This window comes from Winogradskyella sp. (assembly GCF_965228925.1).
Taxonomy (GTDB): domain Bacteria; phylum Bacteroidota; class Bacteroidia; order Flavobacteriales; family Flavobacteriaceae; genus Winogradskyella.
Genome location: NZ_OZ245845.1, coordinates 2,364,529 through 2,422,199 on the forward strand (window position 1 = coordinate 2,364,529; position 57,671 = coordinate 2,422,199).

The following is a 57,671-nucleotide window of genomic DNA, read 5'->3' on the forward strand; positions in this document are numbered from 1 at the left end:
GCTAAGCCATAAAAGTGGAATCCATGATTTCATTCAAAATGATAGCGCTGAGGATTGGGATGCAAACATTAATGAGCCTTTGACCCAAAATTTTATGGTGAATCATATAGCACAGTATACACCTGATTTTAGACCCAATGAAGACTTTCGATATAGCAATTCCAACTACTTGCTTCTAGGTTATATTATTGAAAAGCTTGACGGCAGTCCCTACGAAACATCGCTTGCAAACAGAATTTCATCAAAACTTGGATTGAAACATACCTATTTTGGAGTGGGAGCATTGGATAGTATTGAAAATAAAGCCTTTTCATATAAGCGTAAAAAGCGATGGACAACGGTCGATGAAGGCGAATTTAGCGGTTTAATTCCTGCAGGAGCAGGAGGAATAGTTGCAACAACGCATGATATGACCCTTTTTATTGAGGGCTTATTTTCGGAAAAATTGATTACAAAAGAAAGTTTGGACGTAATGATTCCACAAAATGAATTCTACGGTTTAGGTATGATGCAGACCTCTTTTCAAGGAATGAAAACAGCTTATGGCCACACAGGGGGCTTTATAGCCTCTGAATCAAGTTTATTTTATGACCCACAAGACGGTTTATCCATTGCTTATGCCACTAATGGCATAGTCCTAAGAAAAGAAGAGATTCTTGAGAATGTCTTAAAGATATACTATAACCAACCTTTTGACATTTCTATGAATAGAGTTGTACAGGCTTTACTCATTTTTGGTTTTGGCTTGCTTTTTTTCCTAATGCTTAAATTGAAATTTAGCAGTTACATAACAACCAAAAACTTACTTTATTTAGGATATATCATAGTATTCGTATTTTGGACGGGTTCATTTATTTCGGGGGTTTTGTATGGAAATTATAGTGCTGTAAAAGATGGTATTACAAGCTTGGATGCTTTCTATAGCGGTTCGGGTACCTTTATGTCAGGCATTCAGATTATAGTTGCAATGCTTTGTCTACCCTTCATAGCAAGTCTCTATAAAACCAGTCGACGATTGAACTTCAGTATTCTGCCTTTAATTCCTATATGCGCCATCCCAATATCGCTTATTGGTTCTACTTTATGGCCATTCCCAAAGGCTTTGTATCAAATTTTTATAAATACAATTCTATTCGTAATTCCCGGACCTTTATTGGCCATAATTCTATGGAAGAAAAAAGCCTTGTTCAGATTAAGATGGTTATCATGTGTTTGCCTACTTCTTATGATGGTTTCTATAATCATGGTTGTTAATAGACCTTCAATTCCCGAGATTGTTCATAACTATTGGGGTTTAATACAGAGGGCTTTATTCTTAGGTTGGACACTATGGTTATGTGTTTTGAGTTTTTGTTTTATAAAATTAGCTCGGCTTAGGAAATTTAATGAGAATGAAATCAAAACTGACTAAATGTCTATGGTCGAGGGCAGCTATTCCTGATTAAGCCAATTCATGGCAACTTAGTCTTGAAGGCGTATAGGATTTGTAATGTACAGCTAATCGCTGCTCAACTCATCTCTAAATTTCAATCTTATTGGTTATCTTGGTAGCAAGGCTAGAGCTATGATACATCCGTTTCCAAAACAAATCGTATGCAAAATCCTTAGGTTTAATCAAAAAACAAACACCTATGACCAAAATACATAAGCTACTGCTATTACTGATTGTATATACTGCTTACGGCAATCCTTCATGGTCACAAGATCTCGTAGAAGACTATGCGCCGAAGAAAAATGATTATCTAAAGATTGGTAAGACCGAAAAAGATGTTTTACCCTATATTCAAAAAGGGTATACCTTAATGTTACCCGAAGCAGAAACCATTAAAGGTGTCCTCATTTTTCTCGAAGACTCTGGTTACGATAAAAAGAATAGAAGTGCAAAACAGATGTATCAACTGGCTTCAGAAAAAGACTTTGCCGTACTGTCTGTTTCTACAGAGATTCCTTTCGACTTTTACTTTTCTAAGGCATCAGCACTTTCTACACATCAGCTCATACAACAGGTTTTTGCCGAGCAGAACTTGCCAAATAACAATGTTTTCTTCATCGGTATAGGTTTAGGAGGTCATAGAGCAATGCGGCATATTAAATTTATGAAAGAGGAGGCCTATGAATTTCAGCTGAACATCAAAGGTATAGTCATTTGCAATTCCATATTAGATTGGATAAGGAAATGGCACCAGTATGATCGTGAAATAAGAAACAATAGAAATGATTTATGGGAGCCAAAATTTGTCAATTACATGTTAGAAACGCACTTAGGGGGTACACCTAAAAATACTCCTGAGGCCTACAACGACTTTTCGACCTATAGTTACTTCGACGAGGCGAATGAAAACATAAAGCTCTATACAAATTATGTGGTTAGAGTCTATATAGAACCCGCGATAAAATATTGGTTAGAAGAACGCCTTAAGACCTTGTACGAAAATAATTCACCTGATATGGTTGGACTTTTAGCCGAATTGGAACTTGCAGGAAATCAACATACGGAACTCATTGTTTTGCAACCCGAAGATAACCCCTCACCAAAAAAGACACCAGACACCACATGGGATGCCATAAATAAAGGTGAACTTATGGATTGGATACTAAAGCAAACGAAACACTAGATGATGTACAATAAACTTTGAGAAAGAACATCGAATTCAAGTTATAAAGCTCGGTGTTATTCTATATAACATAAAATGTACTTGTGAATAAAAAAATAGGACTAAAAGAAGCCATGTCTATCGGGATTGGCGGTATGGTTGGCGGTGGAATTTTTGCTGTCTTAGGCCTAGCGGTCTCACTTGCTCAAGGAGGTACACCTATTGCTTTTTTGTTTGCGGGAATTTTGGCTTTAATTACGTCTTATAGCTATGTAAAGCTTTCAGTAGCCTATCCTGATCGTGGGGGAACAGTGAAATTTGTCAATCAAGGCTTTGGCAAGACCATTTTTAGCGGTGGCATAAATAATCTGCTTTGGATGAGTTATATCATTATGCTATCCCTATACGCCTCAGCATTCGGTTCCTATGCGCCAAACCTGTTTTTGATTATCGATAAATCAACGGATTTTCATATATATACAAGTCTCATTATCGTTTTGGCAACCACAATAAATTATTACAGTATTAAAGTTGTGGGACTGATCGAGTCCTATGCCGTTGTGATTAAACTTGTTATTCTTCTTTCGTTCATTGCTATTGGGATTTATGGGTTATTCGGGAATCCAAATCTTTCGCAACTGTCCGTAGCTAATTGGGAAGCACCGCTAAAACTCTTAACAGGTGGGATGGTTATTTTTGTGGCCTATGAGGGATTTGAGTTAATAGCCAATGCCGCACCCGACATTAAAAATCCCGAGAAAAATATTCCAAGGGCTTACTATTATTCTGTCGTATTTGTCATATTACTTTACATTATTATTGCTGTGGTTACCGTGGGCTCTCTACCTTTTAATGACATTGCAAGCGCTGAAGATTATGTGTTGGCCGAAGCTGCCAAACCCATGTTAGGGAAAATTGGTTTTACAATTATTACGATAGCAGCATTAATTTCTACATTTTCAGCCATTAACGCGTCATTATATGGGGGCAGTCGCGTGAGTTATGAAATAGCCGAAGATGATGAACTTCCTCACCATTTAACAAGTAAATTATGGAATCAACCTATAGGCTTAATGATAACGGCAGTAGCGACTTTAATCATTGCAAACCTCTTAAAACTTGAAAGTATCTCTACGGCAGGAAGTGTTGGCTTTTTATTGATTTTTGCAATTGTAAACTATGCTGGGTTTAAATTGAACAAAGAAATAAAAGGCAATAAGTTGATTCCATTGGCTGGATTTTTGCTTTGTTTGATGGCATTAGTCATTCTGATAAGTCAGCAAATGACAACTAACAAAACAGGTGTTATCATTGCCATATCATTAGTCGGCATATGTTTTATTATAGAATGGCTCTACAAAAAAGCTAAGTCCAACAGCTAGGGTGATAATACCTAGTACCAGCCGGTCATTGTCATTCGAATTGATTAACTTTAGCTACAAGGGAATCCCGATTCCTATAACTATTGGACTATCCGGAGGCCTGTCCTTACCCGAAAATAGTTAAGAATATCTTTATAAATTATAAAAATAACCCATTGGAAGCGTCAAAAATACTTGAATTAATTAGCCGAGGAAGAACAGATTTCATTATTAAGCTAATACAACAAAGCGATTGGAAAACTTTGTTAACTAAGGGTCATGTTAAACCACTTCAATGGTTGGTTTATTATAATGACGTTACAGGGTTAAGGGCAGTAATAGAAAATGGTGGTACATTAGAGAGTATAAACATTAATGATGAGTTAGGAAATGCTGCTTTTTTTGGACACTGGAAAGTTTGCGACTTTCTAATTAATCAAGGTGCTGATGTTAATTATCATGTGGATGTTACCAATGAAACACCATTGCACAATGCATTGGCCAAAGCAGGTCGCCCATATTATTTCTTTGTTGTTAGACTACTTGTTGAAAAAGGCGCTAATGTCAATGCCAAGACACTTCCAGGAGTAGAGACTGGAGCTTTTATGAGAGATGTACGCACTAAAGGGGAAACCCCGCTCCATAGAGCAGCGGCTTATGCCGATGAGCAAACCATTCAATTTTTAATCGATAACGGTGCGGATAAAGAAGCTAAAGATGCCAACGGCGATTCCCCCTTGACTTGGGCAAGTGAGCACCTCAGGCCTGGAAGAATATTAGCATTACTGGCTTATGGTAAACATACAGTTGCTGAAGGGCATAAAACCAAAAATATTAGTGACCACGGCCATGGTTGGGGCAACGCTATGGATTGGAATTTAATTGGGGATTACTTGCCTGAATGAAAAAGACAGAAAGCCATAATCGTTTAGTTATAAGTTACTTAAAATCATAAAAGGCGCATGCCGATTATGTTTTGGACGCGCCTTTAGTTCAAATATGCTAGTATTCTAGTCACTACATTCCACGCACAATACAAGTCGGATATTGTCAAACCTACCGTTGACGCTTTCCGATCCATCCGTAAAATCAAAGGTACCTGAAATTTCAAATAGTGTACGATTAGGTTCATCGATGCGTCTGTATTCGCTGATTGCTACGGAACCAGAGTTAGCTTGGATATCTGTACCACTAAATTCGGTGTATCGTGCAGTGGCTCTGATGAGATCTGAATTGATCGGAAACACGCCATTATTTGTAAACGGGAAACTGTTTTCATCATCATCATAAAGAAAAAGAAGCAGCGTTTGCCCAGTGGTAAAATTGGTTGCGGAAAAGCTTCCGGAAATCGTTGCACTTTCTTGGTAAGTGTTAACAAATTGGCCTTGAAGTGTGTCAATTTCAATGGCCATCCCACCATTAAAACTTATGGTTCTGTCGTTGTTTGATGATGGTGGATCCATACTATCATCAGAGTTGCTGCATCCTATGCTACATAGTAGGATAGTAAGAACAAGAAATACATAATATTTTTTCATTGGTTTAATGTTTTACTAATCCATCGTTTCGTTTTAAAAATGTCATCACTTTTTAACAATGGTGAATCCATGGCAATTTGCTATCTTCCCATAGCAAAACCCTTGTTTGTAATCTGAACTAAATTGTTATGAGAAAAATATACTTTAATCTTGCTGTTTTTCTTTTTGTATTTAACTCTTGTACTACCAATGACAATATTGACTGGAAGGCGTATGATATAATCACCAATATCGATGAATTATTAGAATTTTATCCTGATTTAAATCTCGATAGAAGCGGCAACTACGAAAGAGCCTATACATCTAATTTTTTTGACGGGACAAAAGAATTGGTCTACGAATACGAATTACTGGAGTCTGAAACTTATGATCCACTGTATTATTCAATTACGATTGAAACAACATCGAGTACGAGCCAAGGAAAAGAAAGTTTCAATATTACTAAATCGGCGTTTTTGGTTGGTAATAAATGGAGCGATATGAAATTACAGGAAAAAGATATCGACCTTGAAGGCGATCAAAACTTTTATGCGTTACGAACCTATGACAATATGCCCAATGGGATCTTTTATATTACGCGAAGAGGGACAAATGTATATTCGTTAATCATTTCAGGTTTGTATTCTAGCGATGATAGTATAATTACGGATTTAATCAACCCTGAAATAAGGACATTGGAATCTTTTAAATTGAAGTAAGAAATGAATGAACTAATAATTGCACCTATAGCTAAAAAAGCCCGAACAACCTAAAATTGTCCGGGCTTTTCAGCTATTAACCAACTTTAACTAACACTTTATTATAAAACATAAACTATCTTATAACAATTATTACTTAAAACTTATCTTACCTATATAGACGTAGTACCTTCGGTTTTATTTCAAAGATTAACATATTTAACGTGCATTTAACAAAAACCCTGACGAACCTAGGGCTGTCAGGGTCTTCTTATCTAATAGTTAAACATTAACACTAACCATCAACTATTTATGTAAACTATTAAATATCTAAGCTATGTTCTACACTATAAAGACTTCATTTTTATACAAATGTTGCACTTTTAGGGTATTATTTTTATAAAAATCCTCCTCCAGATTTTTCATCATTATCTCTACGCTTACGCGATTTAGCTCTGTATTTACCACCACCAAAGCGATAGGCTAAACTCGCAAAAATGGTCTTAAATTCAGGGATAAACTCAGCTTCCTGTCTAAATGGACGCTCACTCAAAATATTGACCTCTTGGGTATCAAAAACATTATTAAAGTTGAGGCTAAACGTGGCTCTGTTGTCTTCCAAGAAACTGTAACGCAAACCGAGATTAACGAAATACAAAGGGTCGACTTCAAAATTCAGACCTGTATCTTTACCACGGTACATGGCGAAGGCCGATAATGATAATTTTTTAGTCACCTTAAAGTTGTTAAATACCCTGAAGTTGATGATAAGGTTATCTACTTCTGTATTTTGTAATACGATATCATCTTCAGTAGGGTTTTCAATGGTAGGATCTAAAGATTCTGCAAATCCTCTCTGTGTACGACCGTACATATCAAAGCTCGCATTAAAGCTCCACCATTTTGTGGGTCTATAGTTACTCGACAATTCCATACCGAAAGCCGAGGTGTTATCAAAATTATCGATCTGTAGGATAACGCGTCCAGAACCAAGTGCTGATCGATCAACAAAGACGCCTTGGTTGATTTCGTCTTCAATTAATCTGTAAAAGACACCACCAGTAAGGCTCCCTTTTTTGAAATTTCGTGTATAATTGACTTCAATTGAATTTGTGAACTGCGGTTCTAATTCCTGATTACCGAATTGAGATATGAGCGGCGTGTTAAACTCGGGAATAGGATTGACTTGTCCTACGCCCGGACGGTCTACGCGTCGACTAAAGCTAAATTGATAGGAGTTCTTTTCGGTTGGATTATAGGTTACAAATGCCGATGGATACACTTGTGTATAATCATTTTCAAAAGGAAACTCGGTAACCGTATTATCGGTTAAGTCGGTATCCACAGCAAAAGTAGTGACGTTTACGGTCTCCGCTCTAAGGCCTAACTTATAAGACCATTTTTCAAGTTGTTTACTGTAGCTTACATAGGCCGAATAGATGTTACGCTCGTAATCAAATGACGTTGAGGTCGGGATATAGTTTCCAAATTCATCCTGTACTCTGGCGTTAGAATTATACCTAAGGTCTGTAGTGAATAATCTGGCCTGCAAACCAGCTTCGAGTTTTGCTTTTTCAGACAAGGGGTTTACATAGTCTAAGTTAATCGTTGTACGATCACGCTCGGTATCCGTAAATTCATTGAAGTTGGGTCGTACACCTGCACCTGTAAAACGGTTAAAGGTAACTACATCGCTATCAAAGAGGTTAAAATCAGTTTCCAGTTCAATATTATGGCCTTCCTTATCAAAGTCTAGCTTATAATTGATATTGTATTGCTGACTGTGATTTTCATTATTGTTGTCAATCACTTGAAGTTGGTTATCAGCTGGGTCTTCAAATAACAAGGCAGTTTCACCTAAAGCGCCACCATCAAAAAGATTTTGATTGGTAAATACCGAAAAGGTATTTTTCTCATTAATATAATAATCGACTCCAAATTTAAAGAGATGCGAATTACTTCTATCCAATAAATCGATATCTTGAGTTAACCCTGTTTCTACCTGCTCCAGTTCAATAAAATTTTGCCGATCTGCAATATTGTTTCCATAACTACCATAAAAGTTCAATTTATTATTTCGGTAGTTCATGTCTATGGAACTATTGAACTTTGGTTCAAGTTGGTAACCTAATCCAAAATTGAGATTACCATTAAATCCTATATTGACATTTTTGTGGAGTATAATATTGATAATTCCGCTCATCCCGTCTGGATTATATTTCGCAGATGGATTGGTAATCAATTCTATTTGCTTAATCGATGTGGATGGAATTTGTCTCAACAATTGGGCCGGTGGAATATTTGATAATTTTCCATCGACCATCACCTGTACATTTTGGTTACCTCTAAGGGCAATATCACCAGTTTGGGCATCAACATTTACGGTTGGAATATTATTCATAATGTCAGAAGCTGTTGGGCCGGCAGTGGTTAAGTCCTTCCCCACATTAATGACTTTGCGGTCTATTTTTTGTTGAATGGTTGAGGTTTCGGCCACTACGGTAACTTCATCAAGATTAGCAGCATCCTCCTCGAGACGGATATCTCCCATTTTGATGTTATAACTGCCTTTGCCAATGGTTTCCTGCTTGACAATAGTTTTATAACCTATAAAGGTGATTTCTACCTTTATGAGGCCTTCGGGAATCTTTTTTATGTTAAAAGTACCATTGCTGTCGGTAATACCTCCAGTGATGACTTTATCATTAGCATCCTTTACGATAATATTGACGTAAGGCATAGGTTCGTTGAGTTGCGCGTCCATGACGCGTCCTGAAATAGAACCATTTTTAATATCAGAATTTGATCTAGGTTGGGCGCTTAAAATGGTTGATGAGACCATAATAAGCATTAAGAAGATATACTTCATTGTGCTCGTTTTTTGATTGATTGATAGTTTCTTTAACTCTAGACGACTATTTTTACATCATGTTACTCGCTTTAACAGTTCTTAACATCTTTTTAACATATGGGTAAAAAAACACTAGTTGTTGGAGCGTCTCTAAAAGCAGGGCGTTATTCTAACTTAGCAATTAATAAATTACGTAATCATGAGCATGAGGTTGTGGCCTTTGGAATAAAGCCTGGTCAGGTGAGTGATGTCGATATTGATACGGAATTATTGCCTTATGAAGGTATAGATACCGTAACATTATATCTTAATCCACGGCGACAATCGGCCTATTATGATTACATCATTGGATTAAAACCTAAGCGTGTTATTTTTAATCCTGGCACAGAAAATCCAGAGTTCTACCAATTACTTAAAGATCATAATATTGCTTTTGAGGTGGCCTGCACTTTGGTGTTATTGAGTACTAATCAATATTGAGTTTGACTACTTGAAAACAAACTTTCGAGTTGACTACGGTGTAACGGCTTGGTTTTGTCAAGACTAACTTTTGCGGCAACTTATGGTAGCTTCTCGAATGGAAAGTCTAGAGCATTTTAAGGTCATGATCTACTTCTGATACGTGTACATTTTTAAATCATCATTATTGAAGACCACTATGACCAAATTCTTGTCTTTCATTTCTATGGTTTCAATTTGTTTGACTTGACCATTAAAAGGTCCTATGCCATATTCAGAGGCCTGATTAAAACTAGATGTATCACGTACTAAGAGCCCCTTTAAAGCTGTATAAGATCCGTGATAGGTGTTTACTTTATAGGAATTACCCCCAACGAGTAACTGTAAATCTCCATTGATTTCAATTTGAGCAAAGGTGTTGATCGGTGCCAATTGAAATGCCCTAGGGAAAGGGACATAGCTGTTAAAGCTCCCATTGTCATTTTTTAAGTAACCAGAAGACAGGATATCGGCTCTGTACTTCGTAGCCTCTTCTAAAAATTTTGGGCTAATGATTTTGTTGATGGGCTTGCCTGCATAACTTTTATAATCTGTATAAATTCTACTAACAATGTTCATCTGGGCAACAAGCTCGTCTTTAGAATTCAATGGATAATAGACGCCATCACTATTATAAGCTACTAAGGTTTCGAATGTTCCATTTTCGTCGAAATCGTTATGGTACATCATTAACGGGCCATCAAAGTTAAGATTAAACTTCGTGTTTGTTCCCCAATTTCCTAAAAGGATATCTTGATCACCATCATTATCAATGTCAAACGTCGAAATCGATTGCCATAGGCCATTGGTGTTTGATGGGGTATCCATGAGTTCTAATTGACCTGAGCGGTTACTGTAAATCTTAGGTTGGTCCCAGTCGGTGGCCACAAGCAAATCTTTAATACCATCGTTATTAAGATCCTCCCATCGTGCATCATTAACCTTAGCGTTTAATTCGAAATTGGAATCTTTCGAAAAATGACCCTTTCCATCATTGACTAAAATATAGGACTCTATAGTTTTACCAAAGTCATTGGCATTGGCCAAATTACCTATAAATAAATCGACGTCCTTATCATTGTCGTAGTCGTAGGCCCTCACCGTAGAGGTCACTAATGTGTTGTCTGGAATTTGATACTCAGATCTCGTATATTGGCCATTGTGATTAAGGTATAATCGATCATTTTGTAAGGCTTCATTTTTTGATTCGTTGATGCCAGAAGCTACATAGAGATCCAGGTCACCATCATTGTCGGCATCAAAAAATACGGCATCATTATCTTCATAGGCGGCATCGTCTTTAAACCCTTTTTGCGGTGACATGCTGAAACCTGAGCCAGAATTCATATACAGTACTGCGGCTTTGCCCGAGGCATTACCGATATACAAATCTTCATAACCATTACCATCTATATCCGCTTTAGCTACAGCAGGTCCTTGCATTGAGATTTTATAAGGAATTAATTTTTCTTCTGCAAAGTCGTTATAGTTATCTTCTTCATGTGTATACGCTAAGAGCGCCGCTTCCTTAAATAATTTTGGGGTGTCAGAACTAGTGACATTATCCAATAACATAGCTGATGGACTATAAGCGATTTTTAAAAACTGATTGATCTTTGGATTGCTTATGGTTTGTACCTCATTATTTGGCCAAATTACTTGTATAGAATCTATATGGTCTGCATGATCTAACCCAAAGTGCAATGTGCTTTCTAATGATGATAAAAACCCTCTTGATTTGAAGAGCTGCTTAAGTTGGGATTTACCATTATTATATACCAAAGCCTTGGTGCCCAAACCTTCCTTATTGGCGTCTTTATATTCAAAATCTAGGATGATGTAGTTTTTTGAACCATTGGTAGTATTTTCATAGAGTCCAGCTGTCTCACCAAAATTATTGGTGACTAAATCCAAATCACCATCCAAATCCAAATCGACATAAATAGCACCATTCGATAAATTGGGTCGGTTTTCGATCCAGTCGCCCGTTTTATTCTCAAAAGTTTTAGAATTTCCTTTAAATACCTCATTAGTGACCTTACCGCTAACCATTTCACTGATGGAGTTGTACAGCCATTCTAGGCCTTCAGCTTCCGAACGTCCTTTAAAAGCACTAGATATGTATTTTTTGAAATCGAGCCCATTCGGTCGTCTGAGTATACCATTAGAAATAAATAAATCCTGATGACCATCATTATTGTAGTCTGCGAAAAGAGGAGACCAGCTCCAATCGGTATCTGCCACTCCATTGATTAAAGCGGTTTCTTGAAAATAGCTGCCAGATTGATTAACCTGTAACATATTTCGAGAATATTGGTCTTTATAACCCAATCGATTAAGGCGTAGTTGTAGGTTAAACATGGAGTCATCACCTTCAGTTTCCTTCAATAGACGCTCATCTTTTGGCAACATATCTAAGGTCATTAGGTCCTGATAACCGTCGCCGTTAATATCGGCAGCATCACTGCCCATAGAAAAACGGCTTATAGTGGTGAAAGCTTTGCCAAGTTGTTCTGAAAATGTGCCATCTTGGTTGTTTACATAATAATAATCATCTTCATGAAAATCATTACAAACATAAATGTCATCCCAACCATCGTTATTAAAGTCCGCCACTGTAGCACTTAGGCCATAGCCATTTAATCCTCCATAAATATTTGCGGCTTCGCTCACATCGCTAAAGAATCCTTTTTCGTTTTTTAATAAAACATCGCCAACTAGTGGTTCGCGTTTGTGGCGTAAGTCTGCCCGACCATGAGAAAGAGTGGTGTGTACGGCATGATTGAGGATATAGACATCCAAATCACCGTCTTTATCATAATCAAAAAAATACGCTTGGGTAGAATAGCCCTTAAAATCTAGGCCATAGTCCTTGGCCTTTTCGGTAAAGGTTCCATCTCCATTATTAATATAAAGCTCATTATGCCCTTCAAAATCTAAAAGCTCAGAAACTGCACATACATAGATATCTAAAAATCCATCATTATTAATATCGACCATAGATACTCCTGTTTGCCAGCTGGCACTTCCAGAAATCTTGGCGCTTTCAGAAATGTCCTCAAATGTCAAGTCGCCCTTATTGAGGTAGAGTTTATTGTCGTCTCTATTCGAAACGAAAAATAAATCAGGTAGCCCATCATTATTAATGTCACCAGTGGCAACACCACCACCGTTGTAATAATAGATGTAACTGATAATATTATGTTGTGTGTCCTCAGTAACAATATTAGCGAAGTCGAGTCCTGAATCCTTGGAGGAAACGTTTGAAAAAAGATAGGGGTTGTCCTTTGGGACGTTCTTTTGTTCGTCATTGTCACAATTGAACAGCAATAGCAAAACTGCTATGACAATTGGCGTTTTTTTCATCAAAGTTATTAGTTAGTCTTACTGCTAAAATAACAATTTTTTAACAAATGTTTAACGATTAATTCATCCATTTTTTGAGTAGAAGACAAAAATCAAAATTTAATCGATAAAGTGATGATAATTTATGTATCGGTTTTTTTGATGCATAATAATCCTAAGAAAGTGATAAGACCATTTAGAGGTAATAACTCGTAGCCCACCTCATAGCCTCCGAGATATTCTGATGGAATACTTCCCAGTATAGATGTAACGATCACGGCAATAAGGGTCACCATCCAAACATACTTGTCTTTTATTTGGTATTTAGTGAATATACCAAAAGCAAATAAACCCAATAGTGGGCCATAAGTATAACCCGCAACAGTTAATAAGCTATCAATCACGTTTCGGCTCAAAATATGCTTAAAAATTATGATGGTGATTATCAATACCACGCTCATAGCAATATGTATTCTTTTACGAAGTTTTAATTGATCGTTTTGTGGCTTTTTCTCTATACTAAGAAAGTCGATACAGAAAGAAGTGGTTAAGGAGGTTAATGCACTATCGGCACTACTATAGGCCGCAGCAATCAACCCCAACATAAAAGTAATGCCGAGTGTAATTCCGAGACCACTATTTATGGCTATTTCCGGAAATAATAAATCCGTTTTTGGACTGCCGTCCATTAAAGGAACTTCAATATGATGTTGTTTTGCATAGATAAATAGCAGCGCTCCCAATAACATAAAAAGAAAGGTAACAGCGACAAGTACAATACTAAACGAAATCATATTTTTTTGGGCATCACCAAGGCTTTTACAGGTCAAGTTTTTTTGCATCATGTCTTGGTCCAGGCCTGTCATACATATGGTAATAAACATGCCACCGAAGAGGGATTTCAAAAAATAGCTTCGTTCCAGAATGCTGTCTGTGACCCAAATATCGCTGTACGCTTTTAATTCATCGGAGGCCAAAAACTCACTAAAGCTCCATCCTATATTTTTATTGATAAAGTATATGGAGAGTATCACCGCAAGTATCATAAATAAGGTTTGTAAGGTGTCCGTCCATACAATGGTTTTAATACCTCCTTTATTGGTATAAATCCAGATGAGTAAGATTGAAATAATAACCGTGATCTCAAAAGGAACGTGCCAATCATCAAAAACAAATTGCTGTAAAACAATGGCCACCAAAAACAATCTAAATGCAGCTCCTAAAACGCGAGAAACAAAAAAGAAAAAAGCTCCGGTCTTATGACTAACGGTACCAAAACGCTGTTCTAAGTATTCGTAAATTGAAGTGATATTGGATTTATAATAAATAGGCATTAAAACAAAGGCCACCACAAAATAGCCAACCATATATCCTAAAACGACCTGAAAATAGCTAAACTGTGAACCATCAATCCAACCAGGTACAGAAATAAAGGTCACACCAGAAAGTGATGCCCCAATCATACCGAAAGCTACAACATACCATGGCGACTGCCGCTTGGCTTTAAAAAAAACGTCATTACTATCTTCTTTTCCAGTAAAATACGAGATGAGAATGAGGATGCTAAAGTATCCAATAATGAGAAGTAAAATGGAAGTGGAGCTCATATAAAAATTATGAAAGATTTAAAAAAATTTACGAAAAATAGTACATTTGAAAAAAAAAGCTACTTAAATATACATTTTTATGAAAAAGATTACCCCATTTTTAGTATTCCTATTGTTTGTTTTTAGCGTATCAGGTCAGGACTACAGACAGTTGATTTCAGAAGGAACGCACACAGTTCAACATATCGTTGATGTTGCAGAAAGTCATTTTGATTCTATAGGCAGAGGTCGTGGAACAGGATATAAACCTTTTAAACGTTGGCAGTATTTTGCCGAACGCGCCATGGATGAAACGGGTATGCTAAAGTCTGCTGAATTTTATTATGACGAGTTGCAAAACTACAATGCAAGAATAAATAGTGAGGGTCTATTCTCCAGAACCGAAGTTGGTGATTGGGAAGAAATGGGACCAACTTATTGGGATGCCACTTCTGGGTGGAATCCAGGAGTAGGTCGTATAACTTCCATAGCGGTAGAAGAGGGGAATCTCAACCATATTATAGCTGGAGGAGAAACAGGTGGCGTATGGAAAAGTACAGATGGAGGATCGACCTGGGCCGTTCTTACAGATAATCTTTCAAATATCGATGTATATGCCTTGGCCATAGATCCAAGTGATAACATGACCTATTATTGGGGATCTACTGGGGGTTCAGTTTTTAAGTCCACCAATGGCGGTTCAACTTGGGCTTTACATAGTAACTTACCAGGTGGTACGGTGAATAAGATTTTAATACATCCAACGAACCCTTTGAAAATGTATGCGAGTACGCAGGGGAGTGGATTGTATAAGTCCATAGATGGTGGGCTTTCATGGAGTTCTATCTATTTTGTGGCTACTGGTACGGGTTATGATTTTGAATTTAAACCCGGAGATCCAAGTACGATTTATGCTTCTGGCAGTGCTTTTTATGTGTCGACAAATGACGGTCTAAGTTTTTCGCAGATTAATGGTTCGGGTAGTGACCAGTTCAGTTCGGGACCAAAGATGATAGGCGTATCTGCCGATAATCCGAATGTGGTATATGTATTAGAAGCTTCTGGAAGTCTTTATGGCGGCTTTTATGTGTCCAATGATAGTGGCGCATCATTTACCAAAATAGATCATGGAGGTAAAAATTTCTTTGGTTATGATTCTAACGGACTTGATGCTTTAGGACAGGCACCAAGGGATATGGATATTACGGTAAATCCAAATGACGCCAATGATGTACACATCGCAGGTATTAATACATGGCGGTCTACAGATGGTGGTACTAACTTTAGTATTACCTCGCAATGGATTCCTGGCAATGCTGCAGGCTCAGGGATTGGCTATTGCCATGCAGATGTAGATATTATGCTTTTTGCTGGTTCAGGACCAGATGCTAGGCTCCTTGTAGGTACCGACGGGGGTATTTTTAGAGCTGAAAACCCCACAAATGTCAATGCCAATTATTATACAGATTTAACCCCAGGCATGGGTATTAGACAGTTTTATAGAATCGGTGTTAGTCAAACAGATCCCGTTATTGTTACCGGTGGCTCCCAAGATAATGGGACCTCTACATTGCGAGAAGATGGTAATTGGACCGATTGGCTAGGGGCAGATGGTATGGAAAGTTTTGTAGATAAAAATAACCCTGCGATTATGTACGGAACCTCACAATTTGGATCCTTGTATAAGACAGAATACAACTTTTTTGGAAGTAATTTGTTGGGTATAGCACAACCTGAAGGAAAAGGTGGACAAAACAATTGGAATTGGGTGGTGCCCTTTGAGCAGGACCCTATTGATCAAAATACGGTTTATGTGGCTTATGACGAGGTGTATAAATCAGTTGATGGTGGTACTTCTTGGTCTTCCATCTCTCCTAATGTATCTACTAATATAGATCACTTTAAAGTGGCTCCTTCTAATAATCAAGTTATGTATTTTGCTATCAATGGACAATTCAGATATTCCATTAATGGTGGTGCGACTTGGAATTTTACTACGCTTAACCTCAATGGTGGTTGGATTAATTACATTGCCGTACATCCTACAGATCCGGCTAAAGTTGCTATTGTAACTACCAATAGTGAAAGGGTATATACGAGTACTAATAATGGTGTGTCATGGACGCCAATACCATGGGATTTACCTAATTTTTCGGCACAGGCCGTGGCTTGGCAAGATAATGGGAAGGATGGCTTATATGTGGGAATGAATTATGGCGTTTATTATACAGATAATGATTTAGGAAATACTTGGATACCGTTCAATAACGGTCTGCCCAACGTAAGAATTAATGAGCTAGAGATCAATACAGTTGATAATAAGATCTACGCCGGAACTTATGGTAGAGGATTGTGGAGATCAGATGTATATGAACAGGCCTTAAGCGTTAATGATTTTGAATTCAATGCCCTCACCATGTATCCAAACCCTGCTACAAATGAGGTGAACTTAAAATGGGATAAGTCTGATGATGTAAGTATAAGAATATACGACGCTCAGGGTAAAATCGTATTCTATGGTAAGAAGGTTAATCTATTTGATGGACTTAAGGTAGATATGTCTTCTTTTACCTCAGGATTATATTTTGTGAAATTAAACAGTAACAAAGGTGAAATAACCAAAAAGCTGATTTTGAACTAGTAATACGTTAGAATAAAAAAAGCCCAATTGTAAATGCCTTGCAATTGGGCTTTTTTTATTCTTAAATCAGTAACTTCGCGCTTATGGAATTTTCTTCAAAACTTCTAGAAAATGCTGTTAATGAAATGGCGCAATTACCAGGGATTGGGAAACGAACTGCATTACGTTTGGTATTACACTTATTAAGGCAACCCGAACAACAGACCCTGCAATTGTCTGAGGCACTCTCTAAGGTGAGATCTGAAATTAATTTTTGTAAATCGTGCCATAATATTAGTGATAAAGAACTGTGTGAGATTTGCGAAAATCCCAATCGCCACAGAGAAGTCATCTGTGTCGTAGAAGATATAAGAGATGTAATGGCCATAGAAAATACAAGTTCATTTAAAGGCTTATATCATGTCTTAGGAGGGAAAATTTCACCAATTGATGGTATAGGTCCGCAGGATTTAAATATTAGTTCATTAGTTGAAAAAGTTAAATCTGGGCAGGTGAAAGAACTTATTTTTGCCATGAGCCCAACAATGGAAGGAGATACCACCAATTTCTACATTTTTAGACAAATCCAAGATTATGATATTGCGACTTCTACAATAGCGAGAGGCGTAGCCGCTGGTAATGAATTGGAATACACAGATGAAATTACTTTAGGGCGTAGTATTATTGACCGGGTTCCATTTGAAGCCTCTTTAAAATCATAAGCTTATCTTGAAGCTGTCCATCATCATACTCAATTATAACGTACGTTACTTTTTAGAGCTCTGTCTAAAAAGTGTAGAAGCCGCCATTAAAGATATTGAGGCTGAGATTATTGTTGTGGATAATAAGTCTTCTGATGGTAGTTGTAAAATGGTAAAACACTTATTCCCTTCTGCGCAACTTATTGAGAATGCTGAAAACTATGGTTTTTCAAAAGGGAATAATATAGGTGTAGCCAAGGCTAAAGGGGAGTTTCTATGTATACTTAATCCAGATACCGTGGTTGCAGAAGACACCTTTGTAAAGGTGCTTCAATTTGCTGAATCTCAAACAAAACTTGGCGCAGTGGGTTGCCAACTCATTGACGGTAGAGGGGTGTTTTTACCAGAGAGCAAACGACAGGTACCGACACCTAAAGTAGCCTTTCAAAAGTTAATTGGAAAGACTAAAAACTACTACACCAATACCTTGCATCCTGACGACATTGGCAAAACAGATGTATTAGTCGGTGCGTTTATGGTTTTAAAGCGATCGGTTTATAACGAAGTTCATGGTTTTGATGAGGATTATTTCATGTACGGGGAAGACATTGATTTATCCTATAGGATTCTAAAATTAGGATATACAAATTATTATTTTGGGCAGACGACTATCATTCACTTTAAGGGGGAAAGTACGTTTAAAGATAAAATCTATGCAAAACGATTTTATAAGGCAATGGAAATCTTTTACAGAAAGCACTTTGCAAACAATGCTATAGTCACGGCAGTCGTTAACCTAGGTTTAAGACTGGCTTCAAGAAGAGGAACAGTTAAGGAAATGCAACCAATTGGTGTCAATAAAAGTGTTGTGGTGTCTGAGACCATATCTAAAGGCTTAAAAACAAAGTTAAAGCGGCCTATTACATTTACTAAAGACCTAACCGATATGCCAAGTCAGGCTCAAATCGTTTTTGATGAGAGCTATCTCGACTATAAGTCTATGATTGGCCATATGAAGCATTACAATAGCACAAGACAAAACACGTATCGAATATTATTAAAAAATAGTAATTTTATCCTCGGAAGTGACAGTAATCTCAGTAAGGGAGAAGTCATAGACTTTGATTTTTAGATGAAAAAAAATCAACAAAAAACACTATTTTTTATTAATTTTGCATTCGATTAGCTAATAAAGACCTTCAAATTAGAGATATGGCAAATTTTGAACTTAAGTTACCTAAAATGGGAGAAAGTGTTGCCGAGGCAACGATTACCTCTTGGCTTAAAGACGTTGGAGAAACTATTGAAGCAGATGAAGCCGTTCTGGAAATTGCTACAGATAAAGTAGATAGTGAAGTGCCAAGTGAAGTAGATGGTGTTTTGGTCGAAAAATTATTCGAGGTTGACGATGTCGTACAAGTGGGTCAGACCATAGCTATAATTAAGATTGAAGGAGATAACGCCAGTGAAGATGACGCTCCTGCTTCAGAGCCTGCCGTTGCAGAAGTTCCAAAAGTTGTAGCAGAAGTAGCACAAACGGTGGTTGCTGCTAAAGTATCAGTAGAGCCAGTAATCACTTCAGGAGATCGTTTCTATTCGCCCTTGGTAAAAAATATCGCCAAACAAGAAGGTGTGTCTCAAGCCGAACTCGATAGTATTCCAGGAACGGGTAAAGACGGTCGTGTTACAAAGAATGATATAAAAAGTTATTTGCAATCGCGCAGTTCGGCACCAGTTTCAGCACCAAAAGCTGAACCTGCTGAAGTTAAGGAAACGATCGCTCCTAAAGTTGTCGAAACGAAAACAGAAGCTCCAAAACCTAAAGAAAAACCAGCACCAACTCCTGTGGTGGCTTCTGGTGACGATGAGATAATTGAAATGACGCGAATGGGGAAACTCATCTCTAAGCATATGGTGGATTCCGTTCAGACCTCTGCGCATGTGCAATCCTTCATTGAAGCTGATGTCACCGATATATGGAACTGGAGAAATAAGCATAAAAATGCCTTTAAACAACGTGAAGGGGAAAACTTAACCTTTACACCGATTTTCATGGAGGCCGTTGCTAAGGCCCTACGCGATTATCCAATGATGAATATTTCCGTTCAAGGCGATAAGATCATTAAAAAGAAACATATTAACTTGGGTATGGCAGCAGCGCTTGCTGATGGTAATCTCATTGTACCCGTTATTAAAGATGCCGATCAGTTAAATCTATTGGGTATGGCCAAAAAGGTCAATGATTTGGCCAATAGAGCAAGAGAAAACAAATTAAATCCAGACGATATACAAGACGGTACCTATACGGTAACTAATGTGGGTACATTTGGTAGTATTATGGGAACGCCAATAATTAACCAACCGCAAGTTGGTATTTTAGCTTTGGGTGCCATTAGAAAAGTACCTGCCGTTATCGAAACACCACAAGGTGATTTTATAGGTATTCGTTATAAGATGTTTATGTCCCATTCTTATGACCATCGTGTGGTTAACGGAGCTCTTGGTGGACAATTTGTTAAGGCCGTAAAAGATTATTTAGAAGCTTGGGACTCTGAAAGAGAAATTTAATTAATTATAAATATCAGATTAAAAGAGATACAGTTTACTGTATCTCTTTTTTGTTGGACAACCTTTCTGTGATGACATTTTTTCGGATTTACGATGCGAAGTAAACCAATGTCAGACCCAATATGAAAGCGCAACGACTACTTCTCATCTTAATCCCATTTTTTTCCTTTTCACAAGGAAATCCAACCTTTACTGAAGCAAATATTGATGATGTTTATACCCAGTTCAATCTTAGTGGTGAAAATGTCGTTTTTGTAAGCATAGAACGTGGAGTGGATTATACCCATCCAGCATATTTAAATAGTGATGGCACTACGAGAATAGCCTACATCTATGATATGGTCAATCCTGCAGGCGCATCCGATTCCGGTAACCCTTACGGCAGGGGAACGATATTTACAGAAGCCGATATCAATGCAGCTTTATCCAATGGAGGAACCCCAATAACCAATGATCGTCAAGGTCATGGAACGGCTTGTATAGGAATAACAGCTGGCAATGGTGGTGGAACAGCAGGGTTGGAGTTTAAAGGGGTAGCACCAAGTGCTAAGTTAATTGTAGTAAAAATGATTCAAGACGGATTTCCTCCGCATGGGATGCAGGCAGGGGAGTCGGGTTATTTTGATCCAACGGATATTCCAATTGCATTGCAATTTGTTCATGATAAAATTAACGAACTGGGATTGCCAGCCGTAACGCTTATGAACTTTGGTTCTATTGGTGGACCAACTGATGGTACCAGTACCATTAGTAGAGCTATGGATGATTTTATAAACCAAGGTCATATTTTGCTTTGTGGCGTTGGTGATGATGGCGGGGCCGATAACCACGCAGCGGGTATCGTGACTACAGGAGTACAAGAAGAGATCTTGGTCAATAAAGGAGAGACTGGTAATTTGCGTTTTGATTTATGGTACAGTGAAGAGGATCGATTTGATATCACCATAGAAGATCCGTCTGGTACACAATTCGGACCCTATGCGGCGCCTGCCACTTCTAGTGGAGCGACCAATATTTTCCAATCCAGTTTTTACTATTATCAAAGAGGAGCTGATGTTGATTTTTTTGGTGCCACCAGTAACCGTCGTGAAATACTCATTGACTTTATTAACTCAGGTCCAACCGGAATTTATAAAGTCATTATAACGCCAACATCTGTTATGAATACAGGAGAGTTTCATGCATCATTAAATCCTTCACTCTATAGTAATAATAACGCATTTCTAAGTCATATAGTTCCTGGTTACAGTATGAATGATTATGCCTCTGCTTTTAATGTAATAGTACCTGGAGACTATGTGGTGGATAATTCTTGGACAGATATTAATGGCGTACCAAGAAGTTTGGTGGGTCAAGGAAATCCAGGGGAGATTTGGATAGGAAGCAGTGCGGGTCTGACTTATGATGATCGCCAAGCGATTGACTTTGCTTCACCAGGAGAGGTACTGTTTGCACCCTACAGTTTAGATTCGTATTACGGAAGTTTTCCTGCAAATCAAGTGCAAGGTGGTAATGGATTTTATGGTATTCAAAATGCGGTAAGTGCTGCGGCTCCAGTAGCCTGTGGTGTTATAGCTTTAATGTTAGAATTGGATCCGAGTCTTAGCAATCAAGACGTAAAAGATATTTTAAATCAAACAGCAAAACAAGATGGTTTTACGGGTTCCGTACCAAATTTTACTTGGGGCTTTGGTAAAATGGATGCTTTAGCAGCTGTTCAGGAGGTCAATAATCGGTTATCAGTGGAGGATTTTAATGACAATGAAGTCAACGTTTTTCCAAATCCTGTTAAAGACAAATTATCTATAGATTTTAATGGAACAATACATACTATCGACATCTATGGTATCGAAGGGAAATTAATCAAAAGCATTAGCGACACGAGGAATGAAATCGATGTTTCAGAACTAGGTAAGGGGATGTATATTTTAAAATTGAAAACCGATAATGCTCATAAACTTTGCAAATTTTTAAAAGTGTAAAGCCAAAACAAATACTGCAATCTATTGAACAAATCCTTCCCATCGACGCATATAATGTATAAACTTTTCGCTTAAGCCTTCTTGTTTTAAATATGCCTTGGAAACAGGATTTTGAATCGGTTTAAAATTAGCATTAGCTATGACTTTTTTTGGAAAGTCGTGATGAAGAATACCCGAACGACCAATAGTAACAAAATCGACACCTGTATTTAAAACGTTTTGTACATCTTCACCATTCCTAATATTACCAGCAACGGTTAATTTTACGGTCTTAAAATCTAGCTGTAGAAGATGTTCTAATAGGCTAAGTTGATGTTCAGGATATGCTTCAGCTTTTTTAAAGCAGTCCCAAAGCGATAAGTCTAAAAAATCAATGTTACCACTATCGATTAGTTGTTGGGAAACAATTGTTATTTCTGAGAGCTTCATGCCAAACCTTTCAGGCGATAGTCTCACCCCTAAGAGAAACTCATCGCCACATGCATGTCTTATGCCCTCAACAATTTTAAAGAGCAATCGCGAACGATTCTCAAGCGAACCGCCATAAGAATCGGTTCTCTTATTGATTTTTGAACTGAGGAATTGTGTTAAGATATAGCCATGTGCCCCATGAACTTCAACACCATCATAACCGCTTTTTTTAGCACGTATAGCTGCGGCAATAAAATCCTCTCTTAGTTGATGTATTTCCTCTAGGCTTAGGGCTCGCGCATTATATTTTTCGATCTCAGAAGGGCAAACAGCTTTCTTTTTTATGACTTCAAAAGGTGAGCGCATGCCTGCATGGTGTAATTGAGCAACGGCTAAACTTCCATGAGATTTAATTTCTTGAGCTAATCGCTGATGACCTTCTATTAAGTCATCAGAAAAGATACCAAGTTGTCCTGAGAATCCCTTACCGATTTCTTGTACGTGAGAGGCGCAGGTCATGACCAACCCAAATCCTCCCTTGGCTCGCATGGTCAGCCAGTTGAATTCGTCATTAGATAAGCGGCCATCCTCATGACTTTGTTGATTGGTCAGTGGTGCCAGCATAAATCGGTTTTTCATTTTGAGGCCACAGTTGAATTCTATTGCAGAATTGAATGTCGTTTCTATTGGCATGCTTTAAGAATTAATCCCCATTGCCCTTTTACGATAATTGGGGTAGCCTTATCGAAGGTTTTGGTACTGATTAAATCTTCGAAACAGCCGTCTTTTAATTCAGTAATATCAATAACCTGCTCATTCATGTTGTTATTTATAACCACAATTAGCGATTGGTCTTTGTAAGTGCGTTCAAAAATCAAAATGTTTTTATCGTCATCTGTTAGTAGTGCCTTATAGTCACCTAATTGTAAGGCTTTATTAGATCCTCTTATATGAATAAGCGTCTTATAATGCTCAAATAATGAGGTATTGATCTCTACGTTATCGGGTGCATGCGTTGAGCCATCTGCATTAAAGCGTTCGTCTTCGTAAGTGATATCATGCCATAGCATCGGTTTTCTGCAATCGGGGTCATTTCCGCCCCACATGCCAACTTCATCGCCATAGTAGACCATAGGTGCACCGACATAAGTCATTTGCATGATGACAAATAATTTTTGAAGCGCAATGTCTTCCTTTTGCGGTTTTCTAGTGGAATAATTTGAGTTGTTCAGTGCAATAGAGGCATTAAAATACTGGCCCCAATTTCTAAAATTTCCAATACCATTGTTACGATTCACAATATGCGAGCCAATTCTGTTGGAGTCATGGCTTCCAAAAAGATTTTGAGAGACATAAGCGACGCCTTTAGGATAAAGTTCTCTAAGATCTTTCAATTTACTATTGAAAGTGCTTGCATTTGTTTTGGTACTGTCGGTATTAAAAAAGAACTCAGCAGAAGCAAACGCAAAGTTGTAATTCATTTCACCGTCAAACTCATCGCCCTGCATATAAGGCTTAACTTTTTCTGGCGTATCTACAATTTCTGCCGTCATATAGGCTTCAGGATTAATAGACCTTACGTGTTTTCGCCATTGCTTCCAGAATGGATGACCTATACAAAAGGCAACATCCAATCTCCAACCGTCAATTCCAAATGCAGTTCCCTTGCCTTTTGGGTTCATCCAACGTTCTGTGGCATTAAAAATATATTGTTTCGGACCATCGACAATGCCTGTGCTGTCTTCTTTCAGTTCTGGAAGTGATTTCACACCAAACCAGCCTTCATAATCGAATTCGGTACCCTTTTCTTCATCTTTCCACGATTTAATAATGAACCAATCTTTGTAAGGTGAGTTTTGCTGATTCTTCAATACGTCCTGAAAAGCAAAGCTGTTATAGCCTAAATGGTTAAAGACACCGTCAAAAATGATTCTCATACCTCTATGGTGAGCTTCCTCAATGAGTTTTAAGGCCAATTCATCTGCACTTGTCCATACCCAAGTCTTTGGGTCCAATGGATTTTCAGTAGCGATTAAATTTCTATCCCCTTCAGGATCCGGTCCAAAATTGGGATCTATGTGGTGGTAACTTTCGCCATCATACTTATGTAATGATGGAGATTGAAAAACTGGGTTGAGGTAAATGGCCGTGATACCAAGTTCTTTAAGGTAATCAAGTTTGTTGATAACCCCTTGCAGGTCGCCCCCATAACGTCGTCTTAAGATATGTTTCCACATTTCAGGCTCAGCATTCGCTTTTTCATAATCTTGTAACTTATACCAGTCACTTCCCCAAGGATGGATCTGCCATTGCTTAGGGGGTTCCTGAGGATCGGCTCCAGCAATATCTCCCATAGTTGGGTCATTACTTGGATCACCATTCCTAAAACGTTCGGGAAATATTTGGTACCATACTACGGTTTTTGCCCATTGCGGAACAAACTCCTCGTTCTCGATAGTAACATGACTTGTCTTTTTATCATTTTTACAGCTCAGACTGAGCATCAAAATTAGAGTCGTGATAAATATGTAAGTGCTTGTTTTTGAGATTGCAAAGGAGGGTTGGCTAACTATTTTCATGATATGAGTTTTGATTGAAAAGTGGACAACTAATTTCGTCCATTTATTTAAAAATATCAAATCTTATTATGATCAAATAGAAGGTGTTTTTTTTATTCTAACTACCTTTGCAAAAATTAATAGCACATGCAACTCAACCTTAATAAACCCATCTGTTTTTTCGATTTGGAAACTACGGGCATCAATATCTCCAAGGATAGAATTGTAGAAATCTCAATTTTAAAGGTACATCCTAACGGTAAAGAGGAAACCTATACGAAACGTGTCAATCCTACAATTCCTATTCCAGCAGAGGTGACTAAACTGCATGGCATTTCAGACGCTGATGTCGCGGATGCACCAACATTTAAGGAAATTTCAAAGGAGGTACATCGCTTAATAAAGGATTCGGATTTGGGTGGTTTTAATTCCAATCGCTTTGATATTCCCTTATTAGCAGAAGAAATGTTGCGTGCCGAGGTTGATTTTGATATGAAAAATCGTCTAGCTATAGATGTACAAACCATTTTCCATAAAATGGAACAGCGGACATTAAGTGCTGCCTATAAGTTTTATTGCGATAAAAACCTTGACGATGCCCATAGTGCTGAAGCCGATACCATGGCGACTTATGAGGTGTTAAAAGCACAGCTCTCTAAATATGATAAATTAGAAAACGATACCAAGTTCTTGGCAGAATTTAGCTCGAGAAAAAAGTTTGCGGATTTTGCAGGCTTCTTATCCTATAATAAAGATGGGGAAGAGTGTTTTTCGTTTGGTAAGCACAAAGGGAAACGTGTTGTAGATGTGTTGGAGCAAGAGCCGGGTTATTTTGGTTGGTTACTCAATGCCGATTTTCCCTTATATACTAAAAAAGTGTTAACCGCTATTAAATTACGTCAGTTTAATAATAAATTGGGCTAAATATATAAAGCTTATCCCTAACAGCCTCTTATATGAAACTCATCTGCATAGGTCGTAATTATACCGATCACATCAAAGAGCTTGAAAATGAAAAACCAACAGATCCGGTTGTCTTTTTAAAGCCGGATACTTCCATTCTATTAAAAAAAATGCCTTTTTTCATTCCGGATTTTTCGGACGATGTGCATCATGAAGTAGAACTGTTGGTGAAAATCAAAAAAGTAGGGAAGTACATTGATAGGAAATTTGCTCATAAATATTATGATGAAATAGGGCTTGGTATTGATTTTACGGCCAGAGATCTTCAGGCGAGCTTAAAAGCAAAAGGCTTACCTTGGGAAAAAGCCAAAGCGTTTGATGGTGCAGCGGTTATTGGAAAGTGGTTGCCCAAATCACAATTTGAAGATGTTAATGCTATTAACTTTAGCCTAAAGAAAAACAATGAGGTGGTACAATCAGGAAATACGGAACTTATGCTTTGGAAGATTGATGAACTCATCGAATATGTGTCGAAATATTTCACTTTAAAAATTGGAGATATTATATTTACTGGCACACCTGCTGGAGTTGGTAAGGTTTTTGCAAACGACGAATTAAAAGGATATATTGAGGATCAAGAACTGTTTTCAATTAAAATTAAATAAATGGCAAAACATTATAAACTAGATCGCGTACGCGAAATGGCCGATAATGACGAAGATTTCGTTATGGCATTGGCAGCAGCTTTTATAGAAGAAGTCCCTGAGGATGCAGAACGCTTAAGAAAAGCGGTACCAGAAAAGGACTTTTATGAGACCTATCAAGCGGCACATAAGATGAAGCCAACCGTAGAGCTATTCGATTTAGGGGTATATGACGAACTCATCGAAGTTCAGGATTGGGGGAAGTTTGAGCAAGAGGATAAAAATGTAGAAGCGCAACTCGAAAAAGTTCTAATTGCCGTCGAGAATGCCACCAACGAGATAAAAGCTGATTTTGGATTATAAATGCAAGCAGAAATAATAACAATTGGCGATGAAATTCTCATCGGGCAAATTGTAGATACCAATTCCGCATTTCTTGCGAAAGAATTCAATAAGATAGGTATTTCCGTCTATCAAATCACATCTGTACAAGACGATAAAGCGCATATTCTTAAGGCACTTGAAGAGGCCGAAGGAAACGCAGATATTATTATTATAACTGGTGGTTTGGGTCCAACAAAAGATGATATTACCAAACTAACACTGTGTACGTATTTTGAGGATTATTTAGTCGAAGACAAAAAGGTTTTAGCGCACATAGAGTGGTTGTTTAAAACGTATATCAGCACACCTATTTCCGATATAAACAGACATCAAGCCTTGGTACCTTCAAAATCAAGGGTGCTGATGAATCGGTTTGGTACAGCCCCAGGGATGTGGATGGAAAAAGAAGGAAAGGTGTTTGTGTCACTTCCAGGAGTGCCCTATGAAATGAAAGCTCTGATTAAGAACGAAGTGATTCCTGCCTTACGAGACAAATATCATTTTCCATATATCAAACATAAAACGCTGTTGACTTATGGTTTAGGTGAAAGTGCCATTGCCAATAGAATTGAAGCATGGGAGGATAACTTGCCAGGTTTTATGAAGTTGGCCTATTTACCAAATTTAGGAAAGGTGAGATTGCGCTTATCCGGAAAATCTACGGATAAGGATTTATTGAACACCGAATTCGAAAAGCAAATACAATTGGTGTTGCCACAGATAGAAGATATCTTTGTTGGTTTTGAAGAGGATGCGTCGTTAGAAGCGATTATCGGTAAACAGTTAACGGCACTTCATAAGACCATAGCAGTTGCAGAAAGTTGCACAGGTGGGCAAATTGCTAAAGCCATAACGACCAATGCTGGTGCCTCAGCTTACTTTAAAGGCAGTTTGGTGACTTATGCTACGGAGTCTAAGGTTAATGTTTTAGAAGTTTCAGAAAGCGCTATTGCTTCCCATTCTGTGGTAAGCAAAGAGGTGGCAGAGGCGATGGCAGTTAATGTGAGGACCTTGTTCAAAACAGATTATGGAATTAGTACTACGGGAAATGCCGGTCCCACTAAAGGGGACTCCGATGCCGAAGTGGGAACCGTATGGATTGCTATAGCAAAAGAAGATAGCGTATATTCTGAGGTTTATAATTTTGGAAATCATCGTGATAAGGTGATAATGAAAGCGACCAATAAGGCTTTTGAAATACTTCAAAAAGAAATTTTGAAAAAGTAAGGTTTTATGTTTGTCGAAACGTAAAGTTTTACTAAATTTGCACCCTGTTAAAAAATATCCTATTTGATAATTTTACATTTTATCGAAATTTATAATTAGGATATTGTTTCTGACAAATAAAATCAATTAGAATTAACAGAAAGAAATAACATACCTAAAGAGAGAATACAATGTCAAGAGTTTGTGAACTTACTGGGAAGAAAGCAATGGTTGGAAACAATGTTTCTCATGCCATGAATAAAACTAAGCGCAAGTTTAATGCGAACTTAATCAAGAAGCGTTTTTACATTCCTGAAGAAGATAAGTGGGTAACGTTAAAGGTTTCTACATCTGCATTAAAAACCATTAATAAAATCGGTATTTCTGCAGCGTTAAAAGAAGCTAGAGCAAAAGGATTTTACAAATAAGCTTAAGAGCTAAAGTCAATTTACAATGGCAAAGAAAGGAAATAGAATACAGGTTATCTTAGAGTGCACAGAGCACAAAGCTTCTGGCATGCCAGGAACTTCAAGATATATCACGACAAAAAATAAGAAGAATACGCCAGACCGTATGGAGATTAAGAAATTTAATCCGATTCTTAAGCGTATGACAGTTCATAAAGAGATAAAATAATAAGTTATGGCAAAGAAATCAGTAGCGTCTTTACAGACAGGATCAAAGCGTTTGACAAAAGCTATTAAAATGGTAAAATCACCAAAAACTGGAGCCTACATGTTTGTAGAATCAGTGATGGCACCAGAATTTGTCAATGACTTTTTAAACAAGAAGTAATAAATTTACTCATAAGATTGATAGAACTGCTTTCGTTTGAAAGCAGTTTTTTTATGGCTATATTTGAGCATTAACCTGACAACTTATCAGTAACCAACCAAAGGCAAGATTATTGTATAGGTTTTTTTGGCGTTACCAAGACTATAAATGTCTTGGTCGGGCTTTACGCTATATCTCAGACGATGTTGTCTTGGGATACCGATTCAATCCCTAACGCAGCATTAATAGATAAACAAAAAACGTATAAACGATAACATGAGTTTTTTTAAAAAAATATTCTCTTCAGAAAAGAAAGAGACCTTAGATAAAGGTTTGGAAAAGTCCAAGTCTTCATTTTTCACAAAACTAAACAAAGCCGTAGCCGGAAAGTCTAAAGTCGATGATGATGTACTGGACAACCTCGAGGAAGTTCTGGTGACCAGCGATGTAGGTGTCAATACGACCCTTAAAGTTATTGAGCGCATTGAAGAACGTGTGGCTAAAGATAAATATTTAGGGACGTCAGAACTCAATCAAATATTAAGAGAAGAAATCGCAGGTTTGTTGTCCGAAACTAATGTCGGCGAAGATACCGATTATAGTATTCCAGAATTACCCCATCAGGACAATGGGAAGAAAACCCCTTATGTACTCATGGTGGTTGGGGTTAATGGAGTCGGTAAGACCACTACCATTGGTAAGTTGGCCTATCAGTTTAAAAAGAAAGGCTTAAATGTTATATTAGGAGCTGCGGATACTTTTAGAGCGGCTGCCATAGACCAGTTACAGGTTTGGGCGGATCGTGTGGACGTACCGATGGTAAAGCAGGATATGGGTTCTGACCCAGCTTCTGTGGCATTCGATACCTTACAGTCTGGTGTTAATCAGGATGCAGATGTGATAATCATCGATACTGCAGGGCGCTTGCACAATAAGGTGAATTTGATGAACGAGTTGTCTAAAGTAAAACGGGTGATGCAAAAAGTTGTTGGAGATGCTCCTCACGACGTCTTACTCGTTTTGGACGGTTCAACGGGCCAGAATGCCTTTGAACAAGCTAAGCAATTCACAGCAGCGACCGAGGTGACGTCTTTAGCCGTGACTAAATTAGATGGAACCGCTAAAGGAGGCGTGGTCATAGGCATTAGCGACCAGTTTAAAATACCTGTAAAGTATATCGGCGTAGGAGAAGGGATTGAAGACTTGCAAGTCTTTAATAAATACGAGTTTGTAGATTCGTTCTTTAAGTAACAAGACAGAACTTTGTCATACTGAATTTGCCTGTGCTGAACTGGTTTCAGTATTTCAGTATCTCTTCGCGTGGCTTAAATCTATTGATATTTGGTAGTAAAGATCGTAGCTTTTTAATTATTATTTGCCCTATTCAAAGCTTCAAACAGTATATGTTTTCTGCTTTTAGATACTGGTATTTTATCCTTATTAATGAGTTTGAGATAGCCTTCGTTTAAATACTTTTCTATAAAATCAATATTAATCAAATGAGATTTATGGACCATACACATTCTAAAATAGGGACTTAAATTCTTCTCAAAAAAACCAATACTATTGGAGCTCAGTATGCTTTTTCGACCTTGTATGTGAAGCCTCGTATAACCATTCACTCCCTCACAATGAATGATATCTTTTATATTGACCAATTCAAATCCATCTTGTACAGAAACCATCATTTTTTTATTGGATAGATTAGATAATGAGAGATTCTCAATCAATAATCGATTCTTCACATAAGCGCTTTTTTCCATAATATTGGCTTCAGCTCGTTTTATTGCTGCTCTTAATGCAGTATTATCGATAGGTTTTAATAGGTACCCGATAGCACAAAGATTGATCGCCTCAATAGCATATTGATCAAAGGCCGTTGTAAAAATAAGCTCAAAGGAAGGGTTGTTTACTTTAGACAACAGCTCGAACCCATTCATTTGTGGCATAGCGATATCTAAAAACACCAGATCGGGCTGGAGGGTATTTATAGAGTTTAATCCAACGTATGGTTCTTGTGCGGCTTTGATAATGTCGATATTTGGATGGGATCTTTCGATTTTTTCCTTTAAAGTGAGCAATGACTTCCGCTCATCGTCAATGAGTATGGCTGTAATTTTCATATTTAGTATTTTTAAATGTGAGACGAACGCTTGTCCCTGGATTTGTGCCTCCTTGCTTCATATCTGATATGGTATAGTATATCTCCCAATTCTTTGTTTGGTTGAGAAGTGCTATCCGTTCTTTTATGACTTCCGAGGAATGTGAAGCATAGACTCCAATAGCGTTTTGTTGTATTTTGGAAGACTTTTTTAGCCCAATACCGTCATCTTCTACGATAACCTCAATAGTATCTTCTTCTAGCTTTTTAAAACTGACTGTTATGGTTCCTTGGCCTTGCTTATGAAATATCCCGTGATTTACGGCATTTTCAACAATAGGCTGTAAAATAGAAGACGGCAATAATTCATACTTTGCATCAATAGCGCTATGAACTATTATGTCGTATGAGAATTTATCTTCGAACCGTAATTTTTCAATTTCCAAATAAGAAGTTAGTAGTTCTGCCTCAGCCAAAATGCTTACGGTCTTTTGTCGTGAATGTTCAAAGAAATATCTGATGAGTTTAGCAAATTCCGATAGGTAGTTTTCGGATGCTACGGTATCATTCCGCTGTATATAATATTGAATTGAATTGATACAATTATGCACAAAATGGGGGTTCATTTGAGAGCGTAAAGCTTTAAGTTCTAGTTCGGAAACTTGCTTATGAAGTTGTCCTTTTTTACGTTCTCGTTTGGTAATCCACAAATAGATGATACCGTAAATTACAAAGAGACATATAATGATAAGTAGAGCAAAGATAACTCTAACCCATGTGGTTTCCCACCAATAGGGATGTACTGAAATATATTTTGTTTTGATGGTTTCATTGCCGTGTTGATCAGTGGACTTGAGGTCCAATTGATAGATATCTGGTCCTAAACCCGAAAGATGAATGGTCTTGGAGGTGGTTTTGGTCCAGCCGCTTTGATAAGAACCTAAACTAAAGCTGAAGTCGTAGTTGTTCTGATTGTAATAATCTAGCACGTTAAAAGCTATGGTCATATGTGCTCTTTGGCGACCTTTGAAAATGAGTGTATCTTCCTTAGCTTTAAAGTAAAGTTTTGGGGGTTTTGTGTAAATAGAGTTTTTTAAATCGATCCTAGATAAACCTATATTGGAGGAGGCCCATAAAAAATTTTCGTCTATATAAATATCGTTGACCGTGTTCTGAAGTAGACCATCTTCCCAATAGAAGCTATTAACAATCTTTGACATTTGCAGGTACTCATCATCCAGCTTAACACGATGTACGCCCTTATGCGTGGCCAACCATAATTGATTGTCTTTTGGAATGATCTTCTGGACATCGAGTCCTTTAGTGGCTTCAATGGGAATTACAGTTTTACCATCATAAAGGTATACGCCTTTACCATTAGTGCTAATGAATAAAAATCGATCATTTTTTGTTAAAGAGTTTACAGGAACAGATAGCCCAATATCGATGAGTCCATTGTTATTGATATAGGATAAGCCTTGACTGCCGCCAACATATATTCTGTTATCAAAGTCCTCAATGCTATTCAGGCCTTCGGCACTTATTATGAGCTCATAGTTTGAGGTATGCTTATCCTTTGGCCTTAAAATGCTCACTCCTGAGTGCAAAATACCATATATCAAGGCTTTGTGTTCAATGAGATCTTTACACCCACTATAGCTTATAAAACGGTCATCGGCCAGATCCTTTAAAGTTGTAAGCTTTAAGGTTCCTATAGTAGAAACCAGATAGTTGCGCTTACCGGATATGATATTATAAGTATATCCCGATGCAATTCCTAGATTATGAAAAGTGTCATTATCCTCTTCATACCTATAGTAGGTTTCATTGGTAACTCCTGTAATTAGGGTATCATTGACCATCCCCATCTGCTGTACATTTTTATCTCTAAAATAGTACTGGGTTTCTAATTGGGGTGCTGTAATCAAGGTGATGCCTTTATTCAGACTGGTAAGCCATATATTGCCATCCCTATCTTTATAGCTGTTCTCGTGATCAATAGTGGAAGGAAAATGATGCTTTTCGAGCAACTCAAAATTGTAATCCAGAATCATTAGATGCCCAGGGACACTGATTTGTATTTCATTTGGTAAGGTATTGCAACGTCCTACACGCACATGTTCGGTTCCAAATGTGTTTTGAAATGAAATGTATTTGGAAAATGGTTTTTTGACATTGAGAAAGAGTACTCCATTCTTGTTAATTACATAGAAGGTATCGAAAGGCATAACCCCGTAATCTATAATACGTAATTGAAAAAAATCTTTCGGTACATCCTTTAAGTGAATTTCTCTCGTGACGTCACCATCTAAATTTAAAAGCTGTAAAGCACCCTCCTTAAATTTTAGGTGGCAATTACAATCTGGATTAAATATTGGTATGCGATAGTATACATAAGCATCGTTCAAGGTATTACAGGATGAATTTTGTCGCCCCCTAATTTTAGTGAACATATTACCTTCTAAAGTGTATAACAAATCAGTGTGTTTTGAAAGCCATATCCTATTACCGTTATTGTGAACTCTACGCGGTGTAATGGGTTTATGGTCTTCTACTGGAAATGAATAGACACTATCATTGTAGATGTATCCTTGGTACTCACTTTTAGACATATACCAAATCTTACCATCAAAAGTTGTGGAAAGTTTCCAAACATTGTTGTTGGATAGCCCATCTTCAAGTGTAAAGTTCCTAAAAGTATCTCCATCAAACTTTACAATGCCATGTTCGGTGGCAAACCACATAAACCCTCGGGCATCTTGTTTTACATCATATACGGTATTACTTGGTAAGCCTTGGCGAGTTGTATATCGAATAGGTTCCTGAGCTATAAGTGCCAGATGACAAACCAAAAACAAAGTAGGAATTACAAAGTTCATTTAGAGTAACATCTAAAGTTATTATAATGCTAATTGTTTGGGGTAGTCTTTAATATTTACTAAATATAAGCACAAACCAAGGAATTAGCCTTGGTTTGTATTATAAAATGATGTATTTATTTTCTGATTTTTTAGCGTACGATAAAAAACGTAAAATTAATCACAATTTTTAATCTACGATAAAACGCTCAACCTGCTTTTCATTGCCATCATAAAGGATCAAGAAATAGATTCCGGAAGACAGTGACTTTGTATTTAAATCCAGTTGATGCGGTCCCTTTTTCATATTAGATCTTGGTACTATGGTACGTACTGTCCGACCAAAGTTATCGTATATACTGAGCTGTATAGTTTTATCCTCAGAGAGATAAAATGAAACTTTAGTAGATTGCTTTACGGGATTAGGCTGAATGCTAAGGAGTTCTTGCTCGGGGGTGTTATTCAGATCCGTTGATGACGGTTTGGTGTTTTCCCGAGAAGAACTTTTCTCAATAACGAGAGATGATTGTATGACATCACAGCAAACATCGCCGCATGCGGTAATTTTATAAATCAGAAGTGTTACGGAATAGGGGCCCGCAGATGCATATTCATGTGTAGGGTTTTGTAGATTAGACGTGTTACCATCGCCAAAGTCCCAAAACCATGCCGTAGGGTCTCCAGTGCTAGTATCCGTAAACTGAACTGTGTTTGCACTTCTTGGCAATTCGGAATTATACTTAAAGGTATAGTTTGCGCTAATGGCACAAGATTCTCCAAAACAAATGGTTTGTATTGTTGCTACCCAAGGTTCACATGGTGTTTGAACAGCGACTTTAATCTCATAGCATTTGCCATACTCAAATACCATTTGATTGGATGGCGTCCACAATGGATCTAATGTAGAAAAGGCAGGACTTGCGGCAAAATCGTTTAAATCAAAGTTAAGCATGTTATTAATCTCAGCTGGGGTTAAAAACCGCATATGCTCTATCTGGGTAGCCACATCTTTAATGGACACAAAATAACTAGTCGCACCATTATAGGCATACATGTTTAAAATAAGCGGGGATGTCTCACAAAGAATAAGCGGATTATTGAAACTGTCATCGTTGTTAATCGTAAAAAATAGATTGTCGCTAGTGCATAGTTCTATATCATCAATCCCAAAATCGTTGGTCGTTCCACCTGTAGTAGTTATTAGCTCTAAATCACCATTCGCTGGGTTATCTAATGCAATCGTATATGGCCACCAACCAGCCCCCCTTGTATTATTTACTGTTACAGGGTTCCCTTGAGAAACTCCCCCAATTCTCGCTTCAATAGTTTGTGTACAACCAGCCCTTGCATTGGCCATAAAGGTTAAGGTTGTATTACCGCCTGCACTAAAATTGCCCGTTTGCCTCAAAAAAACTGTGCCAGCATCTCTCTCTCCGTCAACAAAGATAAACCGGCCATCGTTTGGCCCAACACCGGCTACAGTTTGATTAACGTAATATATATGTCCTGTACTTATAGGTAAATTAGCTCTGGTATAACCTGATTCCCAATCTTGAGCTAAGGGAGGGTTTCCATTATCAGAAGTGCTAAAATCGCCGTTGGTGACTTGGCTATGACCTGTGCTTATAAAAAGCAGTAATAAAAAAAGGGGTACTGAGTGTTTAAATAATTTTGTTTTCATGGTATATTGATTTTTAGATTAATATTGAAGTTTTCTAGATTTAGTGATTGTACGGGCTTGACAATAATTAACATGTTGAATATGAGAATAATACGCCTTATTGATTTTAGCGTATGATAAAAACGTATAAGTAGTTGTAATTTCTAATCTATGATAAAGCGCTCAATCTGCTTTTCATTGCCGTCATGAAGAATTAAGTAATAGGTTCCTGAAGACGGTGATGTTGTGTTTAAATCCAATTCGTGTCGTCCTTTACCATATTTGATCGTGGCATTACGGTACTAACTTACCTTCCAAAGGGATTATAAAGTCTATGCGGCACAGTTTTTCTTGTGCGAAGCATTGACTAACGTTTAGTTTATCCTACTGCAGCATCCTGTAGATTATTATACAGCTCTTAAAAAATCGCTAAAATTTTGAATACGTTATAGAGTATAAACGGGGTAGGCATATCTAATATAATACATAAAGTATTTTACATGTGCACCTGGACATAAAACAGGATCTCCAGCCAAGTAATTCGCTCGAACATTAAAGTTTTGAACGTCCAGATAATTTCCATTTACAGTTATGGGAAGAAATGAATTAATAATATTCCATATTTCCTTCCTATTGTACTCCATCGCAACATCAGATACACAGTTAGCAACGGGCCATGCGGTCCCTTGGCAGGCTGAAAGTTGCGGGTAAGGGTCATTTACATTACCCAAAAGACGGCTACTACTTGCATCGGTAAGTGGACCTGCATTATTTAAATAAGTTTGAACATTCGTCCATGTGACGCCGTACTGGCTTCCTGGATTAGAATTGAAGCGTAAGGTAAAGTTGTTATTTATGTTGTATTTGATTAAAGAATTAAGCCTTGTTCTGCCATCCTCTCCAACACGAGTGCCATCACATTTCCCCAAGGCGTCACCAGCTTTCCAATCGTCATCTGTATCAATAAAGTCTGCTGTTAATGTTGGTAAGAGTAGGCCTCCAGTGCTAGATACACTGAAAACAACAGAATGGGTTCCGGCAGAAACAAACTTAACGTCTAGTATATCTATTTCCTGCCCCATGGTCAATGCCTGATCCAAAGTCGTGGTAAGATTATGATAAGCATTAAGCAAACTTTGTCCATCAATCATTTCTTCAGAACCATCCTGAAAATCGATAGTGATATTGGTTTGATCACTAAACTGTCCATCATATTCAGCTATTGGTGAAGCATAGTAATTATTAAGAGCAGCTTCCAATACCCAGAGTGCCTCTTCTATCGATCTATCGGTTGGCTCAAAATTACCTGTTTTCATAGAAGATTGTGATAGTTTTGCTTCTGCTCTAAATTGTTTGATATATGAAACAATATCTTCTTTTTTAGGAGAGAAAGTTTCATATAGCCCTAGCTTATCAGTGTTATTAGCTTCTGAACTGGGAATGTCATTTTCTGTTTCTTTAGAACAGGAAAAAATGGTTAAGATCGTACAAAGTACAAGATAAATTGATTTTTTCATGGCGAATGATTTAAATTATTAATAGTAGATTTACATTAAAAGTATTTATTATTATGTTGTAAGAAAATACCTAATAGATGAAATGCTAGCCTCACTTCATGTACTTAAGGGTTCAATCGATGATTGGTATCAAGGGGTTTTAAAAAGGACTTGGAATTTGGTACTTGAGTTTTGGTATTTCAAATTTGGCATCCCTTGTAAGGTGCCATCATATTCTACTTTATCAATAATAGATACTATAAGGTTTCATGCGGTTTCGTATTTTTATAAAAAATACCAACCATGCGCAATTGTCTATTTCTATTTGTTTTCCTATTTGTTTTTTCCTGTAAAAATGCTGACTCGAGAGAAGCACGAGAACCGATTTCAGAATCCGAAACCTTTGAAACCGTAAAATCTAAAGATGATTTAAGTGCGATTTCCACAAAGGATTTCCGGGAGTTTAAAGTCTTGGATTCCAAAAACCTAAGTAAAGAAGAGATCTGGGCCGATATCAATTCTCAGATGGAGGACTTTACCGAAGCGGATTATAAGCGTTTAGAGCCTTATATTCTTGAGAAAGACATTACTTACCTTCAAGTCAATAGAACTAGAAAAAAGTTTACTTATGTAGAGTTGGTTAAATTCTACTTGTATCGCATCAGAAAATTTGATCGTGAGAATCCATTATCATTGAATTCTGTGATATCCATTAATCCTAATGTTATAGAAGAAGCCAAAGCGTGTGACTTTGATTTTGAAAATGACAATAAGAGACATCCTATTATAGGAATGCCAATTCTTCTTAAAGACAACATCAATGCTTCTGGTATGGCTACTACTGCTGGTGCCGTAGCTTTAAAGGATAATAGGGCTGATGATGCCTTTATCGTCCAACAATTAAAATCTAAAGGCGCTTTAATTCTTGGTAAGGCCAATCTCAGCGAATGGGCTTACTTCTTTTGTGGGGATTGTCCTAGTGGCTATTCAGCCATTGGCGGACAAACACTAAATCCTTATGGACGACGCATTATAGACACAGGTGGATCGAGTTCAGGAAGTGGCGTGGCGGCTTCAGCTAATTTTGCGGCAGCAACGATTGGTAGTGAAACAGCGGGCTCCATTTTATCACCAGCAAGTCAGAATTCGGTCGTTGGTCTAAAACCAACCATTGGTTTGGTAAGTCGTAGCGGAATTGTTCCTATTTCTTCGACCTTAGACACAGCTGGACCAATTACCAGAACCGTTATGGACAATGCGCTCGTCTTGGACGCCATTGTTGGTGAGGATAAAGCGGATTCTAAATCATCTAAAATTAATTGGAGTTCTACAGGTATCTACTTTGGTGGCCTAAAGCAAGCCAGTATAAAAGGCAAACGCTTTGGTGCTCCTAAGCGATTTTTAGAAGATACGTTGTATGCTAAGGCTATAGACGTTCTAAAACAGCAAGGTGCCGAAATCGTTGAAATTGAAGAAGAACAATTAGGTCTGCCCAACTTCTTGAATTTGCTCAACCTTGATATGAAAAAGGATCTACCTTCTTATATGGAGAATTATGCCGATAAATCAATTGCATTGCGAACAATTGCCGATGTTATGGCTTTTAACTTAAAAGATTCTTTAAAAACCATGCCTTATGGTCAAAAATTGTTTCAAGGTATTGTAGATGATAAAGGGGATGCTGTCTATTTAGAACAAATAAAAGATACCTTAAGGACTAATGGGAAGCAGTATTTTGATCGTCCTATGGACCAGCATAAGCTCGATGGTTTTTTGTCTATCAATAACAGCCATGCTGCCTTTGCTGCAGTAGCTGAATACCCGGCGCTTACAGTACCTATGGGCTATACTGGTGAAGGCGTACCAAAAGGTTTAACCTTTATTGCAAAAGGACTTCAAGAAAAACAATTGTTAGAATGGGCCTATGTTTATGAGCAGGCTTCAAAAGCTAGAGTAGCGCCTAAGGATTACAACTAATTTGTTATTATCACTTCGAGTGATTCTGAAGTATGAAGAATCGTATCGAGAAGTTGTGGCTTAGTTCTCGATACAATTTTCAATTTTTAGAAATTGAAAATCACTCGAACTGACTACGTTAATTTATGTAAGCATTTAGCTTTTCCCAAAGTAGGTTGTCATAACCTGAAGGTCCAAGTTGCCCTTCACCACCATCATCGCCTAGTCTAATAATGACAAGGTTCTCACTAGGGACAACATACAATTTCTGATCATTGGCACCGAGTCCTGCTATTAAATCATTAGGTGCATTAGGTATAAGCTTACCTTCAAAGCTGGCTGTAGAACCTGGCAAACGGTAAGATTCCTTTCCATTAAGCCACCATAAATAGCCATAGGCCTTGTTGAGATCTTGTGACGTATTAACCATGGCTTCAAAGTAGTTAGTGTCGTTAAGTATAACTTCATTATTCCAAATACCTTTGTTTAAACACAACAATCCGAAACGAGCCATACTACGTGCATCGCTTCTGTAAATATTGTTATAGCCGTTTTGCAACCAAAAGCCAGACATACCAATTTTATCGCGAATTTTCTCAGTAAAATAATCCTCAAAATCCTGACCCACAGCACCAGTTATAAGATGATCCAGTAAAGTATATGGTGCATTGTGATAATACCAAAATTCTCCTGGACTATTTAAATAAAAAAGACAATCCGAGTCTGTACAAAACTGATTAAAGACATCCGTATAGTCTAAGCCTGTTGTCATGGTAATATGATGAATAACTTTAATAGTGTTTTCCTGCTCTGAAGTAAGGCTGGACCAATGTTCACCTAAGTAATTTGTAGACGTATCACTAATATCCAAAAAGCCTTCTTCTTGAGCAATGCCAAGTGTCATTGCTGTCAGCGTTTTTCCCGCAGATGCCCAGTACCAAATATCACTTTGAGAAAAATTGTTCATATACCATTCTGTAACGATCTTACCATCCTTAAGAATCATAAAAGCTTTGGTGCTAGAGTTCTCTAGAAATGAATACAGTGCTTGTTCCTCTGAAATATGCCAACTTAAACTTTGGGCGGTAACGGTGGCCCATGCATCAGAATCTATTGGAGGAAAATAGAGTGTTTCATTTAAGGGTGGATTATCAGTATTTGAATCGTCTGATGAACATGACAAACTTATAATGATGGTCGCAATGATTAGAACTATTCTCATGCATTTCATGTTTCGATTTTTAAATAAGACTTGTAAATATATCAAAGGTTTAAATTACATTGTATCTTTGCCAACTGATTTACAAGCGCATGAGAACGAAGACACTTAAGAAAAACAGGATAAATGTCGTGACCCTTGGCTGCAGTAAAAATGTTTACGACAGTGAGGTGCTAATGGGTCAGTTGAAGGCTAGCGGAAAAGATGTGATTCATGAACAAGAGGGTAATGTCGTGGTGATTAATACATGTGGCTTTATTAATAATGCCAAAGAGGAAAGTGTCAATACCATTTTGCATTATATGCAGAAAAAAGAGGAAGGCGATGTGGACAAGGTATTTGTCACCGGATGTTTAAGTGAACGCTATAAACCTGATTTGGAAAGGGAAATTCCTAATGTGGACCAATATTTTGGCACTACAGAATTACCAAGCCTTTTAAAAGCACTTGGCGCAGATTATAAACATGAGTTAATTGGCGAGCGTTTAACGACTACTCCTAAAAACTATGCTTATTTAAAGATTGCCGAAGGCTGCGACAGGCCTTGTAGTTTTTGTGCCATTCCCTTAATGCGAGGAAAACACAAAAGCACACCCATTGAAGATTTAGTGACCGAAGCAGAAAAGTTGGCAGCTAATGGTGTAAAAGAGCTGATCCTTATAGCACAAGATTTAACCTATTATGGATTGGATTTATATAAGAAACGTAACCTCGCCGAACTTCTCGAGCATTTGGTAAAAGTTGATGGCATTGAGTGGATTCGCTTGCATTATGCCTTTCCTACAGGCTTCCCCATGGATGTATTGGATATTATGAAACACGAACCAAAAATTTGCAATTATTTAGATATTCCTTTACAGCATATATCCGATGCTATTCTCAAGAGTATGCGTCGTGGTACTACTAAAGAAAAGACCACAAAGCTACTCCAAGAATTTAGGGCTAAAGTCCCAGAAATGACCATAAGGACGACACTTATTGTGGGTTATCCTGGTGAAACCGAAGATGATTTTGAGGTACTCAAACAATGGGTTAAGGATATGCGATTTGAGCGCTTGGGCTGCTTTACCTATTCTCATGAAGAGAACACACATGCCTATAACTTGGAAGACGATGTGCCAGAAGAAGTGAAGATGCAACGCGCCAATACTATTATGGAAATACAGTCACAGATTTCTTGGGAGCTGAATCAAGCTAAAATAGGGCAGGAATTTAGAGTGGTTATTGACCGAAAGGAAGGGAATTACTTTGTAGGTCGTACTGAGTTTGACTCACCAGATGTAGACAACGAGGTTTTAATCAACGCCACAAATACCTATTTAAAAACAGGGGAGTTTGCTACCGTAAAAATAATTGATGCAGAGGATTTTGACCTTTACGGTGAGGTTGTGTGATGTGTAGTTTAATTTTAATAGATACAGAATTGTCTTAAGAAGGTTAAAGTGTATCTTAAAGACCAACTAAATTCCGTAGTCGATATTGTTTGGGAGTTATCCCTTTGGAACGCTTAAATTGTTTTATAAAATAAGGTACACTATTAAAGCCTACTTCATAACCAATTGACGAAATATTTAAGGATCCTTCAATGAGTAGCTTACAAGAATAGTCTATTCTCATGTCATTGACATATTCTCCAAATGATTTTCGTGTATGCTTTTTGAAAAAACGACAAAATGCTGCTTTATTCATATGCGCTATTTTAGCAGCACTATTTAGAGATACTTCACCATTGTAGTTCTGTAAAATATAATGGTTTACATGTCTAAGTCTTTTAGGAGTAAGGCTTTCCGTTATTTTTTTCTTAAACGTATTAATCAAGACAGAATGATGATGGAGCTTGAGGAGCTCTAACAAATAGGGGAGTTTTAAAAAGCGATCTAACCCCAATTCATTTTGCATTTTGTCTAGTATGTTAGGTATTTGAGAATTTACGAGGTCGCTGAATTTTATTCCAGAATGCGCATTGTTCATTAGGTCTTTAACATTTGTGAACTCTGGTAGTTCTAGATATGAGCCTAAAGCATTAAGCTCAAATTGAATAACTAAGATTTCAATATTTTGGTTTGTTATAGTCTTATCCTCAATAAAAAGATGAGGAACATTTGGACCAAAGACAAATAAACTACCAGGCTCAAAGCTTACCATCGCATGCTCAACAAATACTTTACCAATACCTTCTTTAAAATAAACAATCTCAATTTCGGGATGATAATGGTATGGGATATCAAAATGGCTTAACTGGTAGGGTCTGACTTGTACGGATTGCGTATGTTTTGCTTGTACTTTTTCATATATAGGATTCATAGTTATACAAATTTATCATGTATAGTAAATTTAAGCAAATATTGTTATGTTTTTGGTCAATGGCGTTAATTAAATCCTTTCTTTTTAAAGCTAGTTTTGATCTTATAAACTTGAAATTAATAGCCATGAAACATGTACTCATCACTTTTTGCAGCTTATCTATTTTAATGGCTTCTTGCACAAAAAAGGTGGAGAAGAAAGCGCAGTTAACAGAACAACAACACCAAGTCAAATATTCAAATCCCGAAGCCGAAATATTCTACCATGTATTTCAACGTAGTTTTTATGATACCAATGGTGACGGTCATGGCGATTTAAATGGCATTACTGAAAAGATAAGCTATCTAAAAGATTTGGGCGTAACATCCTTGCTATTTACGCCTTTGTATAAATCCATTTATTATCATAATTACTTTCCTGATGATTTTAAGGCGATTGATGAAGAATTTGGAACCATGAATGACTATTTACATATGGTAAGAACCCTTCATGAAAATGATATGAAGTTTTATATGGACATGGAGATACATTATGTCACTAAAAACCATCCGTGGTTTAAGGAATCCTTTGAAAATCCGAGTTCCAAGTATAGTAACCATGTTATTTATAATGGCCCTAATAATACCGTTCCCGAAACGATGATTTTTAATCTAACCAAATTAGAATCATATGACGGAAATTCTGTTAATATAACAACGGTAGATATGTATAACGAAGCGGTTAAAACCTATTTTAGGGAGCTATTTTCCTATTGGGTTGATCCAAATGGTGATGGTAAGTTTGATGACGGTGTTGACGGATTTAGAATAGACCACATGATGGATGACTTGGATTGGAAGGGCATTCGAACCAACCTTTTTACAGACTTCTGGGCACCATTGTTCAAACATCTAAAAGCAATCAATCCTGACCTTAAAATTTTTGGCGAACAAGCCAATTGGAAGGATACGGGCGAAGACTATTTTAATACTGCCAATGTAGACATGATGTTTGCTTTTGGTATGAGAGAAGGCATAATTTCTATGGATAAAGAACAAATCTCAAATAAAATAGATTCCTTACTACAATTTACACCTAAAGATAAATCGCAGTTGGTTTTTCTAGAAAATCACGACACGCCCAGATTTGCCGCTATTGTTGAAAACAACAAAGCAAAGTTAAAGCTTGGAGGATTTTTAATGATGTTTAATAAAGGGGTGCCAAGTATTTATTACGGACAGGAAATTGGAATGAATGGAAGCGGTGGTTTCGGAAAATTTGGTGTAACCGATGGTAATGATATCCCGATGCGTGAGGCCTTTGAATGGAATGCCAAAGTAGAATCAGAAGGTGTAGCATTATGGTACAAAAATACAGGGCCTTGGTGGGATGAACGTAGTGTTTTGGATGATGATGGAATTTCGGTTGAGGAACAAAAAAGTGATCAAAACTCGTTGCTCAACTTCTACAAAGAAATTATAGGTATAAGAAAAGCCCATACTGTATTTAGCAATGGTGACCAGAGAATAATTTCTAATGATAACAAATCTATTCTCACCTATCTTAGAGCGGATGATCAAAATACATATTTAGTTGCTGTCAATACATCCGATGAGAGACAAGAGACCACCGTTATTTTAGATTATTCAGGTGGAAATGCGACTTTGGATCTAGGTAAAATCTTATTGTCCGATAAAGATAACAGTGCAACTAGTAATTCTTCTAATGTTGATTTAACTCTTAATGGCTATGGTTATGCTATTTGGAAATTAAAATAATCGCGGACTAGCTTTAATAATCACTTGCATTAACAAACTATGGATTTATCCTTGGATTGTGCATATGAGCACAATGAATTCTACTTGCCAACTCAGGTTACAGGCTTCGACAAGAACGGAAAATCAGGACATTTAAAATGGCTTAAGTATGGCTATGAATTGGAATATGCCTTTAATAAAACAGGCAAAAAGCTCGTAAAAAAAGATGGAAAAAAAATGTTTCAGGATGACTACGAGATGGACCCTGTTCTTGGATGGTCGCTCTCTTTTATCTCTCAAAAGTCTATACGACTGCAACTTAACACATCAAAGGTAATGGAAGCCAAAGCACCATCCCTAATGTTTGATGGAACACTAACTGACGCTAGTTCAAATTGGAGCTTTATTGAAAGTCAAAACAGTTACCAATATACAAGTGATATGGCTGAAGTTAATATTAACCTTTCGAATTGGAATCTTAAGGTTAGCAATCATAAAGGTAAAGAACTGTTTAAAACAGTTGGATTAGATGACAATAAGGGATTACATCAAAAATATTTGCCCTTTAGTTTTATAAGACATCCAAAGAGTCATAAAAAGACTTTTGTGTTTTCAACTGGACTATCAAACGATGAACGCATATACGGTTGTGGTGAATCGTTCACAGGATTAAACAAAAGAGGTCAAAAAATTAACCTGTTTACTTCAGATGTTCAAAGCGCATTGACTAGAGAAATGTATAAGCCAATTCCACTATTTATCAGTAACAAAGGATATGGTATGTTTGTACATTCTAGCGCACCCATGACATTTGATTTTGGTCATACCTATAATTCAACGTCAACACTTTATATTGAAGATGAACTTTTGGACGTTTTTATTTTTATAGGGACACCAAAAGAGATTTTAGAAGAGTATACCACCATTACGGGTAAAAGCCCAGTACCACCTATTTGGAGTTTTGGTTTATGGATGAGTCAGTTGAGTTATAGTTCGCAGAACGAAGTTGAAAATATAGCTCAAAATCTTAGAGCCAACAACATTCCATCAGATGTTATCCATATCGATGCAGGTTGGTTTGAAAATGGTTATAATTGTGATTACGAATTCAGTAGTGATTTCCAGAATCCGAAGGCTATGGTCTCTAATCTTAAGGATTTAGACTATAAGATTTCACTCTGGCAGCTCCCTTATTACAATTCCATTAATTCTGTTTATAGCGAAATTGTAGAACAGCAGTTATATATTAAAGAAGCCAATGGCCTTAGAGAAGATATAGTTTTGGATTTCAGTAATCCAAGAGCAATCGACTGGTTTACTAGGAAAATCGAGACGCTCCTGGAATTAGGTGTTTCCGCAATAAAAGCGGATTTTGGAGAAAGTGCCCCAATTCAGGGAAAGTACTACTCTAATTATTCTGGGAATTATGAGCATAACCTCTATCCACTACGTTATACCAGCACGCTATTTAGCATACTCAAGGGTTATAGTTCTGATACATTGATATGGGCCAGAAGTGCTTGGGCAGGCGGTCAGCGTTTTCCTGTTCATTGGTCTGGAGATTCTGAAGTGTCTAATGAAGCCATGGCGTCGACATTAAGAGCGGGGTTGTCTCTTGGTTTATGTGGATTTACATATTGGTCTCATGACATAGGAGGATTTTCAGATCAACCTGATTTAGAACTTTTTTTACGATGGACTTTTATGGGCGTATTTTCATCCCATAGTCGTGTTCATGGACTACCACCACGCGAACCGTGGGTTTTTGGTGAATATTTCTTAAATAGTTTTAGAAAACTGATTGAGATTAAGTATTGCTTATTGCCATATATAATTGCTCAATCCAATAGCTGTAGTCAAAAAGGATATCCATTGTTAAGACCATTATTCTTTGATTATGAGATGGATAGAAATGCTTGGTTTATTGAAGACCAATACTTATTTGGGGATAGCATGCTCGTAGCCCCTTTTTTCGAAGCTAATACCAATGAAAGAACGATATATCTGCCAGAAGGAGAATGGTTCGATTATTTTACTGGTGACTACTACAAAGGAGGGCAATGGTGTTTAATAAAAAGTGAAAACTTTGGAATAGCACTTATTAAATCAGGCTCTTGCATTCCACATGTCGGCTTAGCACAATCAACAAAGTCTATTGATTGGAACCAAATAAACTTGAAAATATACCATAAGGATGAAACTCATATTAGTACTCAGATTTATCTGCCAAATACTAAAAGAGCAATCACTTTACAATTACATAAATCAAAAAACAATGAATGGGTAATAGATAAGAACGAAACGGCAATTCGCTTTAAAATAGAATCTATAATTTAAAACTTATTAAAATGGAAACAACAAAAAACAATTCGGGAAAACATAGAAGAGATGGTGAAACTTATCAAATTACAGCCGACGAGGTAAAGCAATATAGCGACTTGGGATATTTGGTCTTAAAAGAGGTTCTGACTGATAATGAAATGAAGGATTTAGATTATTGGTTTGATCATTTTATCTCCGGAAAAGAGATGCACCAAATGGATAAAGACTTTTGCGATATGTCACAACCCTATGGTACACCTGTAGAGGATTTTCAACTGGTAAACGCAATGTGCCCTAGCATGTATAGACCTGAGCTGGCTAATAATATTTATTTTAGGATAGCTCAATCGATTGCTAATCAATTGTATAATGAAGGTAAGGCTGAAATGGATTACGAACAATTTTTAGCAAAAAAACCATCTAAAAAAGGTGCAGAATTTGCGATGCATCAGGATTTGGGATACTGGCCAAAAACCGAAAATACTTGGACGGCCACATTTTCCTTAGCCTTAAGTGATTCTGATATTATCAATGGTTGCTTACAAGTTATTCCAGGAACCAATAAAGAAAAGGAATTAAGAGTGCACCTTCCTAAACCATATCATGGCAATGAGGGAGAAACGATGGACAGAGATACGTCTCATACTTTAGTTATTGAATCGCGTAAGAAGGATAACCCCATCTTTTTACCTGTTAAACGTGGGGATGTTACAATCCATGATGAGCGTATTATTCATGGTTCAGGTGGTAATTCATCAAATGTATGGAGGAAAACCTATGTTATGGCTTTTAGAGATTCCGAGACTATAAAACAAGAAAGAGCCTTAGGCTATACACATTCACATAATGACAAATTAGATTGGAAAGAAGTTTTGGGGTAGAGTTGGATTGGCTGAAGGAAAATAATTCAATTCCTAAATTTGATTCCTTTAACAAAAGCAGGCTTTCGCCTGCTCTTGATCAACCAACTAAATAACTTGAAAATTAAAATTAATCCCATTGCTTCAATGTTGTTGTTAAACCTTGGTATAAAGCAATGCCGGGCCAATTGCTTGGGAGCTCATTGACATCATAAGCACCATATTTAAAGCTAAAACCGGAAGTTCCATTAAAATATCCAAATCGTTCTGCCCCAACAGCCATATAAGACATATCGGTCGTCGGAGTATTATTACCTTTTAAAACGAAGTAGTTTTCACCACTGTTGTGCATCGGTACGTCACCACCGAGATTCGTATAGCCTTCCGATACACTGGTAGATGACAATTTAACTTTAGTATTGGTCAAATTATCTTCGTCGCAGATGTATTTAAATGCAAATACGTATTGCTGTGCGTCTACTGTAGCGCCATTGTCATTGGCGTAGGTGTAGTAAGGGGTATCATAAGATATGGGGTCATTTCTGTTATACTGTGCATCTGTAGTTCCACATTTGGAAACCTCAAATAGATAGTTGGCCAGATCATGATATTCGGATTGCGTTATGGCTATCCATTGACCATTAGAGGCATTTTCATAGCTCTGTCTTGAGGTATTTAAAAATGACCAGATATCATCCATATCGTTTAAGGTGACGATTACAATTTTGTTTTCACTTTCAGTACCGTTACTTATTGCAATTGTAGCCGTGATGACTGGATTGGTTTCAAAATCAAAGACCTGCCAGGCAGCAACTCTTAGTTCGCCTGAGTTTGAATCTAATGTGAAGGCCTGTGAAACAGACTGTGAACTTATTGAAAATGACACATCACCAGAAAGATTTGATGTTATTGTAGTCACTAAATCACCACTCGATGGATTTTCATTGACTGAGGTCTCAATATTAGTGTTGGTATTAGATGGAGGCTGATTGCTGTCGTCCTCGGTACTGCAAGCTGCAATAACCAAGGCTACGAGAAGTACTAATAGTTTTGTGGATTGTTTCATAATGTTTGTGTTTTGTGGTTTTACTTAGTTGTTGTAGCGACTTGCAACTGGTAGTCTGCAGCCTAATCCAGTGCAAGGCACCACAAAACTGGTTTGCCATTTTTTAATGACCCTACAAACCTAAATCGAGATCCTAGGAGAAAGAAAAAAACACTGCGGACAATCGGTGGACATGGTCAATAGCCGTCGTGGACAAATAGTGGACTTTTTTGTTTAACTAATTGATTTATAGTGTTTTGTATTTTAGTTGTGAAGCCTCAAATGATGACAGTCGATGTACTATAAACTAAAATCAATAAGACTACCTTGAATTTCAAAGGGGTGAAAACGCGCAAATAACTCTTCGGAATACCAACCTAATGCTCTTGTTTTTTTAATCATATCTGCATGCTTTTTGTTTAGGTAAGCATATTGCATCATATCTTCGCCTGTGTTCCAAAGTGAGAATGTCGCTTGCATTAGAAGTGGCCATTCACCAATACCTTTAGAAAAAATTAATCCTGCATGGCCATTCATAGATTTAGAAACTGATGGGACGTATTTCCAAAATTTGTAGGCCAGTTTCGGCTTTATGGTCGCTCTCGTTATAACGGCCAATGGTACTGATTCGTCATAGGTCTTTGCCGTTACAAAAGGTTCTTGTTGACTCCATTGGCCATGGGCTTTTACAGTATGCATTAATACATGTGTATGTGCAATACAGCTTTCAGTGTACAGGAGCATCAGCTCTGATGCCAAGAAGGCCTTCGCTTCAATCTCGGAGTTAAAAACGGTGAGCAATCCGTAAGTTGAAAAATCGGGCCAAATTGAAAATCCGTTGCCGCTACCACTGCCTAAGGCCTTCCAAAACGTAAGTCCAGATACGGATGTATGACTAAGCGGTGGACGCCCCATACGACCCAAGGCTTTCCACTTTCTACGTTTACCTTGATATTTAAAGAATGAAATAACGACCGTCTGAGGCATTTAGTTTTTGCTATAAGATGTTGTAAATATAATACCAGTTATCCTGTAAGACTATGACCGATATAACATTTAACTATTGCTATGTCCAAAACATAAAATGTAACCGTCAATATCTTCAATTTCAAAATCCCTGTTACCGTATTCGGTGTTTTCGATAGGCTTTATTATAGATACACCTTTGGACTTGAATTCTTCGAATAGTTGATCGGCATCCTCAACCCAAATGTAGGCATCCCAGGCTTCTTTTCCTGTGGTGTGCCAACCTGCTTCTGTAAATGGAATTCGATTTGGTCTTACGTGCCCATCGTTGTGAAGTTGTCTTAATAGGACTGAGAAATTATCACGACTCAGAATTGAGAATTTGGGGCCATCACCAACAAAATCAATTGTAAAACCGAGTTGTTTTGAGTAAAAATCAATTGATTTTTTGACGTCTTTTACAATCCATTGTATGCCAACTTGTTTCAAAGCTTATATTATTTTGGTGGTAAGGTATTAACATAGGCAAAGCTTTGCTCAAAATAACTGACCATTAGGTTTTTGTCAGACCAAAGCGATTCTGGGACTAAGACATAATCTTTCATTTTTGCCCCATAGGAATAGTAATGTCCCGTATCATAAGTCTCCATAAACTTAGTAGCCTTATCTTTTGGCAAACGAACGCCTATTTCCGCAGCTTTATTCAGTAGGGTAAACATGTAACCGTTAGATGAGGTGTATATCATGGTTTTCCCTTTTCGCTCAAAACCGTTGCAGGCTTCAACGATAGCATCATAGATATTTAAGGCAGCCTCCCAAGTCATCGTCTATATGTGTTGATCAATCAGTATCACATTACCATCTGGATCCATTAATGACAGGCTTGCAGGCCCAGATTCAGATTGAATAACTTCACTCGCTAAAGTAATATTTTTGGACTCGAGATGCTTTTGAATGTCTCGCACGTCATCGTAAGCTTCTAAAGTATTGGCATCTTGATCCCAACCCGGATTAAAGGTAAGGATGTTATTTTCAAACATGTCCTGAAACAAACCTACTAACGACGATCCGTTTTTCATGATGAGATATTTCTTTTCCGTATCCCCAGCGAAAACGGAAAATCCTAAATGTTCATAAAATGTTTTGGAAGCTTTTATATCCTTTACAGCAAGGCTAATAGAAAAGGCACCTAATTTCATATGTTTTGATTTTGTTAGTACTTAAAGGTAAACAAAAAAGGGTATCTAATTCAATAAGACAGGCTTTCCAAACCCTAAATCCTCTAATTTGTATAATTGTGTCTTGGCGTCTCCAACAATTAAATAAATCATCTGGTTGGGCCTTACGTATTTTTCAATTAAAGTTTTTACATCATTGGTGGTCATACTATTCACCAAAGCTTGACGCTGATTAGCATAGTCGTCTTCTAAGCCATAATTACTGATATTGCTCAACATGTTAAGTTTAGCACCTAGTGTTTCGAAGGCTCTTGCTGTACTTTTTATGGTAAAGCCTTTGGTGATTTCTAAGTCTTTTTTGTTGTAGTTTGCACCATAGTTCTCTAAGATTTGTTTTACCAAATGCGTAGCTTCATAAGTGACGTTGGTGCGTATACTACTACTAATTCCAAAAGTACCTTGGTTTGCTGTTCCATTAAATCTAGATCTGATGCCATAAGTATAGCCCTTTCCTTCTCTCAATTCTTGCGTTAGTTGCGAAGCAAAACCTCCACCGCCCAAACGATAGTTCATCACTGTTGATGTATAATAGTCCTCATCAGTAGCTTTGGGACCTGGATATCCGAAGCGTATGACCGACTGCTTGGCACCAGGAACATCATAAAAATAGACGATCGACTTTTCTGGATTTACGGGCAGAGGTAGCTCAGGTATGTTGACATCGTCTGTCTTCCATTGGTTATCCAGTTTTTTAAGGGAGGCAATGACTTGTTGTTCTGAAATAGCCCCAACAACATGTATACTAGTCAATTTTGAAGAAAGGTTTTTATTATAATAGTTCTGTAAGTCTAAAAGGTCGATGCGATTTACAGAGGCCTCAGTTCCGCTATTGTTATAAGCTAAGATATTATGATCACCATAAAGTAATTTGGCAAATTCATTTTCTGCGATACGATTTGGATTCGCTTTACTTCGTTGGATACTACTTATGGTACTTTGTTTGATGAGTTCAAACTCTGTTTCATCCCAACGAGGTTCTAGCAAAATTTCCGTCACCAAATCCATAGTGGTGTTAAAATGTTTAGAAAGTGTGGTGCCCGTTATGGTTATGTTTTCATCTGTCGCATAGGCATTGATGCTGGCTCCAATACTTTCAATAGCATCTTCAAGTTCTCCCGGTGTTTTGTTTTTGGTGCCTTTGGTCATTAGATTGGCCAAAAGGTTTGAAACACCGACTTTGATTTGGTTTTCTAACAATAATCCACCCGCAATCTGTATTTCAAACTGAACTAGAGGCACTTCTTCATTTTCAATACCAAAAAGCCTTATACCAGAGTCTAATTCTTTTTTCCAAACCTTTGGGATGTTTAATTCTGGACGTTCCCCATAAGGTGGTTCTACGCTTCTATCAAAACTACTTGGTGTTTTTTCGTAAGTCGCTGCAACACTCGGATCGAACTTTTCTTCGGCGCCATCTCTGATTTTTTCCTCAACCACATTGGCTAACTGCGAGTTATTCAAAACTAAGTGCTTTTGACCTTTTGGGACAAAACTCGTTGCAATATGATTCTTATCTTTAATATAGGTATTGTAAACACGCATCACATCTTCTGGTGTTACTGCTAAAATGTTTTTTACATCCTGATTGATAAAATCAGGATCACCGGCAAAAATTTGGTATTGTGCCAGTTGAAACCCTTTGCCTAAAACACTTGATAAGCCTTGGTAAAAATCGGTTTCTTGTCCAGCTTTGATACGGTTGAGGTCTTTTTCCGATATACCATTTAGCTCAAAATCCTTAAGCCCATCCTTAATAGCAGATGCTACTGTATTTAAATCCGTTTGATTAAATGCCGTTACCCTCAACGCCAATTGCCCTGCAATTTCAGAGGACTGTTGAAACATACGTACATTACTGGTGAGCTGTTGGTCTTCGACAAGCACCTTGTACAATGGTGCTTTTTTTCCCTGCGTTAAGTATTGTGTCAATACACGCAATGGATAAGAATCGGGATGGTATTGATATACCGTAGGCCATGTCAATGTTAGCCTAGGAGCACGAGCAAAGTTATCCTCATAAAATAAACGCTTAGACGATTTTAAGGTGACCGGTTGTTTGTCCATTTTCGGAACGTCCTCACCCCGAGGTATTTCATCAAAATACTTTTTAACCCAAGTTTTGGTTTGCTCAACATCAATATCCCCAGATATAGTTAACGTCACATTATTTGGAACGTACCAACGCCTAAAAAACTCTTTTACATCATCTAAAGTGGCATTTTGCACATCTTCTAAAGAACCGATAACTTCCCAGCTGTAGGGATGACCTTCTGGATATAAACTGCTATTAATGACGTATGAGTTATGCCCATAGGGTTGATTGTCTATAACTTGTCGTTTTTCATTTTTAACCACTTGTTTTTCTTTAGCCAATACAGGCTCGGTAACAGTGTTAATAAAGAAACCCAATTTATCGGCCTCTGCCCATATCATTTTTTCTAAGGCATCCTTTGGTACGGTTTGAAAATAATTGGTTCTATCTCGACTTGTAGAACCATTGGCGCCAGAACCGCCAATACGGGCACTCATTTGGTCAAGGCCTCCTTTGCCCAGATTTTCGGATTCTAAGAATAGGAGATGTTCAAACAAATGTGCAAATCCTGTACGTCCTTCTTTTTCTCTTGCAGAGCCCACATGCGCTGTTAGTGCTACAGCCACTACAGGATCGGATTTATCGATATGCAAAATCACCTGCAGTCCATTTTCTAAAGTAAATTTTTCAAAATCGACTTTAAATTCTTGTGATGCTTCCGCCTTTTTATTTTGTTGACATGCAGAGACGATAAAAAGAACTAAAAAACTTAAGACAATAGATCTAATACATTTCATGATTTATGCTTTGATACTGAAACAACATTTCGACAAGTTCAATACGACAGTTCAGCATAGGTTAGTGATTTTATAATTCGTAAGCATTATTATTGACAAAGAAAACGGCATTGACCAGAAAGAGCTTTCCATTTTCCCAAAAGCTTCTAAATAAGGTATTATCTACAAAATAAATAAAACTTCCACTTCCCATGCGCTCCTCACCAAATACCAAGGTATTATTGAGATTACTGAGTGCATCTTTCCCCGCAAAACCGGAGTAGACTTTAGTGTCGTCTAAATGCGCGACATTAAAGCCCCCATCTAGAAGACTGTAGGCCGAACTTCCTAATTTTAGCGTAAAGTAATGGTCCTTGTAACCAAATGCCATTGGATGCGTATGGTCTACTTTAGTTTTAAAAATAGCACCTGTAATAAGGTTGTTGGTATATTCGCGCTCACGTTCGGCATATGGTGTAAGATGATCATCATCGCTTTCATTTTCTGATGGTTTATATTTCAAGCTAAAACCATCCTTACCAGCAAAACTTCGCAATGCACCGTCAATAGCAATGACCTTTCCACCGGAACGTACCCAATCCTTGAGTTTTTTCATATTAGTCTCGTTCAAAATAGATCCATAATAGCCGCTTGGCAGAATTAAAACGTTGTATTTACTGAGATTAGTGCGGGTAAAGTCATCCGTGTTTATTGAAGTTAGTGGGTAGCGCAATTGTTGCTCAAAGAAATGCCAAATCGAACCATAACTCAATGATGATATGCCCTCTCCTGAAAGTACAGCAACTTTTTGCCTATTGATGAGTTTAATATCGGGTGAGCCTATATCTGGGACCTTTTGTGAAAAACCAGAATTAATTGGCTTTAAAGACCGGTCGTGCCTTTGTACTAAAGTATTTAAAGTGCCAAGAAAATCTTCAAGGTGCTTATTATCTCCCTTAGTGATAATCAAAGAGCCGCGTTCAAAATCAGAACCATTCGAGCTAAAGGGTTTTTCAGTGAATCTAACTTTAAAATTATGCTGTAAAAGATCTCCTAAAAATTGAGCGTCTTCTAAAGAATTCCATTTGCTCACATAACCGTAGGCATTCTGTAAGATTGATGCTGTATGTTGTTCTACAGATGTATTGCTACTTACTTTTGTAGTGCTAGCAATAGCGTCTAAGCCATAAGCATAAGGTATAGACCAAGCCGTGATGTCATAAGTCAGTGAGTCGGAAAGTTTGGCATTGGGTTCAAAGAGTACCTTTACCATTTTGCCTTTTGGTTGCTGGGTATGAACGACCAAAGTCTTGTCATCAATAGTCATGCTTCCTTGTCGACCTGTGGTATAATTATAACCAGAGGCTTTAGAACCGCTAGCATTTTCGTAGACGATATCGTGTTTTTCTAGAAGGGTCTTAAGACTATTCAAATGATCTGCATTCCCTTTAACAACATAACTCTTGTATTTTAGGTCAGAATTATCAAAGAACTTCGCAAACTCAGCATTGAGCTGTTGCGCATTTTTTGACGCTATTTCAACAGTAGAAAGGCCAGTAACCGTATGATGTGTGAGTCGTTCTACTAAGGTGAGGACATGCCCTTCATCATTTAATATGCCTAGTCCCGCCATACCATGGCCACCTTGCTCATAGGTCATGCCAATAGCTCCCATATAGGTTGGGTAGGTATCTCCGTAACTCGGGTAAAATAAATCGAAACGTTCCCTAGTAAAAAACAACCAACCTTCGGCATCAAAGTATTTGGCATGGTTCTTTCCGATTTGCGTTTGAAAATCGCGTTGCCAATCACTGATAATTTCATGAAAAGGTTCTGCGGCAGGTGCAAAATAATAAGGCTCGTTTATACCTTGCTCATGGAAGTCAACATGAACATGAGGCATCCATGTATTGTAAACTTTTAGTCGTGATGCACTTTCAATTTGCGTCGCCCAAGCCCAATCTCGGTTCAAATCAAAGAGGTAGTGATTTGGTCTCCCACCTGGCCAAGGTTCGCTATGTTCACTGGCTTGACGATCAATATCGTAAGGTTGACTAGCAGTTTTGTTATACCAATTGACATAACGGTCTCTTCCATCTGGATTTACACTAGGGTCGATAATCACCACGGTGTTCTCGAGTAAGTCTTTTTTCTCCGTTAAAAGCTTATATAGTGTAAGCATGGCGGCTTCAGTACAAGAGGCTTCATTACCATGCACGTTATAGCTCAGCCAAACAATGGCAATATCTGTGGCACTTGACGTACCCTCCAATAAGCCTGTGTTTTTTAGATTGTTTTGTCTAATAGTTTCGAGATTCTTAATATTGGCTTCACTAGACACATAGGCTAAATACAAAGGACGTCGCTCGTAAGTAGATCCATATTGTTCTAATTTTACCTGATTTGGAACGGCTGCGGCAACAGATTTAAAATAATCAACCACCTGATGATGACGACTAAATTGTGTACCAATGTCATAACCTAAAAACTCACTTGGTGTTTGGATACTTTGAGAAGAAACATGGGATAGGGCACTTAATGCAATAAAAAAGATAAAGAATAGATTGCGCATATGTGATGTTGGATTTGTTTGAAAACTCGTAAATATAAAGGGTATTTTTAGAATACGACACTTCGCATTTTGAATTAACTAAATATTAGCAGTTAGAATAATCACATGATGTATATTTACACATTCGTTAAATTATGATATGCCAACTGACTGTATCCCTTTTAGAACTACTCGTTATTTCTCTGATTTTATTTGTGATTATTTAGATGAAAAGCCAACATTAAAAGGGCTTTACAATCGCTTTCCTACGTTAGAGAATTTTAAGGCGCAGATTGAAGAAAAGCAAAATTCTGAACTGGTTTCAGAAGCTCACAGAGCGGTGTTGGTGAAAGTTTTAAAAGAGCAGTATTCAAATCTAAAAACTTCAGAAGCGACTACTGAAAATATACAAAGTTTAGCTTCCGAAAACACCTTTACTATTACTACAGGGCATCAACTGAATTTGTTTACTGGTCCCTTGTATTTTCTTTATAAGATTGTATCTACCATTAATTTGACCAAAGCGTTAAAAGAGGCGTATCCTGATTGTAATTTTGTACCGGTCTATTGGATGGCCTCTGAAGATCACGACTTCGAGGAAATCAATTATTTTAATTTTAAGGGAAAGAAGGTGCAATGGCATTCTGAACAAACAGGAGCCGTTGGTCATTTTAAAACCAGTGGCTTAGACGATGTCTTTGAGGTAGTGGCTGCCGAATTCGGTTCTGGTAAATTTGCCGATCAATTGAAGGTATGGTTTAAAGAAGCCTATCTTAATCATACTAATTTATCCGATGCCACACGCTATTTAGCCAATGAATTATTTGGTCAATATGGCTTGGTTATTATAGATGCGGATAATAGAGACCTTAAGCGTTTGTTTATTCCCTATATACGAAAAGAACTTCTAGAGCAAACCGCATTTAAGGAGGTTTCAGACACGAATACTACCTTAGAGACATTAGGACTAAAAATTCAAGTGAATCCTAGAGATATCAACCTATTTTATATCAATGATGGCTTAAGGGAACGCATCGTTTTTGAAGACCAAAAGTTCAGTGTTTTAGGAACGGATATATCTTGGGAAAAGGACGACATGATTAAGCATCTCGATGCTTATCCCGAGCGTTTTTCGCCAAACGTCATTATGCGACCACTCTATCAAGAAGTGATTCTACCGAACCTCTGTTATATTGGCGGAGGTGGCGAAATGATATACTGGTTACAGTTAAAATCTAATTTCGAAGCACAAGGTGTTACATTCCCCATCTTATTGCTTAGAAACTCTGCTTTGGTAAAGACAAAAAAACAAGCCGAGAAACTTGAAAGATTAGACATTACCGATAAAGA

Annotated in this window: 44 protein-coding genes (2 of these 44 only partly in view); 25 read left to right on the top strand and 19 right to left on the bottom strand. The window is 37.5% G+C overall.

Annotation, left to right across the window (positions count from 1 at the left end; genetic code table 11):
* From ACO052_RS09600 to ACO052_RS09615, 4 genes are all read left to right on the top strand, one after another.
* Positions 1-1,411, top strand: partial view of a serine hydrolase gene (locus ACO052_RS09600; RefSeq protein WP_422107793.1) — the 3' portion only. 374 nt of this gene lie to the left of the window's left edge; the window shows 1,411 of its 1,785 coding nt (coding positions 375-1,785); the start codon falls outside the window, past its left edge; the stop codon is at positions 1,409-1,411.
* Positions 1,412-1,631: 220 nt separating this feature from the next.
* Positions 1,632-2,615, top strand: coding sequence for a hypothetical protein (locus tag ACO052_RS09605; protein ID WP_422107794.1), 984 nt, complete (start codon positions 1,632-1,634; stop codon positions 2,613-2,615).
* A gap of 83 nt (positions 2,616-2,698) precedes the next feature.
* The gene (locus ACO052_RS09610; protein WP_422107795.1) at positions 2,699-3,976 is read left to right on the top strand and encodes an APC family permease; all 1,278 of its coding nucleotides are present in this window, start codon (positions 2,699-2,701) and stop codon (positions 3,974-3,976) included.
* 155 nt (positions 3,977-4,131) lie between these two features.
* Complete coding sequence (locus ACO052_RS09615; RefSeq protein WP_422107796.1) at positions 4,132-4,860, top strand: ankyrin repeat domain-containing protein; 729 nt, start codon at positions 4,132-4,134, stop codon at positions 4,858-4,860.
* A gap of 105 nt (positions 4,861-4,965) precedes the next feature.
* On the opposite strand, the gene ACO052_RS09620 is transcribed toward ACO052_RS09615, so the two are convergent.
* Positions 4,966-5,493: a hypothetical protein gene (locus tag ACO052_RS09620; RefSeq protein ID WP_422107797.1), complete on the bottom strand. Its 528-nt coding sequence runs from the start codon at positions 5,491-5,493 to the stop codon at positions 4,966-4,968.
* A gap of 128 nt (positions 5,494-5,621) precedes the next feature.
* Here ACO052_RS09620 and ACO052_RS09625 point away from each other — a divergent pair, with 128 nt between their 5' ends.
* Positions 5,622-6,191, top strand: a complete 570-nt coding sequence (locus tag ACO052_RS09625; RefSeq protein ID WP_422107798.1) for a hypothetical protein — start codon at positions 5,622-5,624, stop codon at positions 6,189-6,191.
* A gap of 376 nt (positions 6,192-6,567) precedes the next feature.
* On the opposite strand, the gene ACO052_RS09630 is transcribed toward ACO052_RS09625, so the two are convergent.
* Positions 6,568-9,039 carry a TonB-dependent receptor domain-containing protein gene (locus ACO052_RS09630; RefSeq protein WP_422107799.1) on the bottom strand — a complete coding sequence of 824 codons (2,472 nt, stop codon included), beginning with the start codon at positions 9,037-9,039 and terminating at the stop codon, positions 6,568-6,570.
* A 99-nt stretch (positions 9,040-9,138) separates the two neighbouring features.
* Between ACO052_RS09630 and ACO052_RS09635 the strand changes: the two genes are divergently transcribed.
* Positions 9,139-9,501: a CoA-binding protein gene (locus tag ACO052_RS09635; RefSeq protein WP_422107800.1), complete on the top strand. Its 363-nt coding sequence runs from the start codon at positions 9,139-9,141 to the stop codon at positions 9,499-9,501.
* Positions 9,502-9,630: 129 nt separating this feature from the next.
* Here the strand turns inward: ACO052_RS09635 and ACO052_RS09640 are convergent, their stop codons facing one another.
* Both ACO052_RS09640 and ACO052_RS09645 read right to left on the bottom strand, forming a co-directional pair.
* Positions 9,631-12,885 carry a VCBS repeat-containing protein gene (locus ACO052_RS09640; protein ID WP_422107801.1) on the bottom strand — a complete coding sequence of 1,085 codons (3,255 nt, stop codon included), beginning with the start codon at positions 12,883-12,885 and terminating at the stop codon, positions 9,631-9,633.
* A gap of 122 nt (positions 12,886-13,007) precedes the next feature.
* The gene (locus ACO052_RS09645; RefSeq protein ID WP_422107802.1) at positions 13,008-14,471 is read right to left on the bottom strand and encodes a sodium:solute symporter; all 1,464 of its coding nucleotides are present in this window, start codon (positions 14,469-14,471) and stop codon (positions 13,008-13,010) included.
* A 79-nt stretch (positions 14,472-14,550) separates the two neighbouring features.
* Between ACO052_RS09645 and ACO052_RS09650 the strand changes: the two genes are divergently transcribed.
* The 5 genes from ACO052_RS09650 to ACO052_RS09670 all read left to right on the top strand — a co-directional run bounded on the left by ACO052_RS09650 (position 14,551) and on the right by ACO052_RS09670 (position 22,321).
* Positions 14,551-17,091 carry a VPS10 domain-containing protein gene (locus tag ACO052_RS09650; RefSeq protein ID WP_422107803.1) on the top strand — a complete coding sequence of 847 codons (2,541 nt, stop codon included), beginning with the start codon at positions 14,551-14,553 and terminating at the stop codon, positions 17,089-17,091.
* An 83-nt stretch (positions 17,092-17,174) separates the two neighbouring features.
* Positions 17,175-17,792, top strand: coding sequence for a recombination mediator RecR (gene recR / locus ACO052_RS09655; RefSeq protein WP_422107804.1), 618 nt, complete (start codon positions 17,175-17,177; stop codon positions 17,790-17,792).
* Between the two features lie 7 nt (positions 17,793-17,799).
* Positions 17,800-18,903, top strand: a complete 1,104-nt coding sequence (locus ACO052_RS09660; protein WP_422107805.1) for a glycosyltransferase family 2 protein — start codon at positions 17,800-17,802, stop codon at positions 18,901-18,903.
* Between the two features lie 80 nt (positions 18,904-18,983).
* The gene (locus tag ACO052_RS09665; RefSeq protein WP_422107806.1) at positions 18,984-20,339 is read left to right on the top strand and encodes a dihydrolipoamide acetyltransferase family protein; all 1,356 of its coding nucleotides are present in this window, start codon (positions 18,984-18,986) and stop codon (positions 20,337-20,339) included.
* A gap of 122 nt (positions 20,340-20,461) precedes the next feature.
* Entirely contained in the window at positions 20,462-22,321 is a 1,860-nt protein-coding gene (locus ACO052_RS09670) for a S8/S53 family peptidase (protein ID WP_422107807.1), read from the top strand.
* Between the two features lie 21 nt (positions 22,322-22,342).
* Here ACO052_RS09670 and ACO052_RS09675 read toward each other — a convergent pair whose 3' ends face one another.
* Both ACO052_RS09675 and ACO052_RS09680 read right to left on the bottom strand, forming a co-directional pair.
* The gene (locus ACO052_RS09675; RefSeq protein WP_422107808.1) at positions 22,343-23,425 is read right to left on the bottom strand and encodes an NADH:flavin oxidoreductase; all 1,083 of its coding nucleotides are present in this window, start codon (positions 23,423-23,425) and stop codon (positions 22,343-22,345) included.
* Positions 23,416-25,311 (bottom strand): glycoside hydrolase family 13 protein, encoded by a 1,896-nt coding sequence (locus ACO052_RS09680; RefSeq protein ID WP_422107809.1) that lies wholly within the window; start codon positions 25,309-25,311, stop codon positions 23,416-23,418. The genes ACO052_RS09675 and ACO052_RS09680 overlap by 10 nt, the downstream gene beginning before the upstream one ends.
* Before the next feature lie 126 nt (positions 25,312-25,437).
* On the opposite strand from ACO052_RS09680, the gene ACO052_RS09685 reads away from it, so the two are divergent.
* The 8 genes from ACO052_RS09685 (at position 25,438) to ftsY (ending at position 30,452) form a co-directional block, all read left to right on the top strand.
* A complete protein-coding gene (locus tag ACO052_RS09685; RefSeq protein WP_422107810.1) occupies positions 25,438-26,214 on the top strand; it encodes an exonuclease domain-containing protein in 777 nt (258 codons plus the stop codon).
* A 32-nt stretch (positions 26,215-26,246) separates the two neighbouring features.
* Entirely contained in the window at positions 26,247-26,858 is a 612-nt protein-coding gene (locus ACO052_RS09690) for a fumarylacetoacetate hydrolase family protein (RefSeq protein WP_422107811.1), read from the top strand.
* Positions 26,859-27,200, top strand: coding sequence for an Hpt domain-containing protein (locus ACO052_RS09695; RefSeq protein WP_422107812.1), 342 nt, complete (start codon positions 26,859-26,861; stop codon positions 27,198-27,200).
* Complete coding sequence (locus tag ACO052_RS09700) at positions 27,201-28,448, top strand: competence/damage-inducible protein A (protein WP_422107813.1); 1,248 nt, start codon at positions 27,201-27,203, stop codon at positions 28,446-28,448. It abuts the gene before it with no gap.
* Positions 28,449-28,618: 170 nt separating this feature from the next.
* Positions 28,619-28,855: a 50S ribosomal protein L28 gene (gene rpmB / locus ACO052_RS09705; protein WP_114301300.1), complete on the top strand. Its 237-nt coding sequence runs from the start codon at positions 28,619-28,621 to the stop codon at positions 28,853-28,855.
* Positions 28,856-28,880: 25 nt separating this feature from the next.
* Positions 28,881-29,063 (top strand): 50S ribosomal protein L33, encoded by a 183-nt coding sequence (gene rpmG, locus ACO052_RS09710; protein WP_076616981.1) that lies wholly within the window; start codon positions 28,881-28,883, stop codon positions 29,061-29,063.
* Between the two features lie 6 nt (positions 29,064-29,069).
* Positions 29,070-29,222 carry a DUF4295 domain-containing protein gene (locus tag ACO052_RS09715; protein ID WP_008271041.1) on the top strand — a complete coding sequence of 51 codons (153 nt, stop codon included), beginning with the start codon at positions 29,070-29,072 and terminating at the stop codon, positions 29,220-29,222.
* 255 nt (positions 29,223-29,477) lie between these two features.
* On the top strand, positions 29,478-30,452 hold the full coding sequence (gene ftsY / locus ACO052_RS09720; RefSeq protein WP_422107814.1) for a signal recognition particle-docking protein FtsY: 975 nt from the start codon (positions 29,478-29,480) through the stop codon (positions 30,450-30,452).
* Positions 30,453-30,565: 113 nt separating this feature from the next.
* Here ftsY and ACO052_RS09725 read toward each other — a convergent pair whose 3' ends face one another.
* From ACO052_RS09725 to ACO052_RS09740, 4 genes are all read right to left on the bottom strand, one after another.
* Entirely contained in the window at positions 30,566-31,324 is a 759-nt protein-coding gene (locus ACO052_RS09725; protein WP_422107815.1) for a LytR/AlgR family response regulator transcription factor, read from the bottom strand.
* Complete coding sequence (locus ACO052_RS09730; RefSeq protein ID WP_422107816.1) at positions 31,299-34,181, bottom strand: sensor histidine kinase; 2,883 nt, start codon at positions 34,179-34,181, stop codon at positions 31,299-31,301. Before ACO052_RS09730 ends, ACO052_RS09725 begins: the two co-directional genes overlap by 26 nt.
* 169 nt (positions 34,182-34,350) lie before the next feature.
* Positions 34,351-35,841 (bottom strand): PKD domain-containing protein, encoded by a 1,491-nt coding sequence (locus ACO052_RS09735; RefSeq protein WP_422107817.1) that lies wholly within the window; start codon positions 35,839-35,841, stop codon positions 34,351-34,353.
* 425 nt (positions 35,842-36,266) lie between these two features.
* Complete coding sequence (locus tag ACO052_RS09740; protein ID WP_422107818.1) at positions 36,267-37,337, bottom strand: hypothetical protein; 1,071 nt, start codon at positions 37,335-37,337, stop codon at positions 36,267-36,269.
* Positions 37,338-37,619: 282 nt separating this feature from the next.
* Here ACO052_RS09740 and ACO052_RS09745 point away from each other — a divergent pair, with 282 nt between their 5' ends.
* A complete protein-coding gene (locus tag ACO052_RS09745) occupies positions 37,620-39,293 on the top strand; it encodes an amidase family protein (protein WP_422107819.1) in 1,674 nt (557 codons plus the stop codon).
* 118 nt (positions 39,294-39,411) lie between these two features.
* On the opposite strand, the gene ACO052_RS09750 is transcribed toward ACO052_RS09745, so the two are convergent.
* Entirely contained in the window at positions 39,412-40,494 is a 1,083-nt protein-coding gene (locus ACO052_RS09750) for a serine hydrolase domain-containing protein (RefSeq protein WP_422107820.1), read from the bottom strand.
* Positions 40,495-40,583: 89 nt separating this feature from the next.
* Here ACO052_RS09750 and rimO point away from each other — a divergent pair, with 89 nt between their 5' ends.
* Positions 40,584-41,885: a 30S ribosomal protein S12 methylthiotransferase RimO gene (rimO, locus tag ACO052_RS09755; RefSeq protein ID WP_422107821.1), complete on the top strand. Its 1,302-nt coding sequence runs from the start codon at positions 40,584-40,586 to the stop codon at positions 41,883-41,885.
* A gap of 55 nt (positions 41,886-41,940) precedes the next feature.
* Here the strand turns inward: rimO and ACO052_RS09760 are convergent, their stop codons facing one another.
* Positions 41,941-42,795, bottom strand: coding sequence for an AraC family transcriptional regulator (locus tag ACO052_RS09760; protein WP_422107822.1), 855 nt, complete (start codon positions 42,793-42,795; stop codon positions 41,941-41,943).
* A gap of 125 nt (positions 42,796-42,920) precedes the next feature.
* Between ACO052_RS09760 and ACO052_RS09765 the strand changes: the two genes are divergently transcribed.
* From ACO052_RS09765 to ACO052_RS09775, 3 genes are read left to right on the top strand one after another with little or no spacing between them, the layout of a single operon-like run.
* Positions 42,921-44,552: an alpha-amylase family glycosyl hydrolase gene (locus tag ACO052_RS09765; RefSeq protein ID WP_422107823.1), complete on the top strand. Its 1,632-nt coding sequence runs from the start codon at positions 42,921-42,923 to the stop codon at positions 44,550-44,552.
* A 39-nt stretch (positions 44,553-44,591) separates the two neighbouring features.
* Entirely contained in the window at positions 44,592-46,868 is a 2,277-nt protein-coding gene (locus ACO052_RS09770; protein ID WP_422107824.1) for a TIM-barrel domain-containing protein, read from the top strand.
* Between the two features lie 11 nt (positions 46,869-46,879).
* Positions 46,880-47,734, top strand: coding sequence for a phytanoyl-CoA dioxygenase family protein (locus ACO052_RS09775; RefSeq protein ID WP_422107825.1), 855 nt, complete (start codon positions 46,880-46,882; stop codon positions 47,732-47,734).
* 109 nt (positions 47,735-47,843) lie between these two features.
* Here the strand turns inward: ACO052_RS09775 and ACO052_RS09780 are convergent, their stop codons facing one another.
* The 7 genes from ACO052_RS09780 to ACO052_RS09810 all read right to left on the bottom strand — a co-directional run bounded on the left by ACO052_RS09780 (position 47,844) and on the right by ACO052_RS09810 (position 56,342).
* Positions 47,844-48,779, bottom strand: a complete 936-nt coding sequence (locus tag ACO052_RS09780; RefSeq protein WP_422107826.1) for a cadherin repeat domain-containing protein — start codon at positions 48,777-48,779, stop codon at positions 47,844-47,846.
* Between the two features lie 279 nt (positions 48,780-49,058).
* Positions 49,059-49,745 carry a hypothetical protein gene (locus ACO052_RS09785; protein WP_422107827.1) on the bottom strand — a complete coding sequence of 229 codons (687 nt, stop codon included), beginning with the start codon at positions 49,743-49,745 and terminating at the stop codon, positions 49,059-49,061.
* A gap of 69 nt (positions 49,746-49,814) precedes the next feature.
* The gene (locus ACO052_RS09790; RefSeq protein WP_422107828.1) at positions 49,815-50,213 is read right to left on the bottom strand and encodes a VOC family protein; all 399 of its coding nucleotides are present in this window, start codon (positions 50,211-50,213) and stop codon (positions 49,815-49,817) included.
* Positions 50,214-50,221: 8 nt separating this feature from the next.
* Complete coding sequence (locus ACO052_RS09795; RefSeq protein ID WP_422107829.1) at positions 50,222-50,548, bottom strand: hypothetical protein; 327 nt, start codon at positions 50,546-50,548, stop codon at positions 50,222-50,224.
* 3 nt (positions 50,549-50,551) lie between these two features.
* On the bottom strand, positions 50,552-50,923 hold the full coding sequence (locus ACO052_RS09800; protein WP_422107830.1) for a VOC family protein: 372 nt from the start codon (positions 50,921-50,923) through the stop codon (positions 50,552-50,554).
* A 45-nt stretch (positions 50,924-50,968) separates the two neighbouring features.
* On the bottom strand, positions 50,969-53,791 hold the full coding sequence (locus ACO052_RS09805) for a M16 family metallopeptidase (protein WP_422107831.1): 2,823 nt from the start codon (positions 53,789-53,791) through the stop codon (positions 50,969-50,971).
* Positions 53,792-53,861: 70 nt separating this feature from the next.
* Complete coding sequence (locus tag ACO052_RS09810; protein WP_422107832.1) at positions 53,862-56,342, bottom strand: M14 family metallopeptidase; 2,481 nt, start codon at positions 56,340-56,342, stop codon at positions 53,862-53,864.
* 139 nt (positions 56,343-56,481) lie between these two features.
* On the opposite strand from ACO052_RS09810, the gene bshC reads away from it, so the two are divergent.
* A protein-coding gene (gene bshC / locus ACO052_RS09815) for a bacillithiol biosynthesis cysteine-adding enzyme BshC (protein ID WP_422107833.1) crosses the window boundary here: on the top strand, positions 56,482-57,671 show its 5' portion. Its footprint extends 412 nt past the window's final position; 1,190 of the gene's 1,602 nt are visible here — the first part of the coding sequence; its start codon is at positions 56,482-56,484; its stop codon lies beyond the right edge, outside the window.

Excerpts from the sequence above, each read along its gene's own strand:
- ACO052_RS09605 (WP_422107794.1), top strand. The coding sequence starts at position 1,632 with ATGACCAAAATACATAAGCTACTGCTATTACTGATTGTATATACTGCT.
- ACO052_RS09620 (WP_422107797.1), bottom strand. The coding sequence starts at position 5,493 with ATGAAAAAATATTATGTATTTCTTGTTCTTACTATCCTACTATGTAGC.
- ACO052_RS09625 (WP_422107798.1), top strand. The coding sequence starts at position 5,622 with ATGAGAAAAATATACTTTAATCTTGCTGTTTTTCTTTTTGTATTTAAC.
- ACO052_RS09630 (WP_422107799.1), bottom strand. The coding sequence starts at position 9,039 with ATGAAGTATATCTTCTTAATGCTTATTATGGTCTCATCAACCATTTTA.
- ACO052_RS09635 (WP_422107800.1), top strand. The coding sequence starts at position 9,139 with ATGGGTAAAAAAACACTAGTTGTTGGAGCGTCTCTAAAAGCAGGGCGT.
- ACO052_RS09640 (WP_422107801.1), bottom strand. The coding sequence starts at position 12,885 with ATGAAAAAAACGCCAATTGTCATAGCAGTTTTGCTATTGCTGTTCAAT.
- ACO052_RS09645 (WP_422107802.1), bottom strand. The coding sequence starts at position 14,471 with ATGAGCTCCACTTCCATTTTACTTCTCATTATTGGATACTTTAGCATC.
- ACO052_RS09650 (WP_422107803.1), top strand. The coding sequence starts at position 14,551 with ATGAAAAAGATTACCCCATTTTTAGTATTCCTATTGTTTGTTTTTAGC.
- recR (WP_422107804.1), top strand. The coding sequence starts at position 17,175 with ATGGAATTTTCTTCAAAACTTCTAGAAAATGCTGTTAATGAAATGGCG.
- ACO052_RS09665 (WP_422107806.1), top strand. The coding sequence starts at position 18,984 with ATGGCAAATTTTGAACTTAAGTTACCTAAAATGGGAGAAAGTGTTGCC.
- ACO052_RS09670 (WP_422107807.1), top strand. The coding sequence starts at position 20,462 with ATGAAAGCGCAACGACTACTTCTCATCTTAATCCCATTTTTTTCCTTT.
- ACO052_RS09675 (WP_422107808.1), bottom strand. The coding sequence starts at position 23,425 with ATGCCAATAGAAACGACATTCAATTCTGCAATAGAATTCAACTGTGGC.
- ACO052_RS09680 (WP_422107809.1), bottom strand. The coding sequence starts at position 25,311 with ATGAAAATAGTTAGCCAACCCTCCTTTGCAATCTCAAAAACAAGCACT.
- ACO052_RS09685 (WP_422107810.1), top strand. The coding sequence starts at position 25,438 with ATGCAACTCAACCTTAATAAACCCATCTGTTTTTTCGATTTGGAAACT.
- ACO052_RS09690 (WP_422107811.1), top strand. The coding sequence starts at position 26,247 with ATGAAACTCATCTGCATAGGTCGTAATTATACCGATCACATCAAAGAG.
- ACO052_RS09695 (WP_422107812.1), top strand. The coding sequence starts at position 26,859 with ATGGCAAAACATTATAAACTAGATCGCGTACGCGAAATGGCCGATAAT.
- ACO052_RS09700 (WP_422107813.1), top strand. The coding sequence starts at position 27,201 with ATGCAAGCAGAAATAATAACAATTGGCGATGAAATTCTCATCGGGCAA.
- rpmB (WP_114301300.1), top strand. The coding sequence starts at position 28,619 with ATGTCAAGAGTTTGTGAACTTACTGGGAAGAAAGCAATGGTTGGAAAC.
- rpmG (WP_076616981.1), top strand. The coding sequence starts at position 28,881 with ATGGCAAAGAAAGGAAATAGAATACAGGTTATCTTAGAGTGCACAGAG.
- ACO052_RS09715 (WP_008271041.1), top strand. The coding sequence starts at position 29,070 with ATGGCAAAGAAATCAGTAGCGTCTTTACAGACAGGATCAAAGCGTTTG.
- ftsY (WP_422107814.1), top strand. The coding sequence starts at position 29,478 with ATGAGTTTTTTTAAAAAAATATTCTCTTCAGAAAAGAAAGAGACCTTA.
- ACO052_RS09725 (WP_422107815.1), bottom strand. The coding sequence starts at position 31,324 with ATGAAAATTACAGCCATACTCATTGACGATGAGCGGAAGTCATTGCTC.
- ACO052_RS09730 (WP_422107816.1), bottom strand. The coding sequence starts at position 34,181 with ATGAACTTTGTAATTCCTACTTTGTTTTTGGTTTGTCATCTGGCACTT.
- ACO052_RS09735 (WP_422107817.1), bottom strand. The coding sequence starts at position 35,841 with ATGAAAACAAAATTATTTAAACACTCAGTACCCCTTTTTTTATTACTG.
- ACO052_RS09740 (WP_422107818.1), bottom strand. The coding sequence starts at position 37,337 with ATGAAAAAATCAATTTATCTTGTACTTTGTACGATCTTAACCATTTTT.
- ACO052_RS09745 (WP_422107819.1), top strand. The coding sequence starts at position 37,620 with ATGCGCAATTGTCTATTTCTATTTGTTTTCCTATTTGTTTTTTCCTGT.
- ACO052_RS09750 (WP_422107820.1), bottom strand. The coding sequence starts at position 40,494 with ATGAGAATAGTTCTAATCATTGCGACCATCATTATAAGTTTGTCATGT.
- rimO (WP_422107821.1), top strand. The coding sequence starts at position 40,584 with ATGAGAACGAAGACACTTAAGAAAAACAGGATAAATGTCGTGACCCTT.
- ACO052_RS09760 (WP_422107822.1), bottom strand. The coding sequence starts at position 42,795 with ATGAATCCTATATATGAAAAAGTACAAGCAAAACATACGCAATCCGTA.
- ACO052_RS09765 (WP_422107823.1), top strand. The coding sequence starts at position 42,921 with ATGAAACATGTACTCATCACTTTTTGCAGCTTATCTATTTTAATGGCT.
- ACO052_RS09770 (WP_422107824.1), top strand. The coding sequence starts at position 44,592 with ATGGATTTATCCTTGGATTGTGCATATGAGCACAATGAATTCTACTTG.
- ACO052_RS09775 (WP_422107825.1), top strand. The coding sequence starts at position 46,880 with ATGGAAACAACAAAAAACAATTCGGGAAAACATAGAAGAGATGGTGAA.
- ACO052_RS09780 (WP_422107826.1), bottom strand. The coding sequence starts at position 48,779 with ATGAAACAATCCACAAAACTATTAGTACTTCTCGTAGCCTTGGTTATT.
- ACO052_RS09785 (WP_422107827.1), bottom strand. The coding sequence starts at position 49,745 with ATGCCTCAGACGGTCGTTATTTCATTCTTTAAATATCAAGGTAAACGT.
- ACO052_RS09795 (WP_422107829.1), bottom strand. The coding sequence starts at position 50,548 with ATGACTTGGGAGGCTGCCTTAAATATCTATGATGCTATCGTTGAAGCC.
- ACO052_RS09800 (WP_422107830.1), bottom strand. The coding sequence starts at position 50,923 with ATGAAATTAGGTGCCTTTTCTATTAGCCTTGCTGTAAAGGATATAAAA.
- ACO052_RS09805 (WP_422107831.1), bottom strand. The coding sequence starts at position 53,791 with ATGAAATGTATTAGATCTATTGTCTTAAGTTTTTTAGTTCTTTTTATC.
- ACO052_RS09810 (WP_422107832.1), bottom strand. The coding sequence starts at position 56,342 with ATGCGCAATCTATTCTTTATCTTTTTTATTGCATTAAGTGCCCTATCC.